A 56,410-nucleotide genomic window follows, 5' to 3' on the forward strand; every position below is an offset into this window, starting at 1 on the left:
GGGGCGCAAAGCGCCCCAACACACGGTCTACACATCAACCACGACGATCAGCCACCACACCGATCAACACCAGCACCACCAGCAGTACCGGCGCCAATGCGTAGTTGTTGAACTGGCTGAGCCCCTTGATCACCCACGGCGTGGCATAGATCAACGCCGCACCGCTGCCCACCATCACCAGCAAGGCCATGAATGGTATGCGCAACGCGCCGGCCAGGCCGCCCAGGCGCTGGTCTACCCAACCCTTGATATCCGTGCCGAACAGCACCAGCAGGCAGCCTACCAGCGCCAGCGAGATCTCCGACAGGTTGCTGCGGCTCCAGCGCGACACGGTCGCAAGCAGGTCAAGTACCAGGTCCATGGGTCATCCTTAGGTCAAGAAATACTGCAGCAGGTCATTGAGGAACAACTGGCCGCGCGGTGTTGCTGCCAGCCGATCCGGTTCGACCTGCAAAAGCCCCTTTTGTTCGGCCAGGCGCCGGGCTTCGGCCAGCTGCGCCAGCGGCAGACCGGTGCGGCGGTGGAACAACTCAGCCTCGACCCCATCCGTCAGGCGCAGCGCATTCATCAAAAACTCGAACGGCAGCTCATCCACTGGCAGCAGCTTCTCCCCAGCCTTGTACGGCTTGGCCGGGTTCAGGTAGTCCTTGGGTAGACGCGTCTTCCAGGTGCGCAGGATGCGCCCGTCGGCGAACGACAGCTTGCCGTGGGCGCCGGCGCCGATGCCGATGAAGTCGCCGAAGCGCCAGTAATTGAGGTTGTGCCGTGCGGCGCGATCGGCCTGGGCATAGGCCGACACTTCGTACTGATGGAAACCATTGTTGGCCAGCAGCAACTGCCCGGCTTCCTGGATATCCCAGAGGATGTCGTCTTCAGGCAGCTCGGGCGGCTGGTTCCAGAACACCGTGTTCGGCTCGACGGTAAGCTGATACCAGGACAGGTGCGTCGGGCCCAGGTCGATTGCCTGCTGCAGGTCGCCCAAGGCGTCCTCCAACGACTGATCGGGCAGGCCGTGCATCAGGTCCATGTTGAAGTTGTCAAAACCTGCTGCGCGCGCCATGTCGGCTGCGCGGATCGCCTCGTCGCCGTTATGAATGCGGCCAAGCTTCTCCAGCTTGGCCGGTTGGAAGCTCTGCACGCCGATCGACAGGCGATTGATACCGGTCTGCCGGTAAGCCTTGAACTTGTCCTGCTCGAAGGTGCCCGGGTTGGCCTCGAGGGTTATCTCGATATCGGCGGCAAACGCAATGTGCTGTTCAACCCCCCGCAGCAGGCGGTCCAGCGCAGCGGCGCTGAACAGGCTTGGCGTGCCACCGCCAAAGAAGATCGTGCTGATGGTGCGGCCCTGCACGGCAGGCAGCTCTTGTTCAAGGTCTGCCAGCAAGGCGTCGACGTAGGCTTCTTCAGGCAGATCAGGGCCGGCCTGGTGCGAGTTGAAGTCGCAGTAGGGGCACTTGCGCACGCACCAGGGGATATGGATGTACAGCGACAGCGGGGGCAGCTCCGGCAATGCCAGGCGCGCGCCAGAGGCCCGCGGATGGAGCAGCTGGATCGACGGCTTGTCGGTCATGCCAGGCCCAGACGCTGACGCAGCAGGGCCATGGCGCGGGCGCGGTGGCTGAGCTGGTTCTTCTCCAGCGGCGCGAGCTCTGCGCTCGAGCAGTTGCGCTCGGGCACCCAGAACAGCGGATCGTAGCCAAAGCCATGCTCGCCACTGGCAGCACGCAGGATGCTGCCGTGCCAGAGGCCTTCGCAGAGGATCGGCAGTGGGTCATCGGCATGCCGTACCAACGCCAGCACACAGACGAACTGCGCACCACGTTGCTCATCCGGCACGTCTTTCAGCGCGTCGAGCAGCTTAGCGTTGTTGGCGGCATCGCCCTTGCCATCGGCATAGCGTGCCGAGTAGATGCCCGGCGCGCCGCCGAGAAAGTCCACGGCCAGGCCCGAGTCATCGGCCAGTGCCGGCAAGCCGGAAATGCGCGCCGCGTTGCGGGCCTTGAGAATGGCGTTTTCGACGAATGACAGGCCGGTTTCTTCCGGCTCGACCTGGCTGAATTCGCCGATCGAACGCAGGTGCACCGACTCGCCAAGCATGGCCTGGAGTTCTTTGAGCTTGCCAGCGTTATGGCTGGCCAATACGAGTTGCTGAAGATTGATCATTCGCCTGGGAACACTTCCTGGTTGAAGCTGAAAGAATGGCTGGCGCCGCCGCTGGCAACCGTGAGTTCGAAGATCAGCGTCTGCGCCTGCTCGATTGGGAACTGGGCGAGGTAGCTGACGCCACTAGGGTCGCCGACCTGGCGGAACGCCAGCGGGCTGCTGCGCCCGGTGAGGTCCTTGACGCTGCCGCTGACCATGGCCATGTCCGGCTTGCCGCCCTTGAGCACCGACACGGTCAGCACGCCCTGGTTCTTGCTGCGGATCAGGCCATTGGCGGTGGCAATCGCCGGCTGCAGCATGCTCGAAGTGAAGGCGCTGTAATGCACGGTGACATCCCCGAATACTTCCTTGCGCTGGGCCTTGGCCGCATCGGCAGCCAGCACCGGTAGGGCCATGCACAGGCCGAGCAGTAATACAGCGAGTCGACGCATCGGGCGAATCCTCCAAGCGGTACGGGGTCAGACGGCGATCTGGTGTTCGCTCAGGCTCGGGCTGCTGAGGCGATAGATGCCGATTTCTCCCAACAGATTAGGCCAAACCCGGCCGCCGATGCCATTGCGGTGCAGGCGGTCGACGGCCAGCCGGTCGAGGACCTTGGCATGGTGATCGACGCACAGCTGCTCGAAGTCGGCAAAGGTGCAGAAGTGGATGTTCGGCGTGTTGTACCAGGTGTACGGCATGAAGTCCGAAACCGGCATGCGGCCCTTGCTGGCCAGGTACCAACGGCAGCGCCAGTGGCCGAAGTTGGGGAAGGTGATGATGCACTCGCGGCCCACCCGCAGCATTTCGGCGAGGATCCGGTCGGGGTATTCGACCGCCTGCAGGGCCTGGGTCATGACCACCACGTCAAAGCTGTTGCTGGCAAAGTTGCCCAGACCCTTGTCGAGGTCCTGCTCGATGACGTTGACGCCCTTGGCCACGCACGCGGCGATGTTGTCGGCATCGATCTCCAGGCCGTAGCCGGTGACCTGCTTGAGGTCGCGCAACGACGCCAGCAGCTCGCCGTTGCCGCAGCCCAGGTCGAGGACCCGGCTGCCGGCGGGGATCCAGTCTTGGATGATTTCCAGGTCGGCTCTCATGCGGTCCTCAGATGGCGATGCGGTTCATGTAGTTCGAGAAACCCAGCATGTAGCGAGGCGTTGGTATCAGGAAGGCGTCGTGGCCGTACGGCGAGTCGATTTCCAGATAGCAGACGTTCTTGCGTGCGGCCATCAACGCATCGACGATTTCTCGCGAGCGGGCCGGCGAGAAGCGCCAGTCGGTAGTGAACGAGATCACGCAGTAGTCTGCCGTGACGTTGCTCAAGGTTGCCGCCAGATCGCCGCCATGTGTGGCTGCCGGATCGAAGTAGTCGAGCGCCTTGGTCATCAACAGGTAGGTGTTGGCGTCAAAGCGACCAGAGAATTCTTCGCCTTGGTAGCGCAGGTAGCTTTCGACCTGAAACTCAACGCTGTGGAAGTCGTAGTTGAGCTTGTCGCTCTTGAGTTCGCGGCCGAATTTCTCGCCCATCGAGTCATCCGACAGGTAGGTGATGTGGCCGACCATGCGCGCCAGCATCAGGCCGCGCTTGGGGATCACGCCCTGGTCCTGGAACGAGCCACCGTGGAACTCAGGGTCGGTGAGGATGGCCTGGCGGGCAACTTCGTTGAAGGCGATGTTCTGCGCCGACAGTTTGGGCGCGGAGGCGATATCGACGCAGTGGCGGACCCGGTCAGGGTAGGTGATGGTCCATTGCAGGGCCTGCATGCCACCGAGACTGCCACCCACCACGGCGGCCCACTGGTTGATGCCGAGGCGGTCGGCCAGGCGCACCTGGCTGTGTACCCAGTCTTCCACGGTGAGCACCGGGAAGTCGGCGCCGTAGGGCTTGCCGGTCAGCGGGTTGACGCTGCTCGGGCCGGTGCTGCCGTTACAGCCGCCAAGGTTGTTCAGGCTGACCACGAAGAAGCGGTTGGTGTCGATCGGCTTGCCAGGGCCTATACAGCTGTCCCACCAGCCGGGCTTGCGCTCGTCGGCACGGTGAAAGCCCGCGGCATGATGATGGCCAGACAGCGCGTGGCAGATCAGCACGGCATTGCTCGCGCTGCTGTTGAGCGTGCCATAGGTTTCATAGACCAGCTCGTAGCTGGCCAGCGATCGGCCGCAGGCCAGCGCCAACGGTTCATCGAACCGGGCAGTCTGCGGTGTTACCAGACCGACGGAATCTTCGGGAAAGACAGTGGACATCGACCCTGCTCACGCTTGACGGAGGCGTAAGTCTAAAGAGCGCTACCCCCAGCGGCAAGCACAGGCTGCCGCTGGCGGTGCACGGGTCAGATCATTCGCCACAGCTCTTGCGGCATGCCGGCGTAGGCTGCCAGTGGTGGCATCACGAACGACTGGATCACCTGGATCGCCAGGAAGGCAAAGATCGGCGAGATGTCCAGGCCGCCCAGGTTCGGTATCAGGCGGCGGAACGGCGCCAGCACTGGCTCGGCGATCTGGTAGGCGAGCTCGGCAGCCGGGTTGTGGCTGTTGGGCGCAACCCAGGAGACGATGACCATGACGATCATCGCGACCCAGAAGATCTTCAGGAACAGCGAGGTAACGCCAATGATCGCCCACATCAGCAGGTGCAGGATGTCACCGGCGGTGCCGTAGGTGATCATCAGCACAAAGGCCATCAGCAGCGCCTGAATCAGGATCGCCAGCAGCAGCGACGAGGTATCCAGGCCGAAGATGCTCGGCACGATGCGCCGGATAGGCTTGAGCAGCGGTTGCGTGGCGCGCACCGCGAACTGGCTCAGCGGGTTGTAGAAGTCGGCCTTGACCAGTTGCAGCACAAAGCGCAGCAGAACGATCGCCAGATACAGGCTGACCAGGGTTTGCACCACGAAAATAGCGGCGCCAGACAGTGCATTCATCAACAGCTCCTTATTTGCCCAATTGTTCGGCGAGCTCGGCGGAGCGCGTTGCCGCGGCCTGCAGCGCCTGTTCGACGATGGCCTCGAAAGCATTGCCCTGGAACGATTTGATCGCCGCCTCGGTGGTCCCGGCAGGCGAGGTGACCCGGCGGCGCAGCTCAGCGGCATCGACATCACTGGCGACTGCCATGTGCGCCGCGCCGAGGGCGGTTTGCAGGGTCAGCTGGGAAGCGGTTTCGCGCGGCAGGCCGAGCTTTTCGCCGGCAGCGGTCATTGCTTCGATCAGCAGGAAGAAGTACGCCGGGCCGCTGCCGGAGACTGCCGTTACGGCGTCCAGCTGCTGCTCGTGCTCCAGCCACAGCGCCGTGCCTACGGCCGACAGCAGTTCTTCGGCCTGCTGACGTTGCTCGGCAGACACCTGCTCGGTGGCGTACAGGCCGCTGACGCCTTGGCGCAACAGGGCCGGGGTGTTGGGCATGCAGCGCACCACAGGGCGCGGGCCGAGCCAGTCTTGCAGGCTGGCGCAGGTGATCCCGGCGGCGATGGAGACGATCAGTTGGCCGTCCTGCAGGTTGGCCTGCAGGCTCTGGCAGACGCTTTTCATGACCTGCGGCTTGACCGCCAGGACGATCACGTCGGCGTCGGCGATTGCTTGAGCGTTGTCTTCGAACACCTCGATTGCGTGCTCGGCGCGAACCCGGCTGCGGGTCTCGGCGCCAGGGTCGCTGGCGCGAATCTGCGCAGCGTCCAGACCCTGCGCACGCAGGCCGCCAATCAGGCTGGCGGCCATGTTGCCGGCGCCGATAAAGGCAATACGTGTCTTGCTCATGTCAGGTCCTTAGAAAAAAGTGAGTAAAGCATGGATTCAAGCCTGCCCGTAATCGCGCGCGCCGAACAGGGCGGTGCCAATACGCACCCAGGTCGCACCTTGGCTGATGGCGGCCTCGAGGTCGTGGCTCATGCCCATCGACAGGGTGTCCAGGCCAAGATTCAGGCTGGCCTGCAGCTCGCGCAGTCGGGCAAAGGCAGCCTCCTGCACCGCGCGCTCATCGCTCGGCTCGGGGATGGCCATCAAACCACGCAAACGTAGGCCCGGCAGTGCGGCCACCGCTGCTGCCAATGCTGGCAGCTCAGCCGGGGTACAGCCAGACTTGCTGTCCTCGCCACTGACGTTGACCTGCAGGCAGATGTTCAGTGGCGCCAGCTCGGTCGGGCGTTGTTCGGACAGGCGTTGGGCGATCTTCAAGCGGTCTACCGAATGCACCCAGGCGAAATGCTCGGCAATCGCGCGGGTCTTGTTCGATTGAATGGGGCCGATGAAGTGCCAGGTCAAGGCCAGGTCAGTTAATTCATCTTGCTTGGCCAGGGCTTCCTGCAGGTAGTTTTCACCCACGTCGCGCACGCCGGCAGCGTAGGCTTCACGCACGGCGGCGGCGGGTTTGGTCTTGCTCACGGCCAGCAACTTGATGCTGGCTGGGTCGCGGCCACAGGCGAGCGCTGCGCTGTCGATACGGGCGGCGAGGGCGCCGAGGTGGTCTGCTATGGTGGACATGGAAGAATGCCGGCGGCTCAGTGATCTGCGCCATTCTACCTGCTTGATAGCCTTTGGGGAGTCTCATGGACGTGACTGACCTGCTGGCCCAGGCCGCTGCTGCGGGGGCATCCGACCTGCATCTGGCCGAGGCCGAACCACCACTGCTGCGCGTGGACGGCGACCTGCGCCGACTCGATCTGCCGCCGATGCCTGCCGGCCAACTGCAGCAAGGGCTGGCGCCGCTTTTGGCTGAGCACCAGATGCAGCAATGGCTGGCCGGTGCCGAACTGGATCTGGCAGTGACCCTGAACCAGGGCTGCCGCTGCCGCCTCAACCTGTTTCGCCAGCGTAACGGCCTGGCCGCCAGCCTGCGCTTGATCCCGAGCCATGTGCCAAGCATCACCGAGCTTGGTCTGGAAGATGTATTGCAAGCTGTTGCCCAGTGCACCGATGGCCTGGTGCTGATCGGCGGGGCAACGGGTAGCGGCAAGTCGAGCACCCTGGCCGCACTGGTCGACTGGCTCAATCGTGAGCGCTCGTTACACATCATCACCCTGGAAGACCCGATCGAAGTTATCCACAGCAGCCAGCGCAGCCTGGTCACCCAGCGTGAGGTCGGCCAGCACAGCAGTGACTTTGCCCAAGGCCTGCGCAGCGCCCTGCGTCAGGACCCTGACGTGATCGTGCTGGGTGAACTGCGTGATCTGGAGTCGATCCGCCTGGCGCTGCGCGCGGCGCAGACCGGGCATCTGGTACTGGCGACCGTGCACACGCGCTCGGCGGTGAGCAGCATCGACCGTATGGTGGAGGTGTTTGCCGCCGACGAGAAACCGCTGGTGCGTACCCTCCTGGCCGACTCGCTGTGCGTGGTCGTGGCGCAGATGCTGGTCAAACGGCGCGGTACCGGTCGGGTTGCGGCGCGGGAAGTTCTGCTGGCGAACATGGCTGTGCGCAACCTGATCCGCGAGGGACGGTTGGCGCAGATCTACTCACTGATGCAGGCGGGAGGCGCGGCGGGGATGAAGACCATGGATGCAGCTTTGCAACAGTTGCGCGCTGAAGGCGTGATCGAAACGGGGTAGCATCTGCACTGGCCTCGTTGCGAGGCCAGCGCGTGCACCTGTCAGCGCTTGGCCAGGCTCAGCTGTTGATCCTTCGGCAGGACGCGCTTGGCGACTACGTAGTGTTTCTGCCAGTACGGCTTGCTCAGTTGGTCGATGCTGACCGACTTGCCACGACGCGGTGCATGGATGAAGCGGTCGTTGCCCAGGTAAATGGCAACATGATTGACCCGGCGGCTCTTGATGTTGAAGAAGATCAGGTCGCCTGGCTTCAGATCGCCCTTGGCAACCTTGACGCCGTGACCCTGGGCCATGGCATTGGAGGTACGCGGTAAATCGACGTCTGCCACGTCGTTGAACGCATATTTCACCAGCCCGCTGCAGTCAAAGCCCTTGCCTGGCGTGCTGCCGCCCCAGCGATAAGGGGTGCCGAGCACATTCACCGCGCGGCTTAGCACGTTGCTGCTCTGCTTGGCGGACATGGCCACAGCCGGCAAGGCGTTGGCAGCATTGCTTGGGCGGGCAAGCAGATTGGCCGATTTGGCTGCTGCATGTTTGACCGGTGCATGCTTCACGGTGGCGTTGGTGGTGTAGCCAGTGAAGCCGTTGGGAAGTCGTTGCTCACGATTGGTGGCGTGGGCTGCCAGGGGTAACAAGAGGCAGAGGGTCAGCCATGTCTTGAATAAAGGCGGCATAGATGAAGCTCTTGAAAGATGATTAGGTGATGACGCGCAACTTTATAACAGCTTTTTGCTCAAAAAATGATCCGTTGGTCGACTGCAAGGAACCATGCGTCGGCTTCACATGAAAAAGTCACATTTATTCTGAGAATATTTTTGGCTAAGCCACGAGGGCTAGGAATGAATACTTATCAACAAGGGGCGCCTTATCACGACACCCATAGCAAGGTACTGGGGTACCTGTTGTGGATTTTCGGCTTCCTCGGCGCGCACCGTTTCTACTACGGCAAGCCGATTACCGGGACTATCTGGTTCTTCACTCTGGGCCTGCTGGGCATTGGCTGGTTGATCGACCTGTTCCTGATCCCGGCGATGGACCGCGAGGCAGACATGCGCTTCCAGTCGGGTCGGGTCAACTACAGCCTGGCGTGGGTACTGCTGACCTTCCTCGGGCTGTTCGGCGTGCACCGGCTGTACATGGGTAAATGGATCACGGCGATCATCTACTTCTTTACCGGGGGCCTGTTCCTGCTTGGCATCCTCTACGACTTCTGGACGCTCAACCGGCAGATTTCCGATGTGAACAGCGGCCGGGTCTGACTGATCCGTTCCAGCCTCAATGACGAGCTGAAAAAAAGGCCTTGGCGCGATTCGCGGCAAGGCCTTTTCAGTTACTGACGGGTCTGTCGCTGTTGCAGCAGAAGGTTGCTGAAGCCCGCACCGGCCAGCTGCTTCTGGGCAACCGTGAGTTGTTCACGGTTGCTGAAAGGGCCGACCAGCACCCGGTACCAGGTCTCCTCCTTGACCGTGCCCGACTCGACCTTGACCACCTGGCCGAGCAGGATGATCTGCGCCCGCACCTTGTCAGCATCGGCCTCTTTGCGGAACGAACCGGCCTGGAGGAAGAACTGCGTGGTTGCCGCTGGCTTGATCACCGGCGGTGGCGGCGGCGGAGTCTGCCCGAGCAGTGCTGCCTGCGCGCGCGCTGTGTCGATTTTCGCAGCCTCGGCCGGGGTCACCGGTTGCGCCGGTACCGGCGGCGTTTTCTCCGGCACGGCCTCAGGCGGCACGATCACCTCCGACTCAGGCAGCAAGGTGTAGAAGTCGTACTTTGGCTTGACCGGTACCTGCGGCGTGGCCGCGGTGGTCTTGGCTGCTTCGGCAGTCCTGCCCGGTTTTTGCTGTTCCGGCTTGGCCCGCCTGATGTCATCACCGCCAGGCTCGAGCTTCATCAGGAAGACAATGAACGCGCCAACCGTCAGGCCGACCGCCAGCCAGATCCAACCCGGGATCGGCTGTTTGGCAGGGGCCTGTTGGCGGCTGGCGCCGCGCTTGGGTGCAGGTTTTTTCTTGGCAGCCAACTTACATGCGCTCCAGGGTTTCCAGGCCGAGCAACTCCAGGCCTTGCTTGAGCGTGCGGCCGGTCAGGGCGGCCAGGCGCAGGCGGCTCTGTTGTTGTTCAGCGGTTTCGGCGGCGAGGATCGGGCAGTTCTCGTAGAAGCTGGAGAACAACCCGGCGATGTCGTACAGGTAGCTGCACAGAACGTGCGGGGTACCTTTGTCGGCGACGCTGTTGAGCACTTCGCCGAACTGCGCCAGGCGTGCGGCCAGGTCCTGCTCGTGTGGGGCCTGCAGCACGATCTGGCCGTCGAGCTGGTCGTAACCCTTGCCCAGCTTGCGGAACACGCCCGCGACCCGGGTGTAGGCGTACAGCAGGTACGGCGCGGTGTTGCCTTCGAAGTTGAGCATCAGTTCGAAGTTGAAGCTGTAATCGCTGGTGCGGTGCTTGGACAGGTCGGCGTATTTCACCGCGCCAATACCGACCACTTCGGCGATCTGGCGCAGTTCGTCTTCGGCCAGGCTCGGGTTCTTTTCCTTGACCAGCGCATAGGCGCGGTCCTTGGCCTCGTTGAGCAGGTCGATCAGCTTGACGGTGCCGCCATCACGGGTCTTGAACGGGCGGCCATCGGCGCCGTTCATGGTGCCGAAGCCCATGTGTTCCATCTGCATCGGGTGGCCGACAAAGCCTGCGCGGCGGGCCACTTCAAATACCTGGTTGAAGTGCAGTGCCTGACGCTGGTCGACGAAGTACAGCGCGCGATCGGCCTTGAGCACGTTGCTGCGGTAGCGCACGGCGGCAAGGTCGGTAGTGGCGTACAGGTAGCCGCCATCGGCCTTTTGCACGATCACCGGCAGCGGCTCGCCATCGGCGGTCTTGAATTCCTCGAGGAACACGCACTGCGCGCCCTGGCTTTCGACCAGCAGGCCTTTGCTCTTGAGGTCGCTGATGACGTTGGCCAGATCAGCGTTGTAGGCGCTTTCGCCCATCACGTCGGCCATGCTCAGCTTGACGTTGAGCAGCTCGTAGGTCTTCTGGCAGTGCGACAGCGAGATGTCCTTGAAGCGCGTCCACAACGCCAGACAGTCGGGGTCGCCGGCTTGCAGCTTGACCACCAGGCCACGGGCGCGGGTGGCGAATTCTTCGGATTCGTCGAAGCGCTTCTTCGCGGCGCGGTAGAAGTTTTCCAGGTCAGACAGCTCGTCGCTGGTGATCGGATTTTCCTGCAGGTAGGCCATCAGCATGCCGAACTGGGTGCCCCAGTCGCCGACGTGGTTCTGGCGGATCACCGTGTCGCCGAGAAACTCCAGCACTCGCGCAACGCTGTCACCGATGATGGTCGAGCGCAGGTGGCCGACGTGCATTTCCTTGGCCAGGTTCGGCGCCGACAGGTCGACCACGACCTTCTCGGCCGGACCAGCCTTGCGCACGCCAAGCTGGCTATCGGCCAGGGCAGCATCAAGGCGCTCGGCCAGGGCGGCGGTGTTCTGGAAGAAGTTGAGGAAGCCCGGACCGGCGATCTCGACTTTGCTGATGTCAGCGCTGGTCGGCAGTGCTGCGATGAGCTTTTCGGCGAGGTCTCGCGGCTTCATCCCGGCTGGCTTGGCCAGCATCATGGCAATGTTGCTGGCGAAGTCACCGTGGGTCTTGTCGCGGGCGTTTTCCACCTGAATCGCCGGGGTCAGGCCGTCAGGCAGCACACCGTCGGCGACGAGTTGGGTGAGGGCTTGCTGGATCAGCTGGCGAATGGTGTCTTTCATCGGAATCTCTTTTCGACCGCAAGCGCGGCGGAGCGCTTCGATGCGCAGGTGGAAAAACTGAGCATTATCCGTGGCTGAGCCGTGGTTGCCAACCTTTGCGGGTATCAACGGCGCGTCAACAGCTCAGTACAGGTCGACCGGATCGACGTCCAGCGACCAGCGCACCTGACGCCCGCTGGGCATCTGTTCCAGCTCCAGCAGCCAGGCGCTGATCAGCCGGTGCAGCGGCGCGCGGGCGCTGGCCTGCAACAATAGCTGCGCGCGAAAGCGCCCGGCGCGGCGTTCCATCGGTGCCGGCACCGGGCCGAGCAACTCGATGCCCTGGCCGCCTTGTTCGGCCAGCAAGCGCTCGGCGGCGCTGCACGCTTCATCCAGAAACCCTTCGGCCTGGCCCGGCTTGTGCGCTTCGGCGCGCAGCAGGGCGAGGTGGGCGAAGGGCGGCAGGCCGGCGCTGCGGCGTTCGCTCAGGGCCTGTTCGGCAAAGGCGAAGTAGCCTTCTTCAGTCAACTGCACCAGCAGCGGGTGCTCGGCCAGGTGGGTCTGCACGATGACCTTGCCCGGCTCTTCGGCGCGCCCGGCGCGGCCGGCGACCTGCACGATCAACTGGGCCATGCGCTCGCTGGCGCGGAAGTCGCCAGAGAACAGCCCGCCATCGGCATCGAGGATCGCCACCAGGGTAACTCGCGGAAAATGGTGGCCCTTGGCGAGCATCTGCGTGCCGACGAGGATGCTCGGCTGGCCGCGCTGGATGGTGGTGAACAGGTTGTGCATGGCGTCTTTGCGCGATGTGCTGTCGCGGTCCACGCGCAATACCGGGAAGTCCGGGAACAGTACTTTCAGGCGCTCTTCGGCGCGCTCGGTGCCGGCACCCACTGGGCGCAGGTCGACATGCGCACACTTGGGGCAGCGCAGCGGCAGGCGCTCGTCATAGCCGCAGTGGTGGCAGCGCAGCACGCCGGAACGCTGGTGCACGGTCATGCGTGCATCGCAGCGCGGGCAGCCCGACATCCAGCCACAGTCGTGGCACAGCAGTGTCGGGGCAAAACCGCGCCGGTTGAGGAATACCAGCACCTGCTGGCCGGCTTCGAGGGTCTTGCCGATGGCCTGTTGCAGCGGGCCACTGATGCCGCTGTCCAGCGGCCGGCTGCGCACGTCGAGGCGCAGGAAGCGCGGCTGTTTCGCACCCCCGGCGCGGTGGTTCATGCGCAGCAGGCCGTAACGGCCGGTGTGGGCGTTGTGCAGGCTCTCCAGCGAGGGCGTGGCCGATCCGAGCAGAATGGGTACGTTCTCTTGATGCGCGCGTACCAGCGCCAGATCGCGGGCGTGGTAGCGCAGGCCCTCCTGCTGTTTATATGAGCCGTCGTGCTCTTCGTCGATGATGATCAGGCCAGGGTTTTTCATCGGCGTGAACAGCGCCGAACGGGTGCCGATAATGATGTCGGCTTCGCCATCCCGCGCCGCCAGCCAGGCATCCAGGCGCTCACGGTCGTTCACCGCCGAGTGCAGCAGAGCGATGCGCGCATTGAAGCGCTGCTCGAAGCGCGCCAGGGTCTGCGGGCCGAGGTTGATCTCGGGGATCAGCACCAGCGCCTGCTTGCCGGCCTCCAGGGTTTCGCGGATCAGTTGCAGGTAGACCTCGGTCTTGCCGCTGCCGGTAACCCCTGCCAACAGAAACGCATGGAAGCTGCCAAAGCCCGAGCGCACGGCTTCGAAGGCTGCCCGCTGTTCGTCGTTGAGCGGCAGCTCCGGCTGCGCCAGCCAGTGTTCATGGCGGGTGGCCGGGCGTTGCCGGCGCACCTCGAGCTGGACCAGCTGTTTGGCCAGCAGCAGGTCGAGGCTGTCCTTGTTCAGGCCCAGCTTACTCAACAGGCTGTGGGCAACGCCGTGCGGGTGCTGCGACAAGGTCTGCAGGGCTTCGCGCTGACGCGGCGCGCGGGCAATCCGCGGGTCGTCCAGGCGCGCGTCAGCGGTGACCTGCCAGAACCGCTCCTGGCGGATTTCGGCTGCTTCGCCCTGGCGCAGCAGCACCGGCAGGGCCCAGCTCAGGGTATCGCCCAAGCTGTGCTGATAGTACTGAGCGGTCCACAGGCACAGCTTGAACAGCGCTGGCGGCAGCGGTGAGGTTGGGTCGAGCAGGGCAATCGCAGCCTTGAGCTTGTCGGCCGGCACCTCACTGGTGGCGCAGACCTCGACCAGGATGCCGATCATCTCGCGGCGACCAAACGGCACGCGGATACGCATGCCCGGGGTCAGCGGCTGGCGGGCCATGGCGGCCGTGGCCCGGTAGTCGAACAGGCGACGCAGGGGCGAAGGCAGGGCAAGGCGCAGGATGACGTCGGACACGCAGAAGGTCTCTGAAGGGCATTTCGGAACAGTTCAGGGCAGCGCCGAGCCTAGCAGACGACGGTCGGTGCGTGCGACAACTTGCGCTGACGCTGCGCTCTGGTATTATTCCCCGCCTAATTACGTGCGGTATTCAACAATAGGTGTTGGGTGGCGGCACGCAGCTCGAGGAAGTGACCATGAAAGAGAATATTCATCCGAACTACGAAGTAGTTGCAGTCACCTGCAGCTGCGGCGCCAAATTCGAAACCCGTTCGACCCTGGCCAAGCCGCTGGCGATCGACGTGTGCTCCCTGTGCCACCCGTTCTACACTGGCAAGCAGAAAGTCCTGGACACCGGTGGTCGCGTACAGAAGTTCGCAGATCGCTTCGGCATGTTCGGTGCCAAGAAGTAAGATTGCGCATGGCGAAGCCCTTGGCTCTCGCGCTGCTGCAACGAAAAGCGTCCCTTGTGGGCGCTTTTTTTATGGCCGCGATTTGTGCCATGCCGGCGCAGGCCTTCTGCCCATTGCCGGTCAAGCCGCAGCAAGTCGCCGTGCGTCAGGTGCTGGATGGCGACACCGTGCGCCTGAGCGATGGCCGCAGCGTACGCCTGATCGGCATCAATGCCCCTGAGCTGGGGCGCAAGGGCCGCCCGAGCGAGCCCTATGCCGAAGCCGCCAGGCAGCGCCTGCAGGCTTTGATCAAGGCCAGTGATGGCCGGGTCGGGCTGGTGCGCGGAGCTGAGGCGAAAGACAAATATGGCCGCACTCTGGCGCATATCTATGGGCGTAATGGCGACAATCTTGAGGCGGTGCTGCTCAGCGAGGGCCTTGGCTTGCGCGTGGCCATAGCGCCCAATGTGCGCCTGGCGGGCTGCCAGGATGCGGCCGAGCAGGCGGCTCGTTCTGCTCGCCTCGGGCTGTGGCGGCAATCGCCGGTGCAGCGCGAGAGCGCCCTGCGCCAGTCCGGATTTGCCGTGCTCAGCGGCACCGTGAGGCGTATCGAGCGCAATCGGGGCGGGGTCTGGCTGGACCTTGGCGAACGCGTGGTGGTGCAGGTGCCCGCTCGTCTGCAGCGGCACTTCCCGGCGCGCTTCTTCGATAACCTCAAAGGGCGCCAGGTCGAGGTCCGCGGCTGGGTGATCGACCGTTCCCGCAAGGGTGTGATCAAGCCCGGGCAGCGTCGCTGGCTGCTGCCATTGACCGATCCGAGCATGCTCAAACGGGCCTCTGGCTAAAAAATTGTAGACATTAATGCCTGCAATTGTACACACTGAATCCCGCATGCCCCGTGGGTTGTAGCGTAAAGTCGTAGGCCATGGGCCTTGACACATGTGACCGGGCAGTCTTGTCGCCCCCCGGCACTTTGCGTATCCTCGGCGGTCCGTCAGAACAGTAAATAAGCGGAATTGCCCACCATGTCAGACCTGAAAACCGCCGCTCTCGAATATCATGCTCAGCCTCGTCCGGGGAAACTGAGCGTCGAGCTCACCAAGCCAACCGCCACTGCGCGCGACCTGTCCCTGGCCTACAGCCCGGGCGTTGCCGAACCTGTGCGCGAGATCGGTCGTGATCCAGAGCTGGCTTACAAGTACACCGGCAAGGGCAACCTGGTCGCAGTGATCTCCGACGGTACCGCCATTCTTGGCCTGGGTGACCTCGGCCCACTGGCTTCCAAGCCGGTCATGGAAGGCAAGGGCGTTCTGTTCAAGCGTTTCGCCGGTATCGATGTATTCGACATCGAAGTCGAGTCGGAAAGCCCACAGGCCTTCATCGACACCGTGCGCCGTATCTCGATCACCTTCGGCGGTATCAACCTCGAAGACATCAAAGCGCCAGAGTGCTTCGAAATCGAACGCACCCTGATCGAGCAGTGCGACATTCCGGTATTCCACGATGACCAGCATGGCACCGCCATCGTCACCGCGGCCGGCATGATCAACGCCCTCGAAATCGCCGGCAAGAAGCTCGAAGAAGCGCAGATCGTCTGCCTGGGCGCCGGCGCTGCCGCGATCTCCTGCATGAAGCTGCTGGTCAGCATGGGTGCCAAGGTCGAGAACATCTTCATGATCGACCGTACCGGTGTTATCCACTCCGGCCGTGAAGACCTGAACCAGTACAAGGCGCAGTTCGCCCACGCTACCGACAAGCGCAGCCTGGCTGATGCCCTGCAAGGTGCTGACGTATTCGTAGGTCTGTCCGGCCCGAATCTGCTGAGCGCTGAAGGCCTCAAGTCGATGGCTGCCAACCCGATCGTGTTCGCTTGCTCGAACCCGGATCCAGAGATCAGCCCGGAACTGGCTCACGCCACCCGTAACGACGTGATCATGGCTACCGGTCGTTCCGACTACCCGAACCAGGTCAACAACGTTCTGGGCTTCCCGTTCATCTTCCGTGGTGCTCTGGACGTTCGTGCCAAGCGCATCAACGAAGAGATGAAGATCGCTGCGGCCATCGCTCTGAAGGACCTGGCCAAGCAGCCAGTGCCTAAGGAAGTCTGCGATGCGTACGGCGTGCAGGCCCTGGAGTTTGGTCGTGAGTACATCATTCCGAAGCCGATGGATCCACGTTTGATTACTCTGGTTTCTGATGCGGTGGCCAAGGCTGCGATCGAAAGCGGTGTTGCTACCCTGCCTTATCCGAAGCACTACCCGCTGAAAAGCGTGGACGATGTGTTCAACGGTTAATAGGCATGGCGTTATGAAAAACCGGCTCTGATGGGCCGGTTTTTTTATGGCTGGGGTTTGGTTTGCCGCGGCGGCCACACCGCGCAGCTCAACGGCGGTCCGTGTAGGAGCGGCCTTGTGTCGCGAAAGGGTCGCGCAGCGGCCCCGGCTATCTGTGGTTCGCTCACTGTTCCTGTGGTCTTATCCATTTTCTGTGGTGGCCTTGCGGGCCCCTTTCGCCCTTACGGCGAGTCACTTTTTTGGCAAACGCCCCAAAAAAGTAACCAAAAAAATGCTTGGCTCCACATCCGGCCCCTGCGCTGCGCTGCGGGGTTCCCTCGCTCCGGTCTTGCTCCCGGGAGGACCGCACTGAACGGGCCCTCCTGGCCCGCAGCGCTTGACGGGCATCCATGCCCGTCACCTCCCTCCGCAAGACCTGCGCTCGGCCTCCTGAGTCGCCGGTGGATCAAGATCAAAAGCAGATCAAGATCAAGAGCACGCCTCGCTGCGCTGGCGCAGATCAAGAGCTAGGGCCGCTCTGCGGCCCCGGCTTTTGGGCTTAGAACAGGTCCATCGGCGCTGCTTCGTCCGCTGGCAGCGGGCTGCCAGGCGCTGCGCCGTTGCCCAGTTCATCCACCGACGGCGGCGAATCTTCGGCCTTGAACAGTTCGAAGTAGGCGTTCGGCGTGCTTGGGGTCGCTGCGCGGCCGCTGACCGGATCGACCCGCAGGCTGAGGATGCCTTCAGGTTCGGCTGGAGCGTGGTTGGGTTTGTCTTTCAAGGCGGCGCCCATGAAACTCATCCAGATCGGCAGAGCCGCAGTGCCACCGTATTCGCGGCGGCCGAGGGTTTCTGGCTGGTCGAAGCCAACCCAGACAGTGGTCACGTAGTCGGCGTTGTAGCCGGAGAACCAGGCGTCCTTCGATTCGTTGGTGGTACCGGTCTTGCCAGCCAGATCGGTGCGGCCCAGAGCCATCGCCCGGCGGCCGGTGCCGCGCTTGATCACGTCCTGCAGCATGCTGGTGAGGATGTAGCTGGTGCGCGGGTCGATGATCTGTTCGGCGAGCACTGGTGTCTGCGCACTGAACTGGGCGTTGGCGGTCGGCGCTTCGCCCGGCATGCCGCTGCTGCTGATCGGCTGCTCTGGCGCGGCGATGCCGGCCTCATCGCTGCCGCCGCCCTGCGGCACATGTGCAGGGTTGGCAGTAAACAGGGTATCGCCGTTGCGGCTCTCGATGCGCTCGATCAGGTACGGGCTGATCTTGTAGCCGCCGTTGGCGAAGGTGCTCCAGCCGGTGGCAATTTCCATCGGGGTCAGGGTCGCGGTGCCGAGCGCCAGCGACAGGTTGCGCGGCAGGTCCTGCTTGTTGAAGCCGAACTTGGCGATGTAGTCGATGGTGCGGTCGACGCCCATCGCCTGCAGCAGGCGGATCGAGACCAGGTTGCGCGACTTGTACAGCGCTTCGCGCATGCGGATCGGGCCAAGGAAGGTGTTGGTGTCGTTTTTCGGCCGCCAGACCTTGTCCAGGTACTCATCGACAAACACGATCGGCGCGTCGTTGACCAGGCTCGCGGCGGTGTAGCCGCTGTCCAGGGCCGCGCTGTAGACGAACGGTTTGAAGCTCGAGCCCGGCTGACGCTTGGCCTGCATGGCGCGGTTGTAGTTGCTCTGCTCGAACGAGAAGCCACCGACCAGGGCGCGGATCGCGCCGTTGTACGGGTCGAGGGTGACCAACGCACTCTGCGCGCCCGGGACCTGGCTGAACTTGAGCTTGCCTTCATCCAGGCGCTGCACGCGGATCAGGTCGCCGACCTGGGCGACATCGGCAGGCGATTGTGGTGCCCGGCCTTGAGCGTTGGTGTTCAGATACGGCCGCGCCCATTTCATGGTGTCCCACGCCACGTCCTGCTCTTCACCGTTGCGGGTGAGCACTTTCAGGCCGGTCTTGTCGACCTGGGTGACGATGGCTGGCTCCAGCCCGCCAAGGGTGCGCTGCTTGCCCAGCTCCTGCAGCCAGGCGGCGTGGGTCTTGCCCGGGAAGCGTGACTCAGGGCCGCGGTAGCCATGGCGCTCATCGTAATCGGACAAGCCATTGAGCACGGCGCTGTTGGCCATGTTCTGCATATCGCTAGGCACCGTGGTGGTCACCCGGAAGCCTTCGGTGTAGGCCTCACTGCCATAACGACCAACCATTTCAGCACGGGCCATTTCGGCAATGTACGGCGCGTTCACTTCCGGCGTCGGCACGTGGTAACTGGCGTTCAGCGGCTCGGCCAGGGCGGTCTCGTAGCTGGTTTGGTCGATCTTGCCGAGTTTGTACATGCGCCCGAGGATCCAGTCGCGGCGCTCTTTGGCCCGGGTCGGGTTGGCCAGCGGGTTGAAGCGCGAAGGGGCCTTCGGTAGGCCGGCGATCATGGCCATCTGCGCCAGGCTGACGTCGCGGATCGACTTGCCGTAGTAGACCTGCGCTGCGGCGTCGATGCCGTAGGCGCGGTTACCCAGGTAGATCTTGTTGACGTACAGCTCAAGGATCTCGTCCTTGGTCAGTTCGCGTTCGATCTGCAGGGCCAGCAGGATTTCGTTGGTCTTGCGGGAGAAGCTGCGCTCGCTGGTAAGGAAGAAGTTCTTCGCCACCTGCATGGTGATCGTGCTGCCACCCGTCTGGATATGACCAGATTTGACCAGTTGGGTCGCGGCACGCATCAAGCTGCTCGGATCGACCCCGTAATGGTTGAGGAAATTGTCGTCTTCGGCTGACAGAAGCGCCTGAATGAACTGTGGGGGAATTTCCGCGAAGCGGATCGGCGAGCGGCGCATTTCGCCAAACTCGGCAATCAGCTTGCCATCGCTGCTGTAAACCCTCAGGGGGATCTGCAACTGGATGCTTCTGAGCGAGTCGACCGAGGGCAGGCTGGGACTAAGATACAGAAACGCCCCGCTCAGACCGAGTACGAGGGCACAGATGACTGCGACGAAAGACCACCAGAAGAACTTCAGCAGGCGTATCAAGGCTTTTGGGTGTCCAGGTTGAGAAATGGAGTGCGCACAGGTCCGGCGGACAGGCAAAAACGCTGGGCATTATAAGCAGTTTTCGCCCCATCGGGCGACCGTCGGGGCGACCGGTCGGGCCAATGGCGCGGGCTGACAATCATGGAGCAGGGAGACAGCGATGCTTGGACGCTTGGGCAAGGATGCCGGTTCATTGTTGGGTGTGGAAATAGCCGCCGACTCGGTGCGCATGCTGCAATTGCATGGGCGCCAGGGGACTGAGCAGGTCGTTGGCTGGGCGTATCAGCCGCTGCCGGGGGCAGTTGGCAATGACTGGGCGCAAGCCCCAGATGCTCTGATAGACGCGCTGCGCTGCGCTTTTGAGCGCTGCGGCAGTCGGTGTGCGCAGGTTGCAGTTGCGCTGCCGGGCGGGGCGACGTTGTGCAAGCTTTGTTGCCTCCCAGCAGGCTTGTCGGCGGCTCAACTGGAGCAGCGGCTGCTGGTCGATGCCGAGCAGATGTTCCCGTTTGCCCTGGAAGACCTGGCGTTGGACTTTCAGGTGCTCGGCCCGGCAGTCGAGCCGGTGGGGCATGTCAATGTGCTGGTTGCCGCTTGCCGCCAGCGCTCACTGGATCAGCTCGAGCAGCTGCTGGAGGCCGCAGGCCTGTGCGCGGTGGCAGTCGAAGTCGACAGCATCGCCCTGCGCCGGCTGGTGCCCGACGGCCAGGCCTTGCTGCGTATCGAGCAGGGCGGGGCAGCGTTACATAGCTGGTCGGCAAGTGGCCTGCCGCAGCGTCAGGAACTGACTTTCGGCGCCCATGAGCCGGACGATGCACGCCTGCAGCGCGTGCTTGAGTTGTGCGCAGCGGCGCTGCCAGGCGAGCACGGTGTGCAGGTGGTCGCGGCCAGCGAACAGGCATCACGCTGGCTACCCGCTTTCGCTGCTCGATTGCCCTGCGATGCGCTGTCGCCGTTGCACGGTCTGGGCTCGGCTGGCCTGAGCAATCGTGCCGAGCTGGTGCGGGTGGCGCCGCACATGGCGCTGGCCTGCGCTCTGGCACTCGGCGGTGCCTGCTGATGCTGCGTTTGAACCTGCTGCCCTGGCGCGAACGGCAGCGGCTGGCGGCGCTGCGACGGTTTCAGCTGGCACTGATTGGCAGCCTGCTGCTGGCGCTCGCCGGCGTGATCATGCTTGACCAGCTGGCGCGCCAGCGTGGTCAGCAGCAACTGGCGGCGATTGCCGAGCGCCAGGCTGACGTCGCCCAACTCGACATCCAACTGCAGCAGTTGAAGGCGGTGCAGGGCAGCCACGCTGATGTAATGGCGCAGTCAGCAGCGCTGCAAGCGCTGCGCAATGGCCAAGACCTGCTGCCGAGGGTGTTCGCTGAGCTGGAGCGGGCATTCGGTGCCAGTTTGCAGCTGACCGAGATGTCCATCCAGGAGGGGCAGTTGCAACTGCTCGGGTTGGCGGCGTCGCCTGCGGTAGTGGCGCAGTTCATCCGCGATCTGCAGCAATCAAGGCAATTCGACGCGCTTGAACTGAAGCATATCCGTGCAGTTGCCGACGGCGATGAGTTCCTGTTGCTGGCACGTCTGTCGGCGCTTGAGCTGTGAGCGGGCCATGGCCTCCCGACTGGCAGCAAGTGGTGAGCAGTTCGCTGCTGGCCAGGCTGGCGATGCTGCTCGTACCGCTGCTGATTGTGGCCAGTATGGCCTGGCTGATGCGCTTTGAGGGTGTGCAGCGCACCTACCGGATGCAGACGGCAACACTGCAGGCACTGGAGCAGGCGTTCGGGGTCAAGGCGCTAGGCGTGCAGGACTTGCCCGCCGCGCAGGAGGCACTTGCTGACAGTAAGGTGCAGTTGCAGGACGCCCGCTGGCGCTTGGCGGCTGGGCAGGAAATGAGCGACCTGCTCGATCAGTTGGCGCGGTTAGGCCATGCCCATGGGCTGCTGATCGAGCAGGTGGATGTCGGCGAGCCGAGCCAGGCGGCCGGCTACCTGGTCGCGCCGCTGCAGTTGCAGGTGATCGGCAATTACCCGGCGCTGCGGGCATGGCTGGATGACTGGCTGGGTCAGATCCGCCTGCTGCACGTCTCGACTCTGCAGCTTGCCGCAGCAGACCAGCCCGGGATGCTGCGGCTGCGCTTGCACGTGCAGGCCTTTGACGCGGGCCAGCAGTTACCGGCGCCGACCTCGCTAGCGCATGAAGCCGCCAGGCAGCGGCCACCGCCAGCGCAGGTCGATCCATTCCAGGCCTGGTCTGCACGCAGCGCAGCCGATGGTCTGGCCCGGGTGCCGCTGGCTCAGTTGCAGATGGTCGGCAGCCTCGCCCGCGATGGCCAGTATCAGGCTCTGGTGTGGTGGTCCGGGCGTTTGTATCGCGTGCGCGCGGGTGACCCATTGGGTCGCGACCAGGGTGTGGTTGTGCGGGTTGACGAACGGCAGATGGAGGTACGCGAGCAGGTCTTGCTTGGTGGAGCCTGGCAGGAGCGATCAACCCTGGTTGGGTTACGAAAGCATGTGACGCAAGGAGGCATGGATGAAGCTCGGACAACTGGCAATGCTGCTGGCGACGGTTCTGGCGATGCACGGGGCGCAAGCGAAGACCTATCAGGGTGAACCGCTATCGCTGAATTTTCAGGATGTTGAAGTTCGCGCAGTGCTGCAGGTGCTGGCCGACTATGCTGGGATCAACCTGGTGGTCAGTGATACGGCAAACGGCAACGTTACTCTGAGGTTGATACAGGTGCCCTGGGATCAGGCGCTGGATCTGGTCCTGCGCAGCAAAGGGCTGGCGAGCCGGCAGGAAGGCAATGTGCTGCTGGTAGCGCCGGCGGCCGAGCTGGCTGGGCAATCCCGCGAAGAACGGCTGGGTCGGGAGCTGGACGCCCAGTTGCAGCCGCTCGAACGCGCGTTGTTGCCAGTGCATCACGCCAAGGCAGCGGAGCTGGCCGAGTTGCTGCTGGCGACCTTGGCCGACGACGGCATCCTGACCGGGCGCGGCAGCCTGGGTGTCGATGCGCGGACCAACACGCTGGTGGCACATCAACCGGCAGAGCGACTTGCCGAGCTGCGCCGACTGGTCACCGAGCTGGATGTGCCGGTGCGGCAGGTGCTGATCGAAGCACGCATTGTCGAAGCCAACGTCGACTATGAAAAAAGCCTCGGGGTGCGCTGGGGCAAGCCGTTCAGCGGCGCCGAAGGCCGCAGCGGCAAAGGGCTGTTCGTCGATCTCGGCGTGGATCGGCCAACTTCAGCGGTGGGCCTGGGGTTGCTGCGCGGCGACGCCTTGCTGGATCTGGAGCTCAGCGCGATGGAAAAGAGCGGCAATGGCGAAATCATCTCGCAGCCCAAGGTGGTGACCGCCGACAAGGAGACCGCGCGCATCCTCAAGGGCACCGAAGTGCCATATCAGGAAACCAGCAAGAGCGGCGCGACCTCGGTGTCGTTTCGCGAAGCCTCGCTATCGCTCGAAGTTACCCCGCAGATCACCGCCGATGGTCAGGTAATCATGACCGTGCGCGTGACCAAGGACGAGCCGGATTACGTCAATGCACTCAACGATGTTCCACCGATTCGCAAGAACGAGGTCAACGCCAAGGTGCGCGTGGCCGACGGCCAGACCATCGTCATCGGTGGCGTCTACTCGACTACGCAAAACAATGTGGTCGACAAGGTGCCATTTTTCGGTGATCTGCCGTATGTTGGGCGGCTGTTTCGACGCGATGCATTACAAGAGAAAAAATCCGAGCTGCTGGTCTTCCTGACTCCGCGTATCATGAGTGACCAGGCGATTGCTGTGAGTCGTTGATTCTGTGCGAAATTTGATACTTGTAGGGCCCATGGGCGCTGGCAAAAGCACCATCGGACGCCTGTTGGCCAAAGAGCTGCGCCTGCTGTTCAAGGATTCCGACAAGGAAATCGAACTGCGGACGGGCGCCAATATCCCGTGGATCTTCGACAAGGAAGGCGAGCCGGGCTTTCGCGATCGTGAAGAAGCGATGATTGCCGAGCTCTGTGAGCTGGACGGCGTAGTCGTGGCTACCGGCGGCGGTGCAGTCATGCGTGATGCCAATCGGCGTGCTCTGCATGCCGGTGGCCGGGTGATCTATCTGCACGCCTCTGTTGAGCAGCAGGTCGGGCGCACGGCACGCGATCGCAATCGGCCGCTGTTGCGCACCGCCAATCCGGAAGCGACCCTGCGTGCTTTGCTCGAGTCGCGAGATCCGCTCTATCGCGAGATCGCCGACGTGATCGTGGAAACCGACGAACGGCCGCCGCGCATGGTGGTCCAGGATATTCTCGAGCGCCTCGAGCAGTTGCCGCCCCGCTAAGCCGGGACTATTCTCGGCCACCAACGCCGAGGCAGGGGTTCAACCTTACCGCGTGTGTCGTCCAGGCGACGCCGCGCTCCAGACATTGTGGGGATACATGCAGACACTTAAGGTCGATCTGGGCGAACGCAGCTACCCGATCTACATTGGCGAAGGCCTGCTGGACCAGCCTGAACTGCTGGCCCCGCACATTGCCGGCCGGCAGGTCGCCATTGTCTCCAACGAAACTGTCGCGCCCCTGTATCTGCAGCGCCTGAGCCAGACCCTGGGTGCCTATTCGGTGTTGCCGGTGGTACTGCCGGACGGTGAAGCACACAAGAACTGGCAAACCCTGCAACTGATTTTCGATGGCCTGCTGACGGCTCGCCACGACCGCCGCACCACCGTGATCGCGCTGGGCGGCGGGGTCATCGGTGACATGGCCGGTTTCGCCGCCGCCTGCTACCAGCGTGGTGTCGACTTCATTCAGGTGCCGACCACACTGTTGTCCCAGGTCGATTCGTCGGTGGGTGGCAAGACCGGCATCAACCATCCGCTGGGCAAGAACATGGTCGGCGCGTTCTATCAGCCCAATGCGGTGCTGATCGACACCACCAGCCTGAAGACGCTGCCGGCGCGCGAGCTGTCGGCAGGCCTGGCCGAAGTGATCAAATACGGCCTGATCTGCGACAAGCCATTCCTCGCCTGGCTCGAAGAGAATATGACCGCCCTGCGTGGTCTCGACAACACGGCGCTGACCGAAGCGATTCGTCGCTCCTGCGCGGCCAAGGCCGCGGTTGTGGGCGCCGACGAGCGCGAAACCGGCCTGCGCGCCACGCTGAACCTCGGCCATACCTTTGGCCATGCCATCGAAACCCACATGGGCTATGGCGTCTGGCTGCATGGTGAGGCGGTGTCTGCAGGTACCGTGATGGCGCTGGAAATGTCCATGCGTCTGGGCTGGATTGATCAGGCCGAACGTGATCGCTCGATTCGCCTGCTGCAGGACGCAGGATTGCCGGTGGTGCCACCACAGGAAATGACCCCGGCGCATTTCATGGAGCATATGGCGGTCGACAAAAAGGTCCTCGACGGGCGCATGCGGCTGGTGCTGTTGCGCCAGCTCGGCGAAGCCGTGATTACCGACGACTATCCGCAAGAGATCCTTCAGGCCACGCTGGCAGCGGATTACCGCGCCATTGTGGCCCAGCTTTGAGGTTGTGACAGCGCAATGACCAGTTTGCATGCCGATGAGGCGTTTCTCGACCATTACCAGCTGAGCCACGATCCGTTCGCGCCCCGTGTGCCCGGTTTCAAGTTCTTCCCCGCCCAGCGCAAGCCAGTGCTCGGCCAACTGCATCACCTGGCGCGTTACAGCCACCTGATGCTGGTGGTCACAGGTCCGGTGGGCAGCGGCAAGACCCTGCTGCGTCAGGCGCTGGTCGCCAGCACCAACAAGCAGTCGGTGCAGAGCGTGGTGGTCTCGGCCCGCGGTGCCAGTGACGCGGCCAGCGTGCTCGGCCAGGTGGCTCAGGCGCTTGGCGTGGCGCAGCCGGAAGTGCAGGCGATCCTGTCGCAGGTGGTGCAACTGGCCCTGACCGGCCAGGAAGTCTATCTGTTGGTGGACGATGCGGAACAACTCGACGAGTCGGCACTCCAAGCGTTGCTGGAATTGGCGGCAGGCGTTGCCGAAGGGCGCCCGCACGTATTCCTGTTTGGCGAGCCTTCGCTGATTGCTGGGTTGGATCAGCTCAATGGTGAGGGAGATCGTTTCCACATCATCGAGCTTGAACCCTACAGCGAGGAGGAAACCCGCGAATACCTTGAACAACGCCTGGAAGGCGCTGGCCGCGGTATCGAGGTATTCACGGCCGAGCAGATCGCCGATATCCACGAACATGCGGATGGCTGGCCTGGCAACATCAACCAGGTTGCCCGCGACACTTTGATCGAAGCCATGATCGCCACGCGCAGCACGGCGAAGCGACCATCCATGGGGTTCAAGATGCCTAAGAAACACGTACTCGCGCTGTCTGCAGTTGTCGTGGTCGCCGTAGCGGCGGCGGTCCTGATGCCGAAGAAAGGCGCTGACAAGCCTGCTACCGACGCACCCGCAGCGCAGGCTCAACTGCCGCTGGGCGAAGGTCAGGCCAACAGCAGCAACCCGGCTATCGAGTTCTCCGGCTCGCAGCCAACACCACTGCCGCTCAATGGCCAGTCGCAACCGGTCATGCGCGAGCCGCTGGCCCAGGCTGCAGGCATGGGTGACGGTGAAGAAGCCAGCCCAGCCGGCAACACCGCATTGCAGCCTGCCAATCCACCAACCGTGACCACCATTGCCCCGCCTGAAGGCGTGCCGGCAGGCCCTGCCGCGGCTCCTGCGCAGCCAATCGCCAGCGCGCCAGCGCAACCGGTTGCACCTGCGCCGAAGCCTGCTCCGGCTCAGCCAGCGACCCAGCCAGCCAAGCCTGTTGCAGCGGCCAAGCCGGCCCCGGCGCCAACCCAGGTTGCCAGCGCCAAGCCTGCGTCGACTGCCGCTGGCGGCAGCGGCAACAGCGCCTGGTACGGCAGCCAGAAAGCCGGCAACTATGTAGTACAGATTCTCGGCACCAGCTCCGAGGCGTCTGCCCAGTCGTTCGTCAAGGCGCAGGGTGGCGACTATCGCTACTTCAAGAAAACCTTGCAGGGCAAACCGCTTTACGTCGTCACTTACGGCAACTTTGCCAACCGTGATGCAGCAGTTGCTGCAATCAAGAACTTGCCAGCGAAGGTCCAGGCTGGTAAACCTTGGCCACGTACCGTCGGCAGCGTCCAACAAGAGCTGACCACGACCCGCTGATACCTTCCGGGCGGCACCACCCCGCCGCCCAGTTGCTGAGCGACTCCTGACTTTCGTCTAGCCTGCTGCGTGTGATCGCGGCAGGCTTTTCTGTCCCAGACTGCCGGCCACAAGCCTCTAGTTGCAGTTCAGGCTGAAACGCTTCAGACTCCGAACCATGCCGTACCACGGCAAATGTTCAAAAACATTCAAAAATGCGACATAAATTTACAACGATTCGTCGTTTGAATTTGTGGGCTTCCCTGTCGCTGTGCAACAATGGTTTCACGTTGCCCCCCGCAAAAAAGCTGGCATTCGACCGGTGTGGATGGTAAGTGGTTGTACTAAAAAGAGATTTGCCTCCGTCGAGGGGCGAACCTGGTGAGAATGTGTCTATGAAAACAGGTCTGTACCATCCCGAAGAATTCAAGGACAACTGTGGCTTTGGCCTGATCGCCCATATGACGGGCGAGCCAAGTCACCACCTCCTGCAAACGGCCATGCAAGCGCTGACCTGCATGACCCACCGCGGCGGCATCAACGCTGACGGCAAGACCGGTGACGGTTGTGGCTTGCTCATGCAAAAGCCCGATCAGTTCCTGCGTGCCATGGCCAAAGAGCACTTTGCTGCCGAACTGCCCAAGCAGTACGCCGTCGGCATGGTGTTCTTCAACCAGGACCCGATCAAAGCCGAAGCTGCGCGGGCCAACATGGACCGCGAAATCATCGCGGCCGGCCTGCAGCTGATCGGCTGGCGCAAGGTGCCAATCGATACCAGCGTGCTGGGTCGTCTGGCCCTCGAGCGCCTGCCGCAGATCGAACAGGTGTTCATCGGTGGTGAAGGCCTGAGCGATCAGGACATCGCGATCAAGCTGTTCAGTGCCCGTCGCCGTTCGTCCGTGGCCAACGCCCACGACAGCGATCACTACATCTGCAGCTTCTCGCACAAGACCATCATCTACAAAGGCCTGATGATGCCGGCGGACCTCGCCGCATTCTTCCCGGACCTGGGTGACGAGCGCCTGCAGACCGCGATCTGCGTGTTCCACCAGCGCTTCTCGACCAATACCTTGCCGAAATGGCCGTTGGCGCAGCCGTTCCGCTTCCTCGCCCACAACGGCGAGATCAACACCATCACCGGCAACCGCAACTGGGCCATGGCCCGGCGCACCAAGTTCGCCAACGACCTGATCCCCGACCTCGAAGAGCTCGGCCCACTGGTCAACCGGGTCGGCTCCGACTCATCGAGCATGGACAACATGCTGGAGCTGATGGTTACCGGCGGCATCGACCTGTTCCGCGGCGTGCGCATGCTGGTACCGCCAGCCTGGCAGAACGTCGAGACCATGGACGCCGACCTGCGTGCCTTCTACGAATACAACTCCATGCACATGGAGCCGTGGGACGGCCCGGCCGGTATCGTCATGACCGAAGGTCGCCATGCGGTCTGCCTGCTCGACCGCAACGGCCTGCGCCCGGCGCGTTGGGTCACCACCCGCAATGGCTACATCACCATCGCCTCGGAAATCGGCGTATGGGGCTACCAGCCGGAAGACGTGGTTGCCAAAGGCCGCGTGGGCCCTGGGCAGATCTTTGCCGTGGACACCGAAACCGGGCAGATCCTCGATACCGACGCCATCGACAACCGCCTCAAGTCGCGCCATCCGTACAAGCGCTGGTTGCGCCAGCATGCCACGCGCATCCAGGCCACCCTGAGCGACGACCAGGGCGCGGCCAGCTACGACGCTGACCAGCTCAAACAGTTCATGAAGATGTTCCAGGTCACCTTCGAAGAGCGTGACCAGGTGCTGCGTCCGCTCGGCGAACAGGGCCAGGAAGCGGTCGGCTCGATGGGCGATGACACGCCGATGGCCGTGCTGTCGCAGCGCGTGCGTTCGCCGTACGACTTCTTCCGCCAGCAGTTCGCTCAGGTGACCAACCCGCCGATCGACCCGCTGCGCGAAGCGATCGTGATGTCGCTGGAAATCTGCCTCGGCGCCGAGCGCAACATCTTCCAGGAATCGCCTGAGCACGCCTCGCGCGTGATCCTCAGCTCGCCAGTGATCTCCCCGGCCAAGTGGCGTTCGCTGATGAACCTCGAGCGCGAAGGTTTCGAGCGGCAGCTGATCGACCTCAACTACGAAGAAAGCCTGGGTCTGGAAGCGGCCATCCGCAACATCGCCGATCAGGCTGAAGAAGCGGTGCGCAGCGGCAAGACCCAGCTGGTGCTGAGCGACCGCTTCATCGCCCCGGGCAAGCTGCCGGTGCATGCCTCGCTGGCAGTTGGCGCGGTGCATCACCGCCTGACCGAGCAGGGCCTGCGTTGCGACAGCAACATCCTGGTCGAGACCGCAACCGCGCGTGACCCGCATCACTTCGCTGTGCTGCTCGGCTTCGGCGCCTCGGCGGTGTACCCGTACCTGGCCTACGAAGTGCTGGCCGACCTGATCCGCACCGGTGAAGTGCTGGGCGATCTGGATGAAGTGTTCAAGTACTACCGCAAAGGCATCTCCAAAGGCCTGCTCAAGATCCTGTCGAAGATGGGCATCTCGACCATCACTTCGTACCGCGGTGCGCAGTTGTTCGAAGCCATCGGCCTGTCCGACGAAGTGGTCGGCCTGAGCTTCAAGGGCGTACCGAGCCGCATCAAAGGTGCGCGCTTTGTCGACCTCGAAGGCGATCAGAAGCTGCTCGCCGCCGAAGCCTGGAGCGCGCGCAAGCCGATCCAGCAAGGTGGCTTGCTCAAGTTCGTCCACGGTGGCGAATACCATGCCTACAACCCGGATGTGGTCAACACCCTGCAGGCAGCCGTGCAGCAGGGCGACTACGCCAAGTTCAAGGAATACACCGCGCTGGTCGACAAGCGTCCGGTGTCGATGATCCGTGACCTGCTCAAGGTCAAGGTTGCCGAGCAGCCGCTGGCGATCGACCAGGTTGAGCCGCTGGAGGCCATCCTCAAGCGTTTCGACTCGGCCGGCATCTCGCTCGGCGCGCTGTCGCCCGAGGCCCATGAAGCACTGGCCGAAGCGATGAACCGCCTGGGCGCGCGCTCCAACTCCGGTGAGGGCGGCGAAGACCCGGCCCGTTACGGCACGATCAAGAGCTCGAAAATCAAACAGGTGGCCACCGGCCGCTTTGGCGTCACCCCGGAATACCTGGTCAATGCCGAAGTGCTGCAGATCAAGGTCGCGCAGGGCGCCAAACCGGGCGAGGGCGGTCAGCTGCCTGGCGGCAAGGTCAACGGCCTGATCGCCAAGCTGCGCTATGCAGTGCCTGGCGTAACCCTGATCTCGCCACCGCCGCACCATGACATCTACTCGATCGAAGACCTCGCGCAGCTGATCTACGACCTCAAGCAGGTCAATCCGCAAGCGCTGGTTTCGGTCAAGCTGGTAGCAGAAGCCGGTGTCGGGACCATCGCGGCCGGCGTGGCCAAGGCCTATGCCGACCTGATCACCATCTCTGGCTACGACGGCGGCACCGGCGCTTCGCCGCTGACCTCGATCAAGTACGCCGGTGCACCGTGGGAACTGGGCCTGGCGGAAACCCACCAGACCCTGCGCGGCAACGACCTGCGCGGCAAGGTCCGAGTGCAGACCGACGGCGGCCTGAAAACCGGCCTCGACGTGATCAAGGCGGCCATTCTCGGCGCCGAAAGCTTTGGCTTCGGTACCGCGCCAATGATCGCCCTGGGTTGCAAATACCTGCGTATCTGCCACCTGAACAACTGCGCCACCGGTGTAGCCACGCAGAACGAAAAGCTGCGCAAGGACCACTACATCGGCACCGTCGACATGGTGATCAACTTCTTCACCTTCGTTGCCGAAGAAACCCGCGAGTGGTTGGCCAAACTGGGCGTTAGCAGCCTCGGCGAGCTGATCGGTCGCACCGACCTGCTCGAAGTGCTGCCGGGCGACACCGAGCGTCAGCAATATCTGGACCTCAGCCCGCTGCTGGGCAGCTCGCACATCCCGGCCGACAAGCCGCAGTTCTGCGAAGTCGACAAGAACCCGCCGTTCGACAAGGGCGAGCTGGCCGAGAAGATGGTCGAGATGGCCTTGCCAGCGATCCGCGATCAGGCCGGTGGCGAGTTCGACCTCGACATCTGCAACTGCGACCGTTCGATTGGTGCGCGTATCTCTGGTGAAATCGCCAAGCTGTACGGCAACCAGGGCATGGCCGCCAAGCCGATCACCTTCCGCTTCAAGGGCACTGCCGGGCAGAGCTTTGGCGTGTGGAACGCCGGTGGCCTCAACCTGCACCTGCAGGGCGACGCCAACGACTACGTCGGCAAGGGCATGACCGGTGGCAAGGTGACCATCGTGCCGCCTGCTGGCAGCCCGTTCAAAACCCAGGAAAGCGCTATCGTCGGCAACACCTGCCTGTATGGCGCCACCGGCGGCAAGCTGTTCGCTGCCGGTACTGCCGGTGAGCGCTTCGCGGTACGTAACTCGGGCGCCCATGCGGTGGTCGAGGGTACCGGCGATCACTGCTGTGAATACATGACCGGCGGCTTTGTCTGCGTATTGGGCAAGACCGGTTACAACTTCGGCTCTGGCATGACTGGCGGCTTCGCCTACGTGCTCGACATGGACAACAGCTTCTTCGACAAGCTCAACCACGAACTGGTGGAAATCCAGCGCATCAGTGGTGAAGCCATGGAAGCCTACCGCAGCCATCTGGCGCGGGTCCTTGCCGAGTACGTCGAGGAGACTGGCAGCGAGTGGGGGCGTGAGCTCTCGGAAAACCTGGACGACTATGTGCGCCGCTTCTGGCTGGTCAAGCCAAAGGCTGCGACGCTCAAGCAGTTGTTGTCCAGCACCCGTGCCAACCCGCAGTAAAAGCAGCTGCAAGTGGCAAGCCCCAAGCTGCGGCCAAAAGCAGCATGGGGTGTTGCCCGGCTTACGTGATTGTCTTGCGGCGTGCAGCTAACGGCTCGCAGCTGCTGTGAAGAGGTATTGAAAATGGCTGAACGTCTGAACAACGACTTCCAGTTCATCGAAGTTGGGCGCAAAGACCCGAAGAAAAAACTGCTGCGCCAGCGCAAGAAGGAGTTCGTCGAGATCTACGAACCGTTCAAGCCGCAGCAGTCTGTCGATCAGGCGCACCGCTGCCTGGGTTGCGGCAACCCGTATTGCGAGTGGAAGTGCCCGGTACACAACTTCATCCCCAACTGGTTGAAGCTGGTATCCGAAGGCAACATCCTCGCGGCCGCCGAACTGTCGCACCAGACCAACACCCTGCCGGAAGTGTGCGGCAGGGTCTGCCCGCAGGATCGTCTGTGTGAAGGTGCCTGCACCCTCAACGACGGTTTTGGTGCGGTGACCATCGGCTCGGTCGAGAAGTACATCACCGACACCGCCTTCGCCATGGGCTGGCGCCCGGACATGTCCAAGGTCAAACCGACCGGCAAGCGGGTTGCCATCATTGGTGCTGGCCCGGCTGGGCTAGGCTGCGCCGACGTGCTGGTGCGCGCTGGGGTAACCCCGGTGGTGTTCGACCGCAACCCGGAAATCGGCGGTCTGCTGACCTTCGGCATCCCTGAGTTCAAGCTGGAAAAGACCGTGCTGAGCAATCGCCGCGAAGTCTTCACCGGCATGGGGATCGAGTTCCGCCTGAACACCGAAGTGGGCAAGGACATCACCCTCGAGCAGTTGCTGGCCGAGTACGATGCCGTGTTCATGGGCATGGGTACCTACACCTACATGAAGGGCGGCTTCCCCGGTGAAGACCTGCCAGGCGTGCACGATGCGCTGGACTTCCTGATCGCCAACGTCAACCGCAACCTGGGCTTTGAAAAGTCGCCGGAAGACTTCGTCGACATGGCTGGCAAGAAGGTCGTGGTGCTCGGCGGTGGTGACACCGCGATGGACTGCAACCGGACTTCGATCCGCCAGGGCGCCAAGTCGGTCAGCTGCGCCTACCGTCGTGACGAAGCGAACATGCCGGGCTCGCGCAAAGAGGTGAAGAACGCCAAGGAAGAGGGCGTGAAGTTCCTCTACAACCGCCAGCCCATCGCGATTGTCGGTGAAGACAAGGTCGAAGGCGTCAAGGTGGTCGAGACCCGTCTCGGTGAGCCAGACGCCCGTGGCCGCCGCAGCCCTGAGCCGATTCCGGGTTCCGAAGAGATCCTGCCGGCAGATGCGGTGGTGATCGCCTTTGGTTTCCGCCCAAGCCCGGCGCCGTGGTTCGAGCAGTTCGACATCCAGACCGATAGCCAGGGCCGGGTGATTGCTCCGGAGCAGGCGCGCTTCAAGCACCAGACCAGCAACCCGAAAGTGTTTGCTGGCGGGGATATGGTGAGGGGTTCGGATCTGGTGGTGACTGCGATCTTTGAAGGCCGTACTGCGGCTGAGGGGATTCTGGATTATCTCGAGGTCTGACTGATCGCCGGGGCTGCAAAGCAGCCCCATTCCCGCCATCTTGTATACAAAATCGTTTGACCCAAGACACCCAATAGACAAAACGCATGGCCTTGGCCGTGCCTTTTGTGCTGGCGTCTGAGAAAATGCCCGCACTTTTTTTCCGGATGCCGACATGACTGCCCTGAAGAACGACCGTTTCCTGCGTGCACTGCTCAAGCAACCCGTAGACGTCACGCCCGTCTGGATGATGCGCCAGGCCGGCCGTTACCTGCCGGAGTACCGCGCCAGCCGTGCTCAGGCCGGCGACTTCATGAGCCTGTGCAAGAACCCGCAGTTCGCCTGCGAGGTGACCATGCAGCCGCTCGATCGTTACCCACTGGACGCGGCGATCCTGTTCTCGGACATCCTCACCATCCCTGATGCCATGGGCCAGGGCCTGTACTTCGAGACCGGCGAAGGCCCGCGTTTCAAGAAGGTGGTCAGCACCCTCGCCGATATCGAGGCGCTGCCGATCCCTGATCCGCACAAGGACCTTGGCTATGTGATGGATGCGGTCAGCACCATCCGCCGTGAGCTCAATGGGCGCGTGCCGTTGATCGGTTTCTCCGGTAGCCCGTGGACGTTGGCCACCTACATGGTCGAAGGCGGCTCGTCGAAAGACTTCCGCAAGAGCAAGGCCATGCTCTATGACAATCCGCAGGCGATGCACCTGCTGTTGGACAAGCTGGCTCAGTCGGTTACCAGCTACCTCAACGGGCAGATTCAGGCTGGTGCGCAGGCGGTGCAGATCTTCGATACCTGGGGTGGCAACCTGTCGGCGGCGGCGTATCAGGAGTTCTCACTGGCTTACATGCGCAAGATCATCAGCGGGCTGATCCGTGAGCATGATGGGCGCAAGGTGCCGGTCATTGTGTTTACCAAGAATGGTGGCATGTGGCTGGAGAGCATTGCTGATTGTGGCGCTGATGCACTGGGTCTGGACTGGACCTGCGAGATCGGCGATGCCCGCCGCCGTGTCGGCGACAAGGTTGCCCTGCAGGGCAACATGGACCCGACCGTGCTGTACGCCAAGCCTGCGGCGATTCGTCAGGAGGTCGGGCGCATCCTGGCCAGCTATGGCAAAGGCACTGGCCACGTGTTCAACCTTGGCCATGGCATCACGCCTGAGGTTGATCCGGAACATGCGGGTGCGTTCATCAACGCCGTGCATGACCTGTCGGCGCAATACCATCAGTGATCAGTCGCTGAATAAAAACCCGGCCATGTGCCTGACGCTGTTTACCTAAGAATGCCGGGGCCGCAAAGCGGCCCCCATGCAGGCGATGTAGAGCTTAAGTGAACACCATTAGGCCATGTGCCGGGTTTATATTGCGTTAAGCTTAAATTCAGCGATCATCGTTAATCTGGTCCCATCTCAACCGATACAGGACTTGATCACCATGAAAGCTCGCTACCTCGCTCTGATCCTTGCCCCACTGTTCAGCACTGCTGCTCTGGCCACCACCTACACCGGCCCAGGCGCGCAGCCGGTTACCACCGTGGCCGCTGCCAACGATGCGGCTGACGACACTCGTGTGGTCCTGCAGGGCTTCGTTACCAAGAAGCTGGATAACGACGACAAGTTCGAGTTCAAGGACAACACCGGCACCATCAAGGTTGAAATCGACGATGAAGACATGCCTGCAGCTGGCTTCAACGACAAGACCAAGGTCAAGCTGACCGGTGAAGTGGAAAAAAACCTGATGAGCCGTGAAGTGGATGTCGACCTGGTCGAAATCATCAACTGATCGATGACTTCAAAGCGACCGCGTGCAGCCTTTGGCTTCACGCGGTTTTTGGTGCTAGCCGGCTCAGGTGCAGCGCCACCAGCAAGGCCACGGCCAGCAGGCTACCGATGAACAGGCCGATGCCGTTCCAACCGGCCATGTGCCAGAACACCCCGCCCGCGGTACCCGCCACACTCGACCCTGCGTAGTAACTGAACAGATACAGCGAGGACGCCTGGCCCTTGGCTTTCAAGGCGCGCCGGCCGATCCAGCTGCTGGCCACCGAGTGCGCGCCGAAGAAGCCGAAGGTGAACACCAGCATGCCAATGATGATCATCGCCAGCGGGCTGGCCAGGGTCATCAGCATGCCGCCGGCCATCACCACGATGCTTGCCCAGAACACCTTGCGCCGGCCCAGCCGGTCGGCCAGGGCGCCGACCTGGGCGGAGCTGTAGATGCCCGACAGGTAGACAATCGACAGCAGCCCGACCAGTGCCTGGTTCATGTGATAAGGCTCGGCCAACAAGCGGTAGCCGATGTAGTTGAACAGGGTAACGAATGCACCCATCAGCAAAAATGCTTCGAGGAACAGCCAGGGCAGGCCGGCGTCGCGAAAGTGCATGACAAAGCCGTTGAGCAGGCTGCGAGGATTCAGCGTCTGCGGGCGGAAGTTGCGCGACTCGGGCAGTACCTTCCAGAACACCACTGCTGCCACCAGCGCCAGGCCGCCGATGCACAGCATCGCTGTGTGCCAGCTGACGAAGTCGATCAGCACGCCACTGATCAGCCGCCCGCACATGCCGCCAATGGCGTTGCCGCCGATGTACAAGCCCATCGCCAGGCCAATGTGCTGTGGGTGGATCTCTTCGCTCAGGTAGGTCATCGCCACCGCCGCCAGCCCGCTCAGCGACAGGCCGACCAGCGCGCGGGTCGCCAGCACCAGCTCCCAACTTGGCATCACCGCGCTGGCCAGGGTCGACAGGGCGGCGCAGACCAAGGCGAATACCATCACCGGCTTGCGGCCGATGCGGTCGGAGATCGGCCCGGTAATCAGCAGGCCGATGGCAAGCATGGCGGTGGCTACCGACAGCACCAGGCTGCTCTGCGCAGCGTTGATGGCAAATTCCTGCGACAGCAGCGGCATCATCGGCTGTACGCAGTAGAGCAGGGCAAAGGTGGCAAAGCCGCCGCTGAATAGCGCCAGCACAGTTTTCATGAACGCCGGGCTGCCTTTTTCGATCCAGATATCCGGCAGCGGGGCGGCTTCGATCACGTGGGGCATTGCAGCAGTTTTCACGACGGATCCCTCAAAAGCGCTGGCCGATGTTGCTGATTGGAAAAAATCATATAGCTGGCTAATGATTAGATCCAATATATTGTTCGACCTGTTTAAGACGTTTAACGACTCGTTCGGAGCAGCTATGGAATTGCGTCATCTGCGTTACTTCATTGCCGTGGCCGAGGAGCTGCACTTCGGCCGGGCTGCACAGCAACTAGGCATCTCCCAGCCGCCGCTGAGCCAGCAGATTCAGGCGCTGGAGCATGAGTTGGGGGCGCGTTTGTTCGAGCGCACCAATCGTCGGGTCGAGCTGAGCGAGGCCGGGCGCTTGTTCCTCGAGGAGGCGCGGCAGGTGCTGGCACAGGTCGATAAAGCTGCCGACGTCGCCCGCCGTGCGCAGTTGGGTGAGCTCGGCGAGATGAAGATCGGCTTCACTTCATCAGCGCCCTTCACCTCGAAGATCCCCAAGGCGATCCATGCGTTCCGTCAGCGCTACCCGGCGGTGCACCTGAGTTTGAAGGAGATGAGCAGCCGTGATGTTGCGGCGGCGGTGTTCGATGAATCGATCGAAGTTGGCCTGATGCGGCCGATGCCGTTGCCCGACGGCCTGCAGGTCACCGAGCTTTTCCGTGAGCCGCTGGTGGCAGTGCTGAATGCTTCGCACCCATTGGTTGCCGCCAGTGAACAAGGGTTACACATGGCTGATCTGGCCCGTGAACCGTTCGTGTTCTTCCCGCGCAGTTACGGCAGTGGTTTGCATGCACAGTTGCTGGCGCTGGCCCGCCAGGCAGGCTTCAGCCCGCATTTTGCCCAGGAGGTTGGCGAGGCGATGACGATTATCGGCCTGGTTTCGGCAGGTCTCGGCGTCTCGGTGCTGCCAGCCTCGTACCAGCGCATGCGCATCGATGGCGTGGTCTATCGAACGGTGCTGGATGAAGGGGCGGATACCGCCGTGTGGCTGGTCCAGCGCCAGGCTGGCAGCTCGGTGATGGCCAAGGCGTTTGCCGACCTGCTGATCGGCAACGCCTGATGGCGGCGGTTTAGTCGACGCGAGCCAGGTCGCCTTTCAGTGCGACGCCTGCGATCACGGCGCCGGCGTGGCACTCGTAGGTGCTGGCATCTTTGCGCTCGTTCTTCTTGTAGTAGCTGGCGATGTTGGTCACTGCGTTGGCATTGGCCCGGCGCGCAGCGTCCTGCAGGGTCAGCAGGGCCGACTGCAAGGCCCACTCACAGGCACCCTGGTCGGTCTTGTTGAAGGCATTGGTCTTCTTGTTGGTGACCGCGCCGGGCTGGATCACGCTGACCTTGCCGCGCGGCTGTACACCGGCCAAATAGAACTTCACCGAACCGTCGAGTTTCTTTTCGGCGAGCATTTGCTGGACGACCTTGTCGAAGGGCAGGTACAGCGCGGTATCGCGTGCCTGGCTGATGCCGGGCAGGGCGCAGAGCAGCAGGGCGGTGGTGGCAGTCCAGGTCTTCAGGCGCATCGGATCGTTCCTCGATCGGGGTGTGTTCAGGGCCAGCGGCGGAATATCAACGAAGTGTTGACGCCGCCGAAAGCGAAGTTGTTGTTCATCACATGCTGGTTGCTCATCCTGCGAAACTCGCCGCGCAGGTAGTCCAGCTCGCCGCAGCGGGGATCGATTTCATCCAGGTTGAGGGTGTGCGCATACAGGTCGCTGTTCATCATCTCGATGCTGAACCACGACTCCAGCGCGCCGCAGGCGCCGAGGGTGTGGCCGAGAAAACTCTTCTGCGAACTGATCGGCATGTGCGGGCCAAACAGGCTGCTGGTGGCCAGTGTTTCGGCAATATCGCCCTGTTCGGTAGCGGTACCGTGGCCGTTGACGTAGCCGATGGCCTCTGGCGCCAGAGCAGCGTCCTCCAGGGCCAGCTCCATGGCCCGGCGCATCGTGCTCTGCTCGGGGCGGGTGGTGTGCTGGCCATCGGCATTGCTACCAAAGCCGACGATCTCGGCGTGGATGCGCGCACCGCGGGCCAGGGCATGCTCGAGCTCTTCGAGCACCAGCATGCCGCCGCCTTCGCCGATCACCAGGCCGTCGCGACCATTGTCGTAAGGACGTGGGCTCAGCTGCGGGGTGTCGTTTTTCAGGCTGGTGGCGTACAGCGCATCGAACACCATCGCCTCGGTCGGACAGAGCTCTTCGGCGCCGCCGGCGAGCATCATCGGCAAGCGCCCGAACTTGATCGCTTCATAGGCATAACCAATGCCCTGGCTGCCGCTGGTGCAGGCGCTGGAGGTCGGGATCAGGCGCCCGGTCAGGCCGAAAAAGATGCTGATATTGGCAGCAGTGGTGTGCGGCATCATGCGCACGTAGGAGTTGGCGTTGAGGCCATCGGCTACCGAGTTGAGCAGCATGTTGCCGAATGCCTTGATCTCGTCGGTGCTGCCGGTCGACGAGCCGCAGGCCACGCCCATGCGGCCGTCGCGGATGATTGGATCATCGAGCAGGCCGGCATCGGCCAGCGCCTGCTCGGCCGCAGCCACGGCCAGGCGCGATACCCGGCCCATACTGCGCAACTGCTTGCGGGTCCAGTGGCCGGGCACCTTGAAATCGTCGATCGGGCCAGCAAGACGCGTGTTCAACTCGCTGAAGCGATCCCATTCAGCCATGCGCCGGATACCGCTGCGCTGGTTGGCGAAGTGGCCGGCGATGGTCGCCCAGTCGCTGCCCAGGGAGGTGATGCCGGCCATGCCGGTGACGACTACGCGACGCATCAGCACAACCCTCCGTTGACCGCCAGCACCTGCCGGGTGATGTAGGCGGCTTCCGCCGACATCAGGAAATTGACCACGCCGGCGACTTCCTCGGGCGTGCCCATGCGTCCGGCAGGAATCATCTTCATCAGCTCGTCGACCGGCACGTGCTCATCGAGCATGGCGGTGTCGATCAGCCCTGGGGCTACGCAGTTGACGGTGATCTGACGTTTGCCCAGCTCGATCGCCAGCGCCTTGGCCGCGCCGATCACGCCGGCCTTGGAGGCACTGTAATTGACCTGGCCGCGGTTGCCGATCAACCCCGAAACCGAGGTGATGCAGACGATCCGGCCCGGTTTGCGACGGCGGATCATGGGCATGCTCAGCGGATGCAGAACGTTGTAGAAACCGTCCAGGTTGGTCCGCAGGACCTGGTCCCAGTCAGCGTCGGTCAGCGCCGGGAAGGCGCCATCGCGGGTCAGGCCGGCGTTGCAGACCACGCCATAGTAGGCGCCGTGGGTCTCCACATCCTGTTCGAGGATGCCCCGGCAGGCTTCGCGGTCGGCTACGTCGAACTGCAGCACCCGGGCCTGTTGACCCATGGCGTGGATTTCGCCGGCAACGCCATCGGCTTCGGCACGGCCACTGCGGCAATGCAGCACCAGGTCATAACCGGCACGCGCCAGGCGCAGGGCGATCGCTCGGCCGATGCCGCGGCTCGACCCGGTGACCAGGATGGTATCAGTCATGGCAAGGTTCCTCAGGGGCCGCTTCGGTCAGGTAACCAGCGACCTGTGGCGGGCGATAGACATTCAGGCGGGCGCTGGCATGCAGCCCCGGACCGCGCAGGTGACACTCGAACACACCCATACCGTTGTCGTCTTCCAGCGAGCGCAGGGCGTGGATGTGCAACTCGGCGCCGGCAGGGAAGTGTTCGACATCACATTGGTAGTTGCGCGTGCCGAGGAGAAACCCCAGCTCCACCGGCCGGCCATCGCGACGGGCGCGGCAACCGGCATAGGCGGCAACGCTTTGCGCCATCAGCTCCAGGCCGAGCCAGGCCGGCAGGCTGCCGTCGGCGCGGTTGAACAGGCCGCCAGGGCGCACTGTGCTGCGGGTGTGGATCTGCTCGTCGTCGCAGCTGTCGACCTGATCGATCAGGATCATGTCGCCGGAATGCGGCAGCAGTTCGGCCAGAGGCCAGGCAATCATGGGGTGTCTCCAACAATCAGGCTGACATTGTTGCCGCCGAAGGCGAACGAGTTGCTCATTATCCGGCGTGGCCGCGCCGCATGCATCCGCTGCGTGCCGTCGACCAGGTTAAGGGCAGGCAGGCGCGGGTCGGCCTGGCCGTCCCAGGCATGCGGTGGCAACTGGCCGTGCGGGTTGTGCTCACTCAGGCTCAGCCAGCAGAAGGCGGCTTCCAGCGCGCCGGCGGCGCCTAGGGTGTGGCCGGTCATCGGTTTGGTCGACGAGCAGGCCAGCTGCGCGCCGAACAGGCCGTGCACCGCCAGGCTTTCCATGGCGTCGTTGTGCTCGGTGGCGGTGCCGTGCAGGTTCAGATAGTCGATCTGTTCGGGCGCAAGGCCGGCGTTGTTCAAGGCCAGGGCCATGGTTTGCCGCGCGCCGGCGCCGCTCGGGTCAGGCGCTGAAATATGGTAGGCATCGCTGCTGGCGCCAGCGCCAAGCAGGGCCAGTGAAGGACCATCGGTATTACGCTCTGCGGTCATCAGAAACAGCGCAGCCGCTTCGCCGATATTGATCCCGTCACGGTTCTGCGAGAACGGATTGCAGCGTGCCTGGCTGATCGCCTCAAGGGAGTTGAAGCCGTTCAGGGTCAGGCCACAAAGGCTGTCGACGCCGCCGCACAGCACCGCATCGCAGACGCCCAGCTCGAGCAGGCGCCGGGCGCTGAGCAAGGCCCGCCCGCTGGAGGTGCAGGCGGTGGAAATCACGTAGGCCGGGCCGCTCAGTTGCAGCCAGTCGGCAAGGAACTCTGCCGGCGCGCTGAGGGCTTGCTGGTCGTAGCGATAGTCCGGCGGAAACTGCCCGCTCCGGCGCTGCTGGGCGATGGCTGCGCTGCCCTCGGCAATCCCCGAGGTGCTGGTGCCGAGCACCACCGCGATACGCTGCGCGCCGAACCGGGCGATAGCCTGGCGGATTGCCGGCTCGATCTGCATAGCGGCGCTGTAGAGCAATTGATTGTTGCGGCTGTGTTGCGTTGGCAGCGGCACCGCCGGCAGCTCAGCTTGCACCGCGCCGACGGTCGGACAGCGCTCCGGGATCCACCCAGGTTGGGCCTGCATGCCCGAACAGTCACCGGCAAACAGGCGTGCGGCGACCTCAGCCTGGCCACGGCCGAGGGCGCAGGTCAGGCCCAGCGCATTCAGGTAGGCGGTCATGGCAGGCGCTCGCTGGGTAGGGGGTCGACTAGATAACGCAGGCCGTGGGCCAGTTTCAAGTCAAAAGCGCCCGGCTGCCGATAGCTGACCTGCCAACGCTCGCCCAACCAGCGCTGCTGGCCTTGTTCGCGGGCATCCGGGTAGAGCTGCGCCAGTTGCTCGGAGGGGGTCAGAGCAAACAGCAGCGCGGCAAACAGCTCGCGTGCCGGCGGATTGGGTGGCAACAGGCCGTCGGCCTGCCAGTGTTGACCATCGAACAACTGGCGTGCCTGGGGGATACCCAGCAGATCGAGTAGCGACCAGCGCAGTTGGCCGTTCTCGGCCTGCACCACGAGCATCCAGTCCTGGCGCTCGCCGGCCTGCTCGCGCTGCACGTGCAACTGCTGGGGCAACTGCAACTGCGGCATCTGCGCGGGCAGCGGCGCGCGGCTGCTGCAGGCGGCCAGCACCAGGCACAGCGTCGCCAGCAGCAGCGCCCTCATGGCTGCACCAGCGGCTTGCGGGCGACCACATTGACCAGGGTTTCTTCGCGCTGGCCTGGCGCGGGCGGCTTGCGCAGGCGCAGCCGTTCGAGCAGGCCGAAGTCCTTGGCGCGGCTCCACCACAGGTACGGGTAGGAGACATTGCGCGCCGTGAAGGCAAAGCCCTGTTCGCGCAGCATCTGCAGATAACCCTCGGCACTCTTCTGTACATGCATTGGGTGGCGGAACAGCCAGCGGATCACCCAGGTGTCGATATAGGCTTCGGTGGATTCGGCGAACAGCAGATAACCACCAGGCTTAAGCACCCGCCAGAACTCGGCGAGGGCCTGGTCCTGTTCCACCAGATGGTGGAAGGTCTGATGGCAGAAGACGATATCGACGCTGGCGTCTGCCAGTTGCAGTTGGGCGCAGTCGCTGCCCAGCAGCTCGACCGTAAGGCCCTGGCGCGTAGCTTCGGCGCCGCTTAGTTGCAGGCTGTGCGGGTCGGCATCGATACCGATCAATCGGCCGGGCGCAAACACTCGCTGCAGATGCTTGAACGATTTGCCCTGGCCGCAGCCGGCATCGAGCAGCACCGGCGCCGCTGGCAGCGGGCTGTCGAACAACTGACGCAGGTCGTCGATCGCCACCCGTAGTACGTGATGCTGCCAGGTGTGGCTGCGCAGGAACCAGAAACCAAAGCGAGTTTCTTCGACATAGCTGGCGCTGAGGAACGGAGGCTGACTCATGCCTGGCCCCTCGCGCAAAGCGCCGCCAGAGTCGCCAGCCGGCGCCGTGGTTCAGCCACGAACGGGTTGCGCTCATCCCAGGCGTAGCCAGCCAGAATCGAGCTGATCATGGCGCGAATCTGCGGCGAGCTGCCGGGGTGATAGATCACGTCCTGAAAGCTGCCGTCATACCAACCCTCGACATAGGCGCGGAAGGTATCCACCCCACGTTTGAGCGGCTCGGCAAACTCCCGCTGCCAGTCGACCGCTTCGCCGCGCAACTGGCGGTCGAGCAGGGCGGCAGCCATGCTGGCCGAGCGCATGGCAATGGTGACTCCGGACGAAAATACCGGGTCGAGAAACTCTGCGGCGTTGCCGAGCAGGGCAAAGCCGTTGCCATGCAGGGTTTTGACGTTGGCCGAGTAGCCGCCGATGGTCCGCGCCGGGGTGTCCCACACGGCGTTGGCCAAGACCTTGGCCAGGCTTGGCGTCTGCGCCACGAAATGCTGCAGGCAGGCGTCCAGATCGGTCGGCGCTGCAGCAAAGCGCTCGGCGGCCGCGACGACACCCAGCGACGCGCGACCGTCGCTGAACGGGATGGTCCAGAACCAGATGTCGCGGTGTTCCGGGTGGGTGGTGATAAGGATCTTGTTGCGGTCGAAGCCGGGCAGATCGATGCGGTCTTCGATGTGGGTGAATACTGCCTGGCGCACCGGGAAATTCGACGGTGCTTCCAGGTCGAGCAGGCGCGGCAACACGCGGCCATAGCCGCTGGCATCGAGGACGAAGTCGGCCTGCACTTCGTATTCGCTGGCGTCTGGCCGGCGTGCGCGCAGGCGTGGCTGCGCAGCGCTCATGTCGGCGCTGATGATCTCGTGCTCGTAGCGGATTTCCACGCCCTGGGCCTCGGCCTGGTCGGCCAGCAGCTTGTCGAACCGCGCCCGTTGGACCTGGAAGGTGCTCGGCCGGCCCTGGCTGAAGGTTTGGCCGAAATCAAACGCACTGTACTCATCACCCCAGGCAAAGGCGGCGCCGTCCTTGTACTGGAAACCCGCCGCTTCGAGCGCTTCGAGCATGCCGGCTTCTTCGACGAAGTCGATGCAGTGCGACAGCAGGCTTTCGCCAATGGAGAAGCGCGGGAAGCGCTGGCGCTCGATGACCAGCACATCGTGGCCGCGGCGCTTGAGCAACGCGGCAGCGATGGCGCCCGAGGGGCCAGCGCCGATGACCACGACCTGGTGGTGTTGCAGTTCACAGTTCGGCATGTGGCCTCCTTGGCGGTGTGAGGGAAGTCTGCGGGATGCGATGCAGGCCGGCGAAGGCAGGCATGAGGGTGGCGATCAGGCTCATCAGCATCAGCGCGAAGTACAACGCCGGGCTGATCAGCTGCTGGGTCAGCAACAGATTGAGAAAAACGATTTCGCTGAGACCGCGGATGTTCAGCAGCAGGCTCTCGCGCCACTTGCTGGCGCCGGCGAACGAGGCGGTCGCCCAGCTCAAACCGAGCCAGTTACCGAGCAGCTTGCTCAGGATCGGCAGCACCAGCAGCGCCAGCAGCTGGCTGGCGTCGAAGCCTGCGAAGGCATGCTGCAGGTCGATCTGGACCACGCCGTAGGTGAGGATCAGCGGCACGGCCAGGCCTTGTTGCAGGCGGCGGTTGCTGGCGTCTGTCAGCGGCAGGCGTAGCTGCAGGCCAAGCACGCGCAAGCAGGCCAGATAGCCAACGCCGAAGATCAGCGCGTTGAGCCGGAAGTGCTCGGCGGCAAACAGCAGTAGCAGGAAAACCAGGCCGTACAGACGTGGTGCGCGCAGGCCCAGACCACGCAGCACTACCGGCGTCAGCGCCGCCAGCGCCGGCAGGGCCAGGCTGCTTGGTTGCAGGCTGCCCTGGCCCATGCCGAGCAATAGCCAGCAGGCCAGGTCGATGACGATCGCGGCCTGCAGCAGGCGCTGGCTGGCGGCTGGCGGGTAGTCGATGGCGCGCAGGTACAGGTACAGCACTGGGATTGCGGTGATGGCGAAGACCAGGCCCATGGCCAGGGCGCTGACCCCGCTCAGTTCAAGCAGCCACAGCGCGCAGGCCACGCCGCAGGCAAACGGCACGGCGAAGCTGGGCAGGGCGATCTTCAATGCTTGCGGGTCGAGGCGCAGGTGCGCGACGTCAGCGAGAATGTGCCCCAGCAACAGAGCAAAGCTGCAGCCGTAGAGGGTCTTCAGCCAGATCGGGGCGATCAGCTGGGCGCCGTCGAGCTGCCAGTGCGGTTGTACCCACAACAGCATCAGCAGCGGCAGCACCAGCGCGGCCAACAGCAGCTGGCTGACGATAGGGATAAGCCCCAGGCGTTTGCCGAATGCGCTGGCCACGGCAAACAGGGCCAGGGCCATGAGCCAGAACAGGACGATGCTCATGGCTGCACCGCCGGCGTCTCGCGTGCCGCTGCCCACGGCGCCAGCAGGAAACTGAAGATCAACCCGAGGCTGACGGCCATGCCGAAGTTGCTCACCGCAGGCGTCTGCGACAGCGCCAGCAGGCCGAACGACAGCCAGGTGGTCAGAGCCGCCAGCAAGGTGCCGAGCAAGCTCACCGCAGCCCCGCCGATACGCTCGTGCATGAGGATGGCGTAGTCGACGCTGATGGCCGTGACCAGCAGCAGGCCAAACAGGCTGAACAGTGTCAGCGGCTGCCCCAGCCAACCGAGGCTGGCCAGGCTGCATAACGCTGCCAGCAGCGGCAGGGCGACAATGCGCAGCGAACCGCGCAGGCCGAACGGGACTGCCAGCAGCACCAGGATCAGTGCGCAGGACAGCAGCTTGAGCTCGGCGGCGCTGATCTGGGTGGCGGCGAACAGTTGATTGAGTTCGCCGAGCCGGTCGACCAGTTGCACGCCATCCAGGTCGTCGGTCTGCAAGCGCAGCAGGCTGGCATCGCTCAGGCCTTGCAGACTGACGATGGCGGCGACGCCGGTAGCGTCCTGGCCAAGCCAGAGCGGTCGCCAGGCTTCAGCAAGCGGACCGGCGAGGGCCTGCTCGATGCTCAGGGGCGGCAACGTTTGCAGCTGTTGCAGCTGGGTTTGCAGGCCGGCTTGCGGCACACCGAGTTCAACCAGCGGCTGCCAATAGTCGCTCAGGTGGGCCAGCGCCTGCCGGGTTTGTGCCTGCTGCTCAGGGCTGGCGACGATCTGCGAGAGGCTCAGATAACCCTTGAGCTTGCCTAGGTCATGCAGCTCGTCGAGCTTGGCCGACAGCGCCTGCAGGCGCTGGAACAGTTGCTCTTGCTCAGCCCCGCGCACCAGGTAGAACTGACTGGTTGGCTGGTAGCCGGTGATGCGTGCGACTGCCTGGGCTTGCTCTTGCAGTTGCGGCGGGCTCGCCACCCATTGGCGGATGTCGTTACGCGTGTCCAGCTGCCACAGCCCAGCGCCGCAAAACAGCAGCACCAGCACCAGCAGCACTGCGCTGGGCACTCTGCGCAACAGCCGCTCGCGCCAGTCGGTGAGGGCTTGCGCGATACGTAGCGGCCACTGCGCCGGCTTCAGCTCGACCTGGCCCAGCAATGCCGGCAGCAGGCACACCGCGCACAGGTAGGCGCCGATCAAGCCGGCGGCCGAGAACGCGGCAATCTGGGTCAGGGCCGGAAACGGCGTGAACGCCAGCGCCAGATAACCGATGCAGCTGGTCGCCAGGCTCAGGCTCAGCCCTGGCAGGGTCAGGCGTACCGCCGGCCAACTGCGCCATGGCTTGAGGCTCCAGCTCTTCGACAAGTAATGCAGCGGGTAATCCACCGCTACGCCGATCAGGCTCGAACCGAGTACCAGAGTCATCACGTGCATGTGGCCGAACAGCGCCACGCACACCACCGAGCCGAACAGCATGCCGGTCAGCACCGGCACGAACGCCAGCAGGGCCCGCCAGCGACGAAACGCCAGCAGCAGCAACAACAGAATGCTCAACGTCGCGCCACCGCCGACCCAGGTGATTTCGCGGCTGGCCTGCTGCTGGCCGGCGGCCGCGTACAGCAGGCCACTGGCGGCCAGCAACTGGGCGCCATGCGGTTCGGCCTGGCGGCGGGCATCAGCCAGCAGCTCGGCCACCTGCAGCGGTAGCTTCATATCGAAGGCAGTGCCCAGGGTGCGCGCCCGCAGCAGCACCCACTGGCGGCCATCGGCCTGCGCGATCAAGGCGCCACTGGCCGTGTCCAGTTCGATATTGACGGGTTTCGGCTGGCTGTTCTGAATACGCCCGGTCAAGCCCAGCCAGTCGTCCTGGGCAGGCACCAGGCTGAACCCGGAAAACGGGTCGAACAGGCTCTGCACGCGCTGCTCGATGAATGCCGCGGGCCGTTCGCGCAGCTGCGCGCGGTCAGCTGCCGAGAGCATCGCCACGCGGCCGGCGAGCAACTGCTCGCGGACCGCGCCGAGGTCTGTCTGCAGGCTCCACTGCACGCGCTCGAACAGTCCGCTGGCCTGCCATTGGCCGGCCAGTTGCTCGGCAAGGGCCAGCGCTTGCTGGCGTTCGGCGTGGCCAACCAGTACCAGTACCTCGCGGTTCAGGGGCTCTTGCACGCGCAATTCGGCGCGCTTGACCAGGGCGTCTTCGGTGGCGCCCGGCACCAGCGCCATCAGGTCGGCTGACAGCGGCGCGCCGCGCTGCCATTGCCAGCCGGCGATGGCCAGCATCACCAGCAGCAGGGCGAGAAAGCCGCGCGGCAACCAGCGTTCAATCGACAAAATCGCTGCGCTCCGTGTCGCTGAGGGCGGCAGCGCCATGGCTGTCGGTCATGCGCAGCAGCGTGCTGTCGCCCTGGGTTTCACTGAGCTGAATCTGTTCGACGAACTGCCCGCCGCTGATGTCGATGCGGGTGAAGATCTGTTTGAGCAGCAGCGAACGCGGGGTCAGTTGCAGCTGCCAGTGCGTGGCGTCACCGCTCAGGCTCAGTTCGAAGTCGCGCTTGAGACCGGCACTGTCGCCTTGCAGCACGGCAAAGAACAGCCGGTTCTGCTCGGCGCCGGCACTGGCGCTGGGCAGGCGCTGCCAGCCGCTCGGATCACGCCGGGCAATGCCGTTGGCGTCGATCCGGTAGTCCTGGCGCAGCGGCGTCTGCAACAGCCACAACAAACCATGCTCGCGGGCCAGCACGAACTGGCCCTTGCTCAGCAACGGCTGGGGTAGAGCGCGCAGGTGCTTTTCCTGAATGAACGGGCCTTTGACCACGGCCGGCGCGCTGAGCTGGCGCTGCAGGTCATCAAGGCTGAATGCTTGCGCCAGCGGGCTGAGCAGGCTCAGGGCAAGGGTCAGCAGTGTGCACAGGCGCTTCATGGCAAAACCCTCTGTACGGCGTCGAGCATGACCTGCGGCGAGGCCAGCTGCATTTCGCCGCTGTCGATGTGCACCGCGACCTGCACCGTGCTCGCGCGGGTCATCCGCTCGCCGGTTTCGGCGTCGCTGATCAGGTAATGAATCTTCAAGCGGTTTTCCCACTCGACCAGGCTCGCGCGCACGGTCAAGCGCTGGCCGAAGGTGGCGCCGCGGATATAACGCAGCTGCAGGTCGATCACCGGCCAGGCAAAACCGCTCGCCTGCATCTGCACGTAGTTGTGGCCGAGTTGGTCGAGCAGCGCGCAGCGGGCCACTTCCAGGTATTTGACATAATGGCCGTGCCAGACCACATGCATGCTGTCGACGTCGAAAAACGGCACCTGCACTTCAGTGTCGACGTGGATCACTCCCGCACTACGCATGCAGCCTCCAGTGACGTTGGCCGATGCGCAGCAGGCAGTGGCGCAGGTCGGCTTCCAGCGCGCGGTCTTCGATCACCGGGACGAACTCGACGAGCAGGGCTTCGTGCATCTGCGCCAGTGCTGGCGGCAGTGCATGTCTTTCTGCCTGGCGGGCACGCAGCCACACGCCCTGGTTCGCCGCCAGCAGGGTCGCAGCGGCAACCTGCTCGGTCAGCTCCAGCACGCGCAGGGCATCGCGCGCAGCGATGGTGCCCATGCTCACCTTGTCCTGGTTGTGGCATTCGGTGGAGCGCGAGAACACGCTGGCCGGCATGGTCAGCTTGAGCGCTTCGGCGGTCCAGGCGCTGGCGCCGATCTGCACGGCCTTGAAGCCATGGTTGATCATCGCCCGCTCGGCCGGGGCGCCCGACAGGTTGCTTGGCAGGCCGTGGTTGTAGCGGGTATCGACCAGCAGCGCGAGCTGGCGGTCGAGCAGGTCGGCAACGTTCGCCACCAGGGTTTTCAGGCTGTCCATGGCAAAGGCGATATGGCCGCCATAGAAGTGCCCGCCATGCAGTACGCGCTCGGCGTCGCCGTCGATAATCGGATTGTCGTTGGCGCTGTTCAGCTCGGTTTCGATAAAACCGCGCAGCCAGCCCAGGCTATCGGCGAGCACGCCCAGTACATGCGGCGCGCAGCGCAGCGAGTAACGGTCCTGCAGGCGGTGCAGCGGTGGTAGCGGGGCGTCGATGGCCAGGTCCTGGCGCAACCAGGCGGCGACTTGTGTCTGGCCGGGGTGCGGCTTGGCGGCGAACAGGCGCTCGTCGAAGTGCTCCGGGTTGCCCTGCAGGGCGATCACGTTGAGGGCGGTGATGCGCGTGGCCAGTTGCAGCAGGTAGTCGGCGCGGGAGAAGGCCAGGCAAGCCAGGCCGGTCATCACCGCAGTGCCGTTCATCAATGCCAGTGCCTCTTTGGGGCGCAGCACCAAGGGCTGCCAGCCCAGCTCGCGGTGCACGTCGGCACTACTGCGGCGCTGGCCCTGGTAGCTGACCTCGCGCTCGCCGGACAGGGTCGCTGCGACGTACGACAGCGGCGTCAGGTCGCCGCTGGCGCCGACCGAACCTTCTTCCGGGATCAACGGCAGGATGTCGTGCTCGAGGAACGCGCGCAGGCGCTCCAGCAACTCCAGGCGCACCCCCGACACGCCGTGGCTCAGCGAGCGCAGGCGGGCCGCCAGCACGGCGCGCACCGCCGGTGCTTCGAGCAGGCGGCCCAGGCCGCAGCCATGGAAGGTGTACAGGTGCTGCGGCAGCGCTTCGACATGCTCCAGCGGCACGGCCACCACGCAGGAATCGCCGTAACCGGTAGTGACGCCGTAGATCACCCCTTCTTTGCTCAGCAGGGTGTCGAGAAAGCGCGCGCCACGAGCGATGCGTTCGCGGTAGGCGGCGTCGTCCTGCAAGTGGGCGCTGGCCCGGCGTTCGGCCAGGGCTACAACAGCTTCGATGGCCAGGTGCGACTCACCGAAAGTTACAGGCTCATGCGGATGCATCGTCGTCGGTCTTCCAGAAAGGGTAGAAGTTGAACCACTGCAGCGGCGCTTGGCTGCAGTAGTGCGCCAGGCGTTGCGCATAGCGCGTGGTCCATTCGGCAATCACTTGGTCGCGCTGGCCGCGGCGCCATTGCACACGCTCGGCAAAGGGTTCGAGGGTGACTCGGTAGCGGCCTTGCAGCTTGAGGCAGAACAGCAGGTTGAGCGGGCAGCCAAGGATCCCCGCCAGCAGCCACGGCCCCTGCGGGAATGCGGCGCGGTGACCGAGGAAATCCACCTCGACGGTGCGCGCGCCATGCAGCGGTACCCGATCACCGGCAATCGCCAGCCATTCGCCGCGCTCGAGCCGTTCGGACAACTGCAGCATCACTGCCGGGTCCAATTCGCTGACCTGAATCAGGCGCAGATTGGTCGCGCCGGCCTCGCCCAGCAGGCGGTTGAAGCGCTCGGCGTGGCGGGTGTGCACCAGCACGTTCATGGTCACCTGCTCGCCCAGTTCGGCCAGCGCCCGGCACACTTCAAGGTTGCCCAAGTGGGCGCCCACCAGCATCTGCCCGCGTTCGCCGCGCAATTGCGTGCGCAGTTGCGCTGGGTCGTCGATTTCGATGTCTTCCAGGCGCAGGCGGCCATTCCATACGTCGAGCTTGTCCAGCAGGGCGTCGGCGAACGCCATGAACTGGCGGAACACCTGCCACTGGCTCGGCGCCGGTGTCTGTCCGCCGTTGCATGCGCTGAGCCGTTGCTGGTATTGCCAGGCACTGCGCCGGGCGCGGCGGCCGAACAGGAAGAAGTAGCCGACGATGACGTGGATCAGCGGGCTCAGCACGCGCCGGCCAAGCAGCCGTACCAGCGTTGCGGTCAGCTTCATCAGCCAGAAACTGCCGCGCTCCTGATGCTGTGCCCAGTGCCGCGCAGGAGTAGTCATGCGCGCCACCTGCGCCAGACGATCAGCGGCGCGCGCAGCAGCATGCCGAAGAACAGCTTGGCGTGCATTGTCGAGATCAGCGCGTTGTCGTGCACCAGGCGAAAGTGCGACAGGCCGTCCTGCGGGTAGTGCACGCGGGTTGGCAGCCAGCGCATCGGCTGGTTGCGCCAGGCCAGGCGCACCAGGATCTCCGGATCGAAATCCATTCGCCGGCCAAGCTTGACGCTGTTGATCAGGGCCAGCGTGGCAGGCAGCGGGTAGACGCGAAAACCGCACATGGAATCGGGAATCTGCAGCGACAGGCTGTTGATCCACACCCATACATGGGTCAGGTAGCGCGCATACAGACGGCCCTTGGGCACGCTGGCGTCGTATTGCGGATAACCACACACCAGTGCCTGTGGATCATTCTGCGAAAGCTCAAGAAAACGGCCGATGTCGCCCAGGTCATGCTGGCCGTCGGCGTCTACTTGCAGTGCATGGCTGAAACCCAGCCGCGCCGCTTCGCGCAGGCCGGCCATCACCGCGCCGCCCTTGCCCTGGTTGACGCTCAGGCTGACCAGATAGATGTCCGTTTGAGTGGCCAGCTGTGCCAGCACTGAGGCGCATGCGGGGCTGCTGGCGTCGTCAACCAGCACGCAGGGCAGCCCGGCGCGCTGCAGGTCGCTGACTACTGCTGGCAGCGCGTGCTCGTGGTTGTATACCGGGATCACTGCGCAAGGCTTATGCATCGACCGTCTCCATCAGAATGCGGCCGCTGGAGCAGGCCTGCCCGGCGCAGGTGTAGGCGAAGTAGAGTTTGCCGCGCTCGCTGTCCCAGCGCAGGCTCAGCAGCACTTCGTCGCCGGGGCGCACCAGTTGCTGGAATTTGAGCACTTCCATGCCGGCAAAGCGGCGCTGGCCCGGCAGTAGTTCGCTGGCCAGGGCAATCGCCCAGTCGACCTGCACCACACCGGGCAGCACCGGCGTTTTCGGGAAGTGCCCGCTGAAGCAGGCCAGGTCCAGCGGCACGTGCAGTGTGAGCAGGTGCTGGTCCTGCTCCTGGCGCTGTTCGAGCAGCTCTGGCTGCATGCTGCGTGAGGCTTGCAGCAGCGCCTGCACCTGGGCCTCGGGCAGCTTGCCCTGGCTGGTCAGCGGCAGCTGGCGCAGCAGTCGCCAGCGCCGCGGCAGGGCGACCGCTTCGCAATGATCGGCCAAGTGCCGTCGCAGGCCTTCGATCAACGCGCGTCGGCCCTGATTGCGCAGGGCGTGCAGGCCGCTGGCCGACAACACCAGCAAGGCGCCGAGGTAGGCGCGGCCCTGTTCGAGCATGCCCAGCCGCGCTTCGCTGACCCAGGCATGGCTGCACAGCGCTTGTTCGAGCAGGGGCAGCGACACACGTTTTTCTTCCAGCTTGACGATCCGGTCGAGCCGGCCGAGCAGGCGCAGGCGCCCGTCGGTGCTGAACTGGACCGCATCGGCCGTTTGCTCGACATGCCCGACGGGCAGGTAGGGTGAGGCAATGCGCAGGGCGCCGTGCGCGTCCTGGCTCAGTTGCACCTCGGCAAAGGGCTGCCACAGGGTGTCGCCCTGACGCCAGGCGACACCGCCGGTTTCAGAGCTGCCGAAGATCTCGGTCGGCCATTGGCCGAGCAACTGCTGCAGGCGCTGGCCGGCTTCGGCGGGCAGGGCGCCGCCGGAGGTGAACACCCGGCGCACGTGGCCCAGCGCTGGCCAGTCGAGGTTGTCACCCATGCGTTTGAGCAGGGCCGGGCTGGCCACCCAGGCGAAGTCTGCATGTTCACGGCTGGCCCGTTGCAGGTCTTCGGGGAACGGCAGTTGGCGGCGCTCGAAGCCGCGCCCCGCGCACAGTGGCCAGAGCACGCGGAACAGCAGGCCATAGATGTGCTGGGTGGCGACGCTGCCAATGATCCAGGCATCGCCCAGGCTGGCGCCCCACAGTGCCTGCAGCGCGCTGACTTCATTGGCCAGTTGGCTCAGCTGCTTGTCGATGCGCTTGGGCTCGCCGCTGGAGCCGGAGGTGCACAGGCTGATCGAGCAGGTGTGCGGGTCGAGGTCGGCTGCCGGCAGTGGCTCACCGAGCAGGCTGAGCAATGAATGATCGCCGGCCTGGTCGCTGAGCCACAGGTCGACCTGCTCGCTCCAGCGCGCCCGCGTGGCGGCTTGCAGATCGGCTGGCAGCAACACGGTGACGCCAGCGCGCCAGGCGCCGAGCAGGGCGATCGCCAGCTCGGCGGCGTCTTCCAGGTGCACCGCCAGGCGCTGCACGCCGCGCTGCTGCAGGCCACCGGCGAGGCGCAAGGCCTGGGTGCACAGCTCGGCGTGGTCGAGCGCCGGCGCCTGGGTCACCTGGCGCGGCGCATCCAGCGGGCGCAGCAGGTGGTGAAGATTGATCCAGTTCATGGGCGTCCTCGCACACGTTGTCTTGTCAGCCATTCGCCAGCGAACAGCAGGCCCATCGCGATATAGGCGATCAGGCCGTTGTACAGGGTCCACCAGCTCAGTGGCGCCCACAGGGTCAGGCCCGCTGCGATCAGCCCGTTAAGCAGAAAGAACAGGCACCACACCTGCGTCACCCGGCGGGTGTACTCCACCGCGCGCGCTGGCAAATCAGGCTCTTGCAGGCGTGCCAGGCGCTCGGCCATGGGCATGCCGTGGAGCAGGCTGGAGCCGAACAGGCCGAGCATGAAGGTGCTGATCAGCACCGGGTACCAGCGCAGCAGTTGGGCACTGTCGCTCAGCCCGAGCAGGGCGCAGAAGGCCAACGCCAGCGCGGCCATGCACAGGCTGGCGGGGCGGCGCGGCGCGCTCAAGGCGCGGGCCAGCCACAGGCCACCCAGCAGCAGGGCGAACTGCCACGGGGCAAAGTGCGCCAGGCCGAAATGCACGGCAAACGGGTACAGCACCCCAGCCACGACCAGACCGAGGCCGATCAGGCGTTTCATGCGGCCGGGTTGACCAGGCGGAACACCGCTTCGACCACATCATTGACGGTGCGCACGGCCTTGAACTCTTCGGCGGCGATTTTCTTGCCGGTCTGGCGCTTGATGTGGTCGATCAGGTCGATCGCATCGATGCTGTCGATTTCCAGGTCCTGATACAGGTTGGCGTCCAGGGTTACGCGCTCTGGCTCCAGCTCGAACAGCTCGACCAGCGCATCGCGCAAAATATTGAAGATGTCTTCGCGGGTTTGCATGTGAGTTCTCAGGCGGCGTTGCGGGCAGTGACGAACGCCGCCAGTGCGGCGACGCTGCTGAAATGGTTGCGGGTGTCCTTGGCGTCGGCGTCGATCTTGATGCCATAGCGCTTCTGTATCGCCAGACCGAGCTCGAGAGCGTCCACCGAGTCCAGGCCCAGGCCGTCGCCAAACAGCGGTTGCTGGTCGTCGATGTCGTCCACGGCTATGTCTTCCAGGCCGAGTGCGTCGATGATCAATTGCTTGAGGTCACGGTTAAGGTCTTGCTGTGGATCGCTCATCGATGGCGAGCTCCTTGATGTAGTACTGATGCAGATAATCGTTGAGTGCGCGCGACGCCTTTGGCGCAGGTCCGAGGGCGGCGAACGTTTGTGGGTCGATATCGGCGCCGACACTCAGGCTCAAGTGCACGCGGCGCTGAGGGATGCGATACCAGGGTTCGTTCTTGGTCAGGGTGCTCGGGCTGACCTTGATGGTTACGGGGGTGATGATCTTCGCACCGCGCAGGGCAATCGCGGCGGCGCCGCGATGAAAGGCCGGCGCCTGGCCGGGCGGGGTGCGTGTGCCCTCCGGGAATATCACCAGCGGCTGGCCATCGCGCAGGCATTGCACGGCGTTGTCGAGCATGTCCATGCTGCCATCGTTGCCCAGGTACTGCGCTTCACTGACCGGACCGCGGGTGAAGGGGTTGTCGAACAGGCTCTGCTTGATTACGCAATTGCCCTGACGCACCAGACCGATGAGAAACACCACATCGATCAGCGAGGGGTGGTTGGCGATGATCATCTGCCCGGGGCGGCCGAGGCGCTCGGCGCCGTCGATCTGGTAGGTGAGCACGCCACTGAACCGCATCACCCGTACGAACTGCCAGAACAGCCAGCTGATGGTGTAGCGCGCGCGTTGACGATGACGCACCACTCCGCCCGGCAAGCAGCTGAGCAACGGAAACACCAGCACGCGCAGGCACAGGCCGCCGAGACCAAACAGGCAAAAGCACGCAGCTGTCGCCAGCAGGCGCCAGTAGTAGTGATCGCGGGTCTTGCTCACGGCTGCCGTTGCCAGGTCCATGACCGCCGCTTCCAGGTATGAGTGAAGCAATTCACGCCGTTCAGTGTGGCCTGCAGCCAGTTCAGGGCATGTGGCAGGGCGGCCGGCAACGACTGCGTGGCTGCCGGGCCAGGGCTCAGTTGCCACTGCTGACCCGGGGTGACCAACAGGCCTAGGGCGTAGGCGAAAGGCACATCGTTGACCCAGGCATCGTAGACCGCCGGCGGCAGTTCTTCGCAGACGATCAGCAACACCGCCGGCGCGCCCTCCGCCAACAGCGCCGCAGCCTCCAGCAGGCCCTGCTCAAGGCCATCGCCGGCGGCGGCGATGGCGGTCATCTCGCTGGTTTCGCCGCGCAGGATCGACCACAGCCCGATTACCGCGTTGTGCACCGACAGGCTGAACTGGGTCGGCGACAACGGTTGCTGATCAGCCAGGTCACTGAGAATGGCAAAGGTGCGCGGGGTTTCGCCATGACGCGAGGCAAATACCAGCGGCAGTGCCTCGTACCCTTCAGCCAGCGGCCAGCCGACAGCAAAGGCCATGCGCGCCAGATTGCTCAGGCGACGGCGCTGCATGGCCGGCAGGAACGAGACGTCTGGCGACGCCGCTTCACTGCAGCTGTGTCGGCTGCCCTGGGCCCACGCCTGCCAGTCGGCAGGCGTCACCAGGCCTGGAGCCCAGGCACGCCATTGGCTGATATCGAAGGTGATCACGGTGCTTTTTATTCCGCCCTGAAGGACTGCCTTGCCGAGGAATGACTCGTAACAACGACCTGACAGGGTTGGCATATTCGCCGAGTGGCGCGCATTATCACGGCGCCAGCGATGTGTAGCAATTGCTGGTTACATAATCGCCATCAGACAAGTTCATTTACGTTTTGCACAACGCCGACATGTGGTGCAGGCAAATTCCGACAAGCGGTGCTGCCCGCATGGCAGCTGCCGTTGGAGCGGCTTAAGCGAAGTTGCGCTGGCCAATGCACGGGCCTCGACACATACTCGGACATTCGTTGATACACGGAGGTCTCTCATGCGGCGCGTGGTATTCAATCAGAAAGGTGGCGTGGGCAAATCGAGCATTGCCTGCAACCTGGCAGCGGTCAGCGCCAACGAAGGCTACCGGACCCTGCTGATCGACCTGGACTCCCAGGCCAACTCGACCCAGTACCTGACCGGGCTGACCGGCGACGACATCCCCATGGGCATCGCCGACTTCTTCAAGCAGAGCCTGTCGACCGGGCCGTTCTCGAAGAAGAACAAGGTCGATATCTACGAAACCCCATTCGACAACCTGCACGTGGTTACCGCCACGGCGGAGTTGGCCGACCTGCAGCCCAAGCTCGAGGCCAAGCACAAGATCAACAAGCTGCGCAAATTGCTCGAAGAGCTCGACGAGGATTACGATCGGATCTACATCGATACCCCGCCGGCGCTGAATTTCTATGCGGTATCAGCGTTGATCGCGGCTGATCGAGTGCTGATCCCCTTCGACTGCGACAGTTTCTCGCGCCAGGCGCTGTACGGCCTGCTGGCCGAGATCGAAGAGTTGAGGGACGACCACAACGAAGGCCTGCTGGTCGAAGGCATCGTGGTCAATCAATTCCAGTCACGCGCCAGCCTGCCGCAGCAGATGCTCGATGAGCTGATCGAAGAGGGCCTGCCGGTGTTGCCGGTGTACCTGACCAGCTCGGTGAAGATG

At 63.8% G+C, this 56,410-nt stretch carries 54 protein-coding genes (1 of these 54 cut by a window edge); 18 read left to right on the forward strand and 36 right to left on the reverse strand.

Features of this window, described 5'->3' with window-relative positions; all coding sequences use genetic code 11:
* Positions 1-34 precede the first annotated feature (34 nt).
* The 9 genes from IDM28_RS00465 to IDM28_RS00505 form a co-directional block, all read right to left on the reverse strand.
* Complete coding sequence (locus tag IDM28_RS00465) at positions 35-361, reverse strand: DUF3392 family protein (RefSeq protein ID WP_101315469.1); 327 nt, start codon at positions 359-361, stop codon at positions 35-37.
* Positions 362-370: 9 nt separating this feature from the next.
* Entirely contained in the window at positions 371-1,570 is a 1,200-nt protein-coding gene (gene hemW, locus IDM28_RS00470; RefSeq protein WP_262499944.1) for a radical SAM family heme chaperone HemW, read from the reverse strand.
* Positions 1,567-2,163: an RdgB/HAM1 family non-canonical purine NTP pyrophosphatase gene (gene rdgB, locus IDM28_RS00475; RefSeq protein WP_101315473.1), complete on the reverse strand. Its 597-nt coding sequence runs from the start codon at positions 2,161-2,163 to the stop codon at positions 1,567-1,569. The genes hemW and rdgB overlap by 4 nt, the downstream gene beginning before the upstream one ends.
* Positions 2,160-2,594: a DUF4426 domain-containing protein gene (locus IDM28_RS00480; protein WP_188035149.1), complete on the reverse strand. Its 435-nt coding sequence runs from the start codon at positions 2,592-2,594 to the stop codon at positions 2,160-2,162. The genes rdgB and IDM28_RS00480 overlap by 4 nt, the downstream gene beginning before the upstream one ends.
* A 27-nt stretch (positions 2,595-2,621) precedes the next feature.
* Positions 2,622-3,242 carry a methionine biosynthesis protein MetW gene (metW, locus tag IDM28_RS00485; protein WP_101315477.1) on the reverse strand — a complete coding sequence of 207 codons (621 nt, stop codon included), beginning with the start codon at positions 3,240-3,242 and terminating at the stop codon, positions 2,622-2,624.
* A 7-nt stretch (positions 3,243-3,249) separates the two neighbouring features.
* Positions 3,250-4,389, reverse strand: a complete 1,140-nt coding sequence (locus IDM28_RS00490) for a homoserine O-succinyltransferase MetX (protein ID WP_101315479.1) — start codon at positions 4,387-4,389, stop codon at positions 3,250-3,252.
* 86 nt (positions 4,390-4,475) lie between these two features.
* Complete coding sequence (locus tag IDM28_RS00495; RefSeq protein ID WP_101315481.1) at positions 4,476-5,066, reverse strand: YggT family protein; 591 nt, start codon at positions 5,064-5,066, stop codon at positions 4,476-4,478.
* Between the two features lie 10 nt (positions 5,067-5,076).
* A complete protein-coding gene (proC, locus tag IDM28_RS00500) occupies positions 5,077-5,895 on the reverse strand; it encodes a pyrroline-5-carboxylate reductase (RefSeq protein WP_101315483.1) in 819 nt (272 codons plus the stop codon).
* Between the two features lie 36 nt (positions 5,896-5,931).
* Positions 5,932-6,618, reverse strand: a complete 687-nt coding sequence (locus IDM28_RS00505) for a YggS family pyridoxal phosphate-dependent enzyme (RefSeq protein ID WP_101315485.1) — start codon at positions 6,616-6,618, stop codon at positions 5,932-5,934.
* Between the two features lie 65 nt (positions 6,619-6,683).
* On the opposite strand from IDM28_RS00505, the gene IDM28_RS00510 reads away from it, so the two are divergent.
* A complete protein-coding gene (locus IDM28_RS00510) occupies positions 6,684-7,682 on the forward strand; it encodes a type IV pilus twitching motility protein PilT (protein WP_188035150.1) in 999 nt (332 codons plus the stop codon).
* Positions 7,683-7,723: 41 nt separating this feature from the next.
* On the opposite strand, the gene IDM28_RS00515 is transcribed toward IDM28_RS00510, so the two are convergent.
* On the reverse strand, positions 7,724-8,356 hold the full coding sequence (locus IDM28_RS00515) for a C40 family peptidase (RefSeq protein ID WP_188035151.1): 633 nt from the start codon (positions 8,354-8,356) through the stop codon (positions 7,724-7,726).
* A gap of 165 nt (positions 8,357-8,521) precedes the next feature.
* Here IDM28_RS00515 and IDM28_RS00520 point away from each other — a divergent pair, with 165 nt between their 5' ends.
* Positions 8,522-8,941: an NINE protein gene (locus IDM28_RS00520; RefSeq protein ID WP_101315491.1), complete on the forward strand. Its 420-nt coding sequence runs from the start codon at positions 8,522-8,524 to the stop codon at positions 8,939-8,941.
* A gap of 71 nt (positions 8,942-9,012) precedes the next feature.
* Here the strand turns inward: IDM28_RS00520 and IDM28_RS00525 are convergent, their stop codons facing one another.
* From IDM28_RS00525 to IDM28_RS00535, 3 genes are all read right to left on the reverse strand, one after another.
* Entirely contained in the window at positions 9,013-9,702 is a 690-nt protein-coding gene (locus tag IDM28_RS00525) for an SPOR domain-containing protein (protein ID WP_188035152.1), read from the reverse strand.
* A 1-nt stretch (position 9,703) separates the two neighbouring features.
* Positions 9,704-11,440 (reverse strand): arginine--tRNA ligase, encoded by a 1,737-nt coding sequence (gene argS, locus IDM28_RS00530; protein ID WP_101315495.1) that lies wholly within the window; start codon positions 11,438-11,440, stop codon positions 9,704-9,706.
* 123 nt (positions 11,441-11,563) lie between these two features.
* Complete coding sequence (locus tag IDM28_RS00535) at positions 11,564-13,783, reverse strand: primosomal protein N' (protein WP_188035153.1); 2,220 nt, start codon at positions 13,781-13,783, stop codon at positions 11,564-11,566.
* Positions 13,784-13,962: 179 nt separating this feature from the next.
* Between IDM28_RS00535 and rpmE the strand changes: the two genes are divergently transcribed.
* The 3 genes from rpmE to IDM28_RS00550 all read left to right on the forward strand — a co-directional run bounded on the left by rpmE (position 13,963) and on the right by IDM28_RS00550 (position 16,451).
* Positions 13,963-14,178: a 50S ribosomal protein L31 gene (gene rpmE, locus IDM28_RS00540; RefSeq protein ID WP_101315499.1), complete on the forward strand. Its 216-nt coding sequence runs from the start codon at positions 13,963-13,965 to the stop codon at positions 14,176-14,178.
* Between the two features lie 2 nt (positions 14,179-14,180).
* The gene (locus IDM28_RS00545; protein WP_181088354.1) at positions 14,181-15,002 is read left to right on the forward strand and encodes a thermonuclease family protein; all 822 of its coding nucleotides are present in this window, start codon (positions 14,181-14,183) and stop codon (positions 15,000-15,002) included.
* Between the two features lie 180 nt (positions 15,003-15,182).
* On the forward strand, positions 15,183-16,451 hold the full coding sequence (locus IDM28_RS00550) for a malic enzyme-like NAD(P)-binding protein (RefSeq protein WP_150570375.1): 1,269 nt from the start codon (positions 15,183-15,185) through the stop codon (positions 16,449-16,451).
* A 538-nt stretch (positions 16,452-16,989) separates the two neighbouring features.
* On the opposite strand, the gene IDM28_RS00555 is transcribed toward IDM28_RS00550, so the two are convergent.
* Positions 16,990-19,440 carry a penicillin-binding protein 1A gene (locus IDM28_RS00555; protein ID WP_188035154.1) on the reverse strand — a complete coding sequence of 817 codons (2,451 nt, stop codon included), beginning with the start codon at positions 19,438-19,440 and terminating at the stop codon, positions 16,990-16,992.
* Between the two features lie 160 nt (positions 19,441-19,600).
* On the opposite strand from IDM28_RS00555, the gene pilM reads away from it, so the two are divergent.
* The 11 genes from pilM to IDM28_RS00610 all read left to right on the forward strand — a co-directional run bounded on the left by pilM (position 19,601) and on the right by IDM28_RS00610 (position 34,704).
* Positions 19,601-20,497 carry a type IV pilus biogenesis protein PilM gene (pilM, locus tag IDM28_RS00560; protein ID WP_188035155.1) on the forward strand — a complete coding sequence of 299 codons (897 nt, stop codon included), beginning with the start codon at positions 19,601-19,603 and terminating at the stop codon, positions 20,495-20,497.
* Positions 20,497-21,033: a PilN domain-containing protein gene (locus IDM28_RS00565; RefSeq protein ID WP_188035156.1), complete on the forward strand. Its 537-nt coding sequence runs from the start codon at positions 20,497-20,499 to the stop codon at positions 21,031-21,033. The genes pilM and IDM28_RS00565 overlap by 1 nt, the downstream gene beginning before the upstream one ends.
* Positions 21,034-21,065: 32 nt before the next feature.
* Positions 21,066-22,040 (forward strand): pilus assembly protein PilP, encoded by a 975-nt coding sequence (locus tag IDM28_RS00570; RefSeq protein WP_188035157.1) that lies wholly within the window; start codon positions 21,066-21,068, stop codon positions 22,038-22,040.
* A complete protein-coding gene (locus tag IDM28_RS00575; protein WP_150573352.1) occupies positions 21,961-23,232 on the forward strand; it encodes a type IV pilus secretin PilQ in 1,272 nt (423 codons plus the stop codon). Before IDM28_RS00570 ends, IDM28_RS00575 begins: the two co-directional genes overlap by 80 nt.
* Before the next feature lie 4 nt (positions 23,233-23,236).
* A complete protein-coding gene (aroK, locus tag IDM28_RS00580) occupies positions 23,237-23,755 on the forward strand; it encodes a shikimate kinase AroK (RefSeq protein WP_101315515.1) in 519 nt (172 codons plus the stop codon).
* Between the two features lie 97 nt (positions 23,756-23,852).
* The gene (gene aroB, locus IDM28_RS00585; RefSeq protein WP_101315517.1) at positions 23,853-24,950 is read left to right on the forward strand and encodes a 3-dehydroquinate synthase; all 1,098 of its coding nucleotides are present in this window, start codon (positions 23,853-23,855) and stop codon (positions 24,948-24,950) included.
* Positions 24,951-24,965: 15 nt separating this feature from the next.
* Positions 24,966-26,573, forward strand: a complete 1,608-nt coding sequence (locus IDM28_RS00590; protein ID WP_181088359.1) for an AAA family ATPase — start codon at positions 24,966-24,968, stop codon at positions 26,571-26,573.
* A gap of 374 nt (positions 26,574-26,947) precedes the next feature.
* Positions 26,948-31,393, forward strand: coding sequence for a glutamate synthase large subunit (gene gltB, locus IDM28_RS00595; RefSeq protein ID WP_101315521.1), 4,446 nt, complete (start codon positions 26,948-26,950; stop codon positions 31,391-31,393).
* 123 nt (positions 31,394-31,516) lie between these two features.
* Positions 31,517-32,935: an FAD-dependent oxidoreductase gene (locus IDM28_RS00600; protein ID WP_101315523.1), complete on the forward strand. Its 1,419-nt coding sequence runs from the start codon at positions 31,517-31,519 to the stop codon at positions 32,933-32,935.
* A 154-nt stretch (positions 32,936-33,089) separates the two neighbouring features.
* Entirely contained in the window at positions 33,090-34,154 is a 1,065-nt protein-coding gene (gene hemE, locus IDM28_RS00605) for a uroporphyrinogen decarboxylase (RefSeq protein WP_101315525.1), read from the forward strand.
* A 202-nt stretch (positions 34,155-34,356) separates the two neighbouring features.
* Entirely contained in the window at positions 34,357-34,704 is a 348-nt protein-coding gene (locus tag IDM28_RS00610) for a YgiW/YdeI family stress tolerance OB fold protein (RefSeq protein WP_101315527.1), read from the forward strand.
* A 37-nt stretch (positions 34,705-34,741) separates the two neighbouring features.
* Here IDM28_RS00610 and IDM28_RS00615 read toward each other — a convergent pair whose 3' ends face one another.
* A complete protein-coding gene (locus tag IDM28_RS00615) occupies positions 34,742-35,965 on the reverse strand; it encodes an MFS transporter (protein ID WP_223175832.1) in 1,224 nt (407 codons plus the stop codon).
* 139 nt (positions 35,966-36,104) lie between these two features.
* Between IDM28_RS00615 and IDM28_RS00620 the strand changes: the two genes are divergently transcribed.
* Positions 36,105-36,992 carry a LysR family transcriptional regulator gene (locus IDM28_RS00620; RefSeq protein ID WP_101315531.1) on the forward strand — a complete coding sequence of 296 codons (888 nt, stop codon included), beginning with the start codon at positions 36,105-36,107 and terminating at the stop codon, positions 36,990-36,992.
* A gap of 10 nt (positions 36,993-37,002) precedes the next feature.
* Here IDM28_RS00620 and IDM28_RS00625 read toward each other — a convergent pair whose 3' ends face one another.
* From IDM28_RS00625 to IDM28_RS00725, 21 genes are read right to left on the reverse strand one after another with little or no spacing between them, the layout of a single operon-like run.
* Positions 37,003-37,449, reverse strand: a complete 447-nt coding sequence (locus IDM28_RS00625; protein ID WP_101315533.1) for an excinuclease — start codon at positions 37,447-37,449, stop codon at positions 37,003-37,005.
* A 26-nt stretch (positions 37,450-37,475) separates the two neighbouring features.
* Positions 37,476-38,702, reverse strand: coding sequence for a beta-ketoacyl-ACP synthase (locus tag IDM28_RS00630; protein WP_101315535.1), 1,227 nt, complete (start codon positions 38,700-38,702; stop codon positions 37,476-37,478).
* Complete coding sequence (gene fabG / locus IDM28_RS00635) at positions 38,702-39,430, reverse strand: 3-oxoacyl-ACP reductase FabG (RefSeq protein ID WP_150573357.1); 729 nt, start codon at positions 39,428-39,430, stop codon at positions 38,702-38,704. The genes IDM28_RS00630 and fabG overlap by 1 nt, the downstream gene beginning before the upstream one ends.
* A complete protein-coding gene (locus IDM28_RS00640) occupies positions 39,423-39,893 on the reverse strand; it encodes a hotdog family protein (protein ID WP_188035158.1) in 471 nt (156 codons plus the stop codon). Before IDM28_RS00640 ends, fabG begins: the two co-directional genes overlap by 8 nt.
* Positions 39,890-41,083 (reverse strand): beta-ketoacyl-[acyl-carrier-protein] synthase family protein, encoded by a 1,194-nt coding sequence (locus IDM28_RS00645; RefSeq protein WP_188035159.1) that lies wholly within the window; start codon positions 41,081-41,083, stop codon positions 39,890-39,892. Before IDM28_RS00645 ends, IDM28_RS00640 begins: the two co-directional genes overlap by 4 nt.
* Complete coding sequence (locus IDM28_RS00650) at positions 41,080-41,565, reverse strand: hypothetical protein (RefSeq protein WP_103435707.1); 486 nt, start codon at positions 41,563-41,565, stop codon at positions 41,080-41,082. Before IDM28_RS00650 ends, IDM28_RS00645 begins: the two co-directional genes overlap by 4 nt.
* Positions 41,562-42,293, reverse strand: a complete 732-nt coding sequence (locus IDM28_RS00655; protein ID WP_150573360.1) for a class I SAM-dependent methyltransferase — start codon at positions 42,291-42,293, stop codon at positions 41,562-41,564. Before IDM28_RS00655 ends, IDM28_RS00650 begins: the two co-directional genes overlap by 4 nt.
* The gene (locus IDM28_RS00660; protein WP_188035160.1) at positions 42,290-43,537 is read right to left on the reverse strand and encodes an NAD(P)/FAD-dependent oxidoreductase; all 1,248 of its coding nucleotides are present in this window, start codon (positions 43,535-43,537) and stop codon (positions 42,290-42,292) included. The genes IDM28_RS00655 and IDM28_RS00660 overlap by 4 nt, the downstream gene beginning before the upstream one ends.
* On the reverse strand, positions 43,524-44,681 hold the full coding sequence (locus IDM28_RS00665; RefSeq protein WP_188035161.1) for a sodium:proton antiporter: 1,158 nt from the start codon (positions 44,679-44,681) through the stop codon (positions 43,524-43,526). The genes IDM28_RS00660 and IDM28_RS00665 overlap by 14 nt, the downstream gene beginning before the upstream one ends.
* Entirely contained in the window at positions 44,678-47,038 is a 2,361-nt protein-coding gene (locus IDM28_RS00670) for an MMPL family transporter (protein ID WP_410524646.1), read from the reverse strand. The genes IDM28_RS00665 and IDM28_RS00670 overlap by 4 nt, the downstream gene beginning before the upstream one ends.
* Positions 46,989-47,588: an outer membrane lipoprotein carrier protein LolA gene (locus IDM28_RS00675; protein WP_150570359.1), complete on the reverse strand. Its 600-nt coding sequence runs from the start codon at positions 47,586-47,588 to the stop codon at positions 46,989-46,991. Before IDM28_RS00675 ends, IDM28_RS00670 begins: the two co-directional genes overlap by 50 nt.
* Positions 47,585-48,010 carry an acyl-CoA thioesterase gene (locus IDM28_RS00680; RefSeq protein ID WP_150570358.1) on the reverse strand — a complete coding sequence of 142 codons (426 nt, stop codon included), beginning with the start codon at positions 48,008-48,010 and terminating at the stop codon, positions 47,585-47,587. The genes IDM28_RS00675 and IDM28_RS00680 overlap by 4 nt, the downstream gene beginning before the upstream one ends.
* The gene (gene hutH, locus IDM28_RS00685; RefSeq protein ID WP_150570357.1) at positions 48,003-49,541 is read right to left on the reverse strand and encodes a histidine ammonia-lyase; all 1,539 of its coding nucleotides are present in this window, start codon (positions 49,539-49,541) and stop codon (positions 48,003-48,005) included. Before hutH ends, IDM28_RS00680 begins: the two co-directional genes overlap by 8 nt.
* A complete protein-coding gene (locus IDM28_RS00690; RefSeq protein ID WP_150573367.1) occupies positions 49,528-50,466 on the reverse strand; it encodes a glycosyl transferase in 939 nt (312 codons plus the stop codon). Before IDM28_RS00690 ends, hutH begins: the two co-directional genes overlap by 14 nt.
* Positions 50,463-51,197, reverse strand: coding sequence for a glycosyltransferase family 2 protein (locus IDM28_RS00695; protein ID WP_150570355.1), 735 nt, complete (start codon positions 51,195-51,197; stop codon positions 50,463-50,465). Before IDM28_RS00695 ends, IDM28_RS00690 begins: the two co-directional genes overlap by 4 nt.
* A complete protein-coding gene (locus IDM28_RS00700; protein WP_188035163.1) occupies positions 51,190-52,869 on the reverse strand; it encodes an AMP-binding protein in 1,680 nt (559 codons plus the stop codon). The genes IDM28_RS00695 and IDM28_RS00700 overlap by 8 nt, the downstream gene beginning before the upstream one ends.
* Positions 52,866-53,411 (reverse strand): hypothetical protein, encoded by a 546-nt coding sequence (locus IDM28_RS00705; RefSeq protein ID WP_188035164.1) that lies wholly within the window; start codon positions 53,409-53,411, stop codon positions 52,866-52,868. Before IDM28_RS00705 ends, IDM28_RS00700 begins: the two co-directional genes overlap by 4 nt.
* Positions 53,408-53,662: an acyl carrier protein gene (locus tag IDM28_RS00710; RefSeq protein WP_101315566.1), complete on the reverse strand. Its 255-nt coding sequence runs from the start codon at positions 53,660-53,662 to the stop codon at positions 53,408-53,410. Before IDM28_RS00710 ends, IDM28_RS00705 begins: the two co-directional genes overlap by 4 nt.
* Before the next feature lie 8 nt (positions 53,663-53,670).
* Entirely contained in the window at positions 53,671-53,943 is a 273-nt protein-coding gene (locus tag IDM28_RS00715) for a phosphopantetheine-binding protein (RefSeq protein ID WP_101315568.1), read from the reverse strand.
* A complete protein-coding gene (locus IDM28_RS00720; protein WP_150571529.1) occupies positions 53,918-54,730 on the reverse strand; it encodes a lysophospholipid acyltransferase family protein in 813 nt (270 codons plus the stop codon). Before IDM28_RS00720 ends, IDM28_RS00715 begins: the two co-directional genes overlap by 26 nt.
* Positions 54,706-55,425, reverse strand: a complete 720-nt coding sequence (locus IDM28_RS00725; RefSeq protein ID WP_150571528.1) for a beta-ketoacyl synthase chain length factor — start codon at positions 55,423-55,425, stop codon at positions 54,706-54,708. Before IDM28_RS00725 ends, IDM28_RS00720 begins: the two co-directional genes overlap by 25 nt.
* A 316-nt stretch (positions 55,426-55,741) precedes the next feature.
* Between IDM28_RS00725 and IDM28_RS00730 the strand changes: the two genes are divergently transcribed.
* Positions 55,742-56,410 carry the 5' portion of a ParA family protein gene (locus IDM28_RS00730; RefSeq protein ID WP_150571527.1) on the forward strand. It continues 105 nt past the right edge of the window, so the window shows 669 of its 774 coding nt (coding positions 1-669); the start codon lies at positions 55,742-55,744; its stop codon lies off the right edge, out of view.

It is taken from the genome of Pseudomonas sp. EZ-C24, from assembly GCF_014525325.1.
In the GTDB taxonomy this organism is placed as follows: Bacteria; Pseudomonadota; Gammaproteobacteria; order Pseudomonadales; family Pseudomonadaceae; genus Aquipseudomonas; species Aquipseudomonas shirazensis.

Bases quoted from the DNA above. Each gene is read 5' to 3' on its own strand.
- hemE (WP_101315525.1), top strand. From the start codon at position 33,090: ATGACTGCCCTGAAGAACGACCGTTTCCTGCGTGCACTGCTCAAGCAA.
- IDM28_RS00565 (WP_188035156.1), top strand. From the start codon at position 20,497: ATGCTGCGTTTGAACCTGCTGCCCTGGCGCGAACGGCAGCGGCTGGCG.
- IDM28_RS00610 (WP_101315527.1), top strand. From the start codon at position 34,357: ATGAAAGCTCGCTACCTCGCTCTGATCCTTGCCCCACTGTTCAGCACT.
- IDM28_RS00620 (WP_101315531.1), top strand. From the start codon at position 36,105: ATGGAATTGCGTCATCTGCGTTACTTCATTGCCGTGGCCGAGGAGCTG.
- IDM28_RS00660 (WP_188035160.1), bottom strand. From the start codon at position 43,537: ATGCCGAACTGTGAACTGCAACACCACCAGGTCGTGGTCATCGGCGCT.
- IDM28_RS00490 (WP_101315479.1), bottom strand. From the start codon at position 4,389: ATGTCCACTGTCTTTCCCGAAGATTCCGTCGGTCTGGTAACACCGCAG.
- IDM28_RS00505 (WP_101315485.1), bottom strand. From the start codon at position 6,618: ATGTCCACCATAGCAGACCACCTCGGCGCCCTCGCCGCCCGTATCGAC.
- IDM28_RS00520 (WP_101315491.1), top strand. From the start codon at position 8,522: ATGAATACTTATCAACAAGGGGCGCCTTATCACGACACCCATAGCAAG.
- IDM28_RS00465 (WP_101315469.1), bottom strand. From the start codon at position 361: ATGGACCTGGTACTTGACCTGCTTGCGACCGTGTCGCGCTGGAGCCGC.
- IDM28_RS00665 (WP_188035161.1), bottom strand. From the start codon at position 44,681: ATGAGCATCGTCCTGTTCTGGCTCATGGCCCTGGCCCTGTTTGCCGTG.
- IDM28_RS00645 (WP_188035159.1), bottom strand. From the start codon at position 41,083: ATGACCGCCTACCTGAATGCGCTGGGCCTGACCTGCGCCCTCGGCCGT.
- IDM28_RS00495 (WP_101315481.1), bottom strand. From the start codon at position 5,066: ATGAATGCACTGTCTGGCGCCGCTATTTTCGTGGTGCAAACCCTGGTC.
- IDM28_RS00590 (WP_181088359.1), top strand. From the start codon at position 24,966: ATGACCAGTTTGCATGCCGATGAGGCGTTTCTCGACCATTACCAGCTG.
- IDM28_RS00625 (WP_101315533.1), bottom strand. From the start codon at position 37,449: ATGCGCCTGAAGACCTGGACTGCCACCACCGCCCTGCTGCTCTGCGCC.
- IDM28_RS00690 (WP_150573367.1), bottom strand. From the start codon at position 50,466: ATGACTACTCCTGCGCGGCACTGGGCACAGCATCAGGAGCGCGGCAGT.
- IDM28_RS00630 (WP_101315535.1), bottom strand. From the start codon at position 38,702: ATGCGTCGCGTAGTCGTCACCGGCATGGCCGGCATCACCTCCCTGGGC.
- IDM28_RS00510 (WP_188035150.1), top strand. From the start codon at position 6,684: ATGGACGTGACTGACCTGCTGGCCCAGGCCGCTGCTGCGGGGGCATCC.
- rpmE (WP_101315499.1), top strand. From the start codon at position 13,963: ATGAAAGAGAATATTCATCCGAACTACGAAGTAGTTGCAGTCACCTGC.
- IDM28_RS00575 (WP_150573352.1), top strand. From the start codon at position 21,961: ATGAAGCTCGGACAACTGGCAATGCTGCTGGCGACGGTTCTGGCGATG.
- fabG (WP_150573357.1), bottom strand. From the start codon at position 39,430: ATGACTGATACCATCCTGGTCACCGGGTCGAGCCGCGGCATCGGCCGA.
- aroB (WP_101315517.1), top strand. From the start codon at position 23,853: ATGCAGACACTTAAGGTCGATCTGGGCGAACGCAGCTACCCGATCTAC.
- IDM28_RS00655 (WP_150573360.1), bottom strand. From the start codon at position 42,293: ATGAGTCAGCCTCCGTTCCTCAGCGCCAGCTATGTCGAAGAAACTCGC.
- argS (WP_101315495.1), bottom strand. From the start codon at position 11,440: ATGAAAGACACCATTCGCCAGCTGATCCAGCAAGCCCTCACCCAACTC.
- IDM28_RS00715 (WP_101315568.1), bottom strand. From the start codon at position 53,943: ATGAGCGATCCACAGCAAGACCTTAACCGTGACCTCAAGCAATTGATC.
- proC (WP_101315483.1), bottom strand. From the start codon at position 5,895: ATGAGCAAGACACGTATTGCCTTTATCGGCGCCGGCAACATGGCCGCC.
- hutH (WP_150570357.1), bottom strand. From the start codon at position 49,541: ATGCATCCGCATGAGCCTGTAACTTTCGGTGAGTCGCACCTGGCCATC.
- IDM28_RS00710 (WP_101315566.1), bottom strand. From the start codon at position 53,662: ATGCAAACCCGCGAAGACATCTTCAATATTTTGCGCGATGCGCTGGTC.
- IDM28_RS00675 (WP_150570359.1), bottom strand. From the start codon at position 47,588: ATGAAGCGCCTGTGCACACTGCTGACCCTTGCCCTGAGCCTGCTCAGC.
- IDM28_RS00670 (WP_410524646.1), bottom strand. From the start codon at position 47,038: ATGGCGCTGCCGCCCTCAGCGACACGGAGCGCAGCGATTTTGTCGATT.
- gltB (WP_101315521.1), top strand. From the start codon at position 26,948: ATGAAAACAGGTCTGTACCATCCCGAAGAATTCAAGGACAACTGTGGC.
- hemW (WP_262499944.1), bottom strand. From the start codon at position 1,570: ATGACCGACAAGCCGTCGATCCAGCTGCTCCATCCGCGGGCCTCTGGC.
- IDM28_RS00705 (WP_188035164.1), bottom strand. From the start codon at position 53,411: ATGAAACGCCTGATCGGCCTCGGTCTGGTCGTGGCTGGGGTGCTGTAC.
- IDM28_RS00700 (WP_188035163.1), bottom strand. From the start codon at position 52,869: ATGAACTGGATCAATCTTCACCACCTGCTGCGCCCGCTGGATGCGCCG.
- IDM28_RS00650 (WP_103435707.1), bottom strand. From the start codon at position 41,565: ATGAGGGCGCTGCTGCTGGCGACGCTGTGCCTGGTGCTGGCCGCCTGC.
- IDM28_RS00680 (WP_150570358.1), bottom strand. From the start codon at position 48,010: ATGCGTAGTGCGGGAGTGATCCACGTCGACACTGAAGTGCAGGTGCCG.
- IDM28_RS00515 (WP_188035151.1), bottom strand. From the start codon at position 8,356: ATGCCGCCTTTATTCAAGACATGGCTGACCCTCTGCCTCTTGTTACCC.
- IDM28_RS00720 (WP_150571529.1), bottom strand. From the start codon at position 54,730: ATGGACCTGGCAACGGCAGCCGTGAGCAAGACCCGCGATCACTACTAC.
- IDM28_RS00695 (WP_150570355.1), bottom strand. From the start codon at position 51,197: ATGCATAAGCCTTGCGCAGTGATCCCGGTATACAACCACGAGCACGCG.
- IDM28_RS00550 (WP_150570375.1), top strand. From the start codon at position 15,183: ATGTCAGACCTGAAAACCGCCGCTCTCGAATATCATGCTCAGCCTCGT.
- IDM28_RS00480 (WP_188035149.1), bottom strand. From the start codon at position 2,594: ATGCGTCGACTCGCTGTATTACTGCTCGGCCTGTGCATGGCCCTACCG.
- IDM28_RS00615 (WP_223175832.1), bottom strand. From the start codon at position 35,965: ATGCCCCACGTGATCGAAGCCGCCCCGCTGCCGGATATCTGGATCGAA.
- IDM28_RS00640 (WP_188035158.1), bottom strand. From the start codon at position 39,893: ATGATTGCCTGGCCTCTGGCCGAACTGCTGCCGCATTCCGGCGACATG.
- IDM28_RS00600 (WP_101315523.1), top strand. From the start codon at position 31,517: ATGGCTGAACGTCTGAACAACGACTTCCAGTTCATCGAAGTTGGGCGC.
- rdgB (WP_101315473.1), bottom strand. From the start codon at position 2,163: ATGATCAATCTTCAGCAACTCGTATTGGCCAGCCATAACGCTGGCAAG.
- metW (WP_101315477.1), bottom strand. From the start codon at position 3,242: ATGAGAGCCGACCTGGAAATCATCCAAGACTGGATCCCCGCCGGCAGC.
- pilM (WP_188035155.1), top strand. From the start codon at position 19,601: ATGCTTGGACGCTTGGGCAAGGATGCCGGTTCATTGTTGGGTGTGGAA.